This window comes from Archangium violaceum (assembly GCF_016859125.1).
GTDB lineage: Bacteria > Myxococcota > Myxococcia > Myxococcales > Myxococcaceae > Archangium > Archangium violaceum_A.
This window is the reverse complement of the sequence record NZ_CP069338.1, coordinates 7,575,705-7,633,375: the sequence shown is the minus strand read 5'-3', so window position 1 is coordinate 7,633,375 and position 57,671 is coordinate 7,575,705. Positions and strand designations below refer to the sequence as shown.

Below are 57,671 nucleotides of genomic sequence, written 5' to 3'. Positions count from 1 at the left end.
GCCACGGGTACGACCTGATCCGCGCGATCGAAGGGCTCAGCCGCGGCGAGTATGTACCCAGCCCAGGGGTGGTCTATCCGACGCTCACCCTGCTCCAGGACATGGGCCTGGTCGGCGAGCCGGATACCGACAACCAGCGCAAGCTCTTCTCCATCACACCGCAAGGCCAGGCGCTTCTCGACGAGAACGCGAAGGTCGTGGAGGCCTTGCTCCAGCGGCTCGGAGCCGCCGCGGAGATGCGCGAGCGGACCGACGCGGCCCCGGTCCGGCGCGCCATGCACAACCTGAAGAGCGTGCTGTTCGACACGCTGTCGGCCGACGCCGACAAGAAGATCGTCCTCGAAGTGGCGGCCCTGATCGACGAGGCCGCGCAGAAGATCGAGCGGCTCCGCGCATAGACAGCCAGGGTCCGTGGGGAAGTCACCGGCCGTATCGATGTCGGTGGGAGACCGGACGGTCTGGCCTGGGCGGTTCGACCTGAGCAGTAGGGTGATCCGAACCAGGCCTCGAGCTATCGCGGAGTGGTGCCGAGCACTCGGCATGCAACGCCGAAGTGGGCCGGCGCCGACTTCTTCAGCCCCTACACGCCCCGGGAGCGTTGACCGGTCGCCTCGTAGAGCCCTGGCGAGAGCCGACGGAAGCCAAGGCCCTCGGCGAGCCGCATGGCCCGGTCATTCGCGGGCGACGTTCGCGCCCAGATGCGCCGGAGCCGCAGGGTTTCGAAACCGAAGGTGAGGATGGCCCGGGACGCCTCCCGGGCGTATCCGTGGCCCCAGTACGCCGGGGCCAACTCACAGCCCCACTCCGCCTCCTCCCCTTCCGGCGTTTCCTTGCGCACCCCGCACGTGCCAATGACGGCTCCGCCCAGGGTGATGGCGAGCTGGTATTTCGTCCGAGGGACCTCCTGGGCCCAGCCATGGAGCATCTCCACGAAGAGACGAACGTCGTCGCTCGACGGGGCTGGCTGACCATGGTGCTCGAGATAGGCCGGAAGGGATTGGTAGGCGAACACGGCAGGCCAATCCCCTGGCAGGAAGTCACGCAGGACGAGACGTCCGGTCAGAAGCTCCATGGTTCCCGGAGCCTACCGCGGGTCCCAGCCAGCGTTCACGGTCACCCTATCGAGCGCGCGCACGGTGACATAGGGAACGAAGCCGGCGGCACGGGAGCGGGTGTAGGCATCGGCGATGTGCGCGGACTGCACCGCATAATCGACCGAGAGGACGAGCTTGCCCGCGGCACGCACGCGCGAGGCGTTGCGGCGGTTCTCCTCACACCAGTCCTCGCCGCACGCCACGTCGTCCGACCAGTACATGTCCTCCATGGCCAGCCCATCGATGGCCTGGAGGTAACCCGCGTAGTCGACGAGCTCCGGGGAGTTCTGCGGCATGACGCGGAAGGACGGGTTCTTGGATTTCGCGTACTGGCTGATGCGTGTGAGGAGCGCCACCATCTTGCGCGCCAGGTCGTCCCGGTTGGTGCCCGCGGCGTTGGCGGGAATCTCCTCATAGGTCACCACCATGTCGAGGTAGCAGCCATCGAAGCCAGCGGCGAGGGCCCGGTCGATGCGGCCCTGGACGATGGGCCACCAGCGCTCGTCCCAGTACTTCACGTACTGCTCGTCCGGCCAACCGTCCACCGCGCCAAGCTTCAGGTCTGCGGGGACCTGGCTCCACTCGGGGCGGTACTCCTCGATGGCGCCAATCTCGAAATAGGCGAGCACCTGCTTTCCGGTGGCCTTCACCGCCGCGAGCTCGTCGCTCTGGAAGTAGTCGCTCGCGCCATCACGAGACAGCTCGATGACGGCCAGGTCGAACCTGGAGCCGGCGATCTGATCCAGCCGGCCATTGGCATACTCGGTCAGCTGGTAGGTGAAGCTACTGACGCCCGTCCAGGGCACGGGGGCCGGGGTGGTTCCGCCATCGGTCGTTCCACCATCGGTCGTGGGGCTGCCCGCGTCCGTACCCGCCAGCTGAACACGCACGACCAGCAGATCGAGCAGGGAGGCATCCGCCGAGGACTCGGTCCTGTAGCGCAGCTTGAAGGGGCCACCACTCACGAAGCGCCCGACCGGAGCGGGGAGCTGGAGTGACGCGGACGTCCACGCCCAGGAACGGGCGAAGGTGTTGTCACCCACCACCACCCAGAGACCGGCCTCGTAATCCCAGGCCTCGAAGAGCCAGCGCATCTCCGAACGCAGAGGGCCGCGGTAGTTGATGCCTACCTCCGCATCCTGAACGGACGAAGCGCTCACGCCTTGTGGCAGACCATAGGAGCACGTCGCCGAGCTATTGGGAGCGAACTCCACGTACTCCGCCCAGCGGTCCTCCGTGCCGGAGAGGGTCTGGCTCGAGAGCGCCTGGACGCCCTGCCCCGACCCGATGGAGCCACGCAGCACCTGGAGCGTGGAGCACGTCAGCGTCTGCGCGTTGACGAGCGCGGTCGCGGCCGGCTCGCCGAGCCCCTCCTCCGCCTCGGGGAACTCATGACAGGCGGTGAGTACCGCGAACAGGGCCAGCGACCACCGGGCGAGGAGATGTCTCACGATTGACCTCATTCGAAAGGAAGCGCGGCGCACCGTATGAGGACTCTCCGCAAAGGTCCACGCACTCCAGGAAAGAACCGTTTTCTCAGAATCGGATACCCCACCTGTCTCGACATTCTGGATTCGCGATAAAAACATGGTTGAGGTGGAAACAATGCAGCGGCAGGGCAGACAATGTCCGTGCAGTACCTTTCTGGTGTCCCCATCCCATCCCCCCCTGGGAGCGCTCGATGTCTCGGATGAATGAACAAGGTTTGAAGTACCGGCTGCTCGTGGCCGCGTGGATCGCGGTTGGCCTTCCCGCCTCGGCCGTCCATGCGGCCCCCACCCAGGCCCGCACCTCCGATAGCTTCGTGGACATGACGGGCGTCGTGGTCAAACTGGGGGGCGGGGTTCCATACGATCAATACCCCGCGGTGCGAGACAAGCTCCTGGCGTCCGGCATCCGCAACATCCGCGAGGCCAGCACCAAGAGCGCCGTGGTCAGCCGGCTCCAGGAGTTGGCCAGCAAGGGCATCAAGATCACCTGGCTGCTCATGCCCGAGCAGGGAACGAAGCCCAACGCGAGCTACTGGGGAACGTCCGATCCCCAATACACCAACATGCCGGTCGTGGACTTCCTCAAGAACCGGCTGGGGGTGAACAACGTGCGCGCGGTGGAGATGAACAACGAGGTCGACCGCTTCTACGCGAACCTCCGGTGGTATGCCTCCGATACGACCGCCCTTTCCACCAATCCCGCCTCCTCCCGCTACTGGCCGGCCTATGTCCAGGCAGCGACGCGTGACACGTGGAAGGCGTTGAAGGCGGATCCGGCCACCGCCCACCTGCCTCTGATTGGCCCCTCGTTCAAGGACCAGGGCGCGTACCTGGCCGTGGGTGACCTGGGGGCCTATCTGGATTACGGCTGCACCCATTGGTACATGGCCGGACGCCATCCCTGGACGAAGGGCTGGGGCAACTGGCTGAATGGGTACAATTATGGAAGCTACGGGTACGTGCTCACCAACATGGCCCAGGTCACCGCTCCGGGCAAACCCATGGCCACGACGGAAGGGTTTGGCGATACCGCCACGCTCCTCAACGTCAAGGAGGACGGCTCCATCGACGCGCTCCATTATCCAGAAGTCATTCACGGCCGCTACCTGCCGCGCTGGTACTTCCGGCACTACCTGGGCGGAACCCATCTGGCCTTCGTGTATGACTTCGTGGACGACGCCGACAACCCCTATCGCGACGAAGACAACTTCGGCATGCTCCGGCATGACCTGACGGAGAAGCCAGGGTACAAGGCCATCAAGAACCTGTTGAACCTGTTGAAGGAACCGGGCGTGAATTTCACTCCCGGCTCGCTCGACTACTCCCTGACGGGAAACATCGCCGACGTGCAGTCCGTGCTCCTCCAGAAGAGCAACGGCGACTTCTACTTGAACGCCTGGGTGGAGAAGTCTTCCTGGGACGTGGCGAAGAACGCGATGATCGCCGTGCCGAGCCAGGCGGTCACGCTCTCCGTGCCGGCGTCCATCGGCTCCGCCACGCTCTACACGCTGGATGATCAGGGGAACATGACCTCCTCGTCCGTGGCGATCACGAACAACCAGCTCTCCCTCAACCTCACGGATCGGGTGTCGGTGATCAAGCTGACGCCCAGGCCGAGCGGCACCGGACTCACGGCGCAGTACTACTCGGGCAACAACTCCAATTACCTGGTGGGCACGCGGGTGGACCCCACCGTGGATTTCAACTGGAGGACCGGGGCCCCCATGACGGGTGTCCCGTCGGACAACTTCAGCGTCGTCTGGAGTGGTTACGTCCAGGCCGTGAGCTCCGGCACCTATACCTTCACGACCACCACCGATGATGGCGTGCGGCTCTTCGTCGGCGACCTGAAGACCCCTCTCATCGACAAGTGGCTCAACCAGAGCGCCACGGCCTGGAGCGCGACGGTGCAACTCAACGCCGGTCAGAAGTATCCCATCCGCGTCGAGTATTACGAGCACGGTGGCGACGCCAGTGCCCGCCTGGAATGGCTGCCACCCGGCCAGAGCGCCAAACAGGTGGTGCCGCAACTCCAGCTGTACCCTGCCCCGTAGGCACGGGCCTGGAGTACAAGGCTCCTGATTTATTCAACTGTTGCTTGAATTCCTCGCTTCTTGATGGCACAGGAATTCTTCACAACCCAGGGCGGTGGCCGGGCGGGAAAGCCTCCGGCCGCCGTCCTCCTGACCTGAGGCCGAGACGATGCGTCGGAATGTGATGAAGGCGTTGCTGTGGATGCTGCCGTTGCCCCTGCTGAGCGCCTGGGTGAATCCACCGACGACGCCGGCCAGCGGAAACATGGGCACCCGCTTCCCCTACACCCGGCCCGTGGCAGTGGGGGGCTCGGTGCAGTCGGATTGTAGCCTGACCCCAGGCTACGATGCCTACACGCTCCAGGTTCCCGCGGGCTCTCAGCTCAAGCTGGAGCTCACCCACCTGGGGAGCTCCATGTACCTGGACACGGGGCTGTTCCTCTATGGCCCGAGGGATGCCACTGGCAGCCATGGCTCCGCCGTGGAGGCCCAGGACGACGACTCGGGCTACGGCGAGCTGAGCAAGGTCAACGTGGTGTCGCTGACGAAGGGGGGCGAGTACCTGGTCGTGGTGGGCTGGGGGAACGCGGCGGGCAAGCAGTACCGGCTGCAGGTGGACTGCGTGGGCGGCGCGTGCTTGTCGCAGGCCTATCCGACCCCCTCCGGGTATGCACTCTCATTGGAGGAGCAGCGCATCACCCCCCAGCTCCAGGCCAGGCTGGATGCGGCCAACTCCGCGTACGAGAACATCTACTCCTACTTGCGCCGGCTGGACTTCGCCTGGCCCTACGCAACCGAGCCCTCCCTGGATCGGGCCGCTGAAGCAGTCCTGGCCCAGGGGCTCTACGAGGGCTACCGCTCGGATACCGCACCGGTGGTGCTCACCTACGAGCAGTTCAAGTCGAGCATGTACTCGGTCTATCAGCCGCTCCACGCGGACATCCTGGCCACCTATGGCCAGAGCGGGGAGAACGTGCAGGTGAAGCGTTACTTCCGCGAATTCTCGACGGGACCCAACGGGGACAACTGGCGCACCCTGCACATCATCCTCTTCCCGCGCTCGGGCAAGGTCATCGTCTACGAGCAGACCGCTCACGAGATTTGAAGAGCGGTGATGCCCGCCCCTACCGTGACGGAGCGGTAGTGCCCCGGTCGGCCACCGCGACGAGCGCCTCGTGGAGCACGGTGAACAGCACCGCGCAGGCGGCGATCATGGGGGCAACGGCCCCCAGGCCGAACCGCTCACTGAGCAGACCGGCGGCACTGGGCAGGGTCGCGACGCCCAGGGTCGCCGCGCTCACCTGGAAGCCGACCGCGTGCGCCGCGGCTTCCACGCCTATCCGCCGGGGTGTCTCGGACATGAGGCCCGGGAAGATGGGCGCAAGCGAGAAACCGATCACCGCCAGCCCGATGGCCGCTGGCACCGCCGGAATGGCGAAGAGGATCGCGCCCAGGACGGCCGTCCCGGAGCACAGCCGCAGCAACCGGACGGAGCCCACCCGCTCGACGATGAAGCCGAGCAGCACGCGCCCGGCCAGGAGACTCCCCCAGTACAGACTCACCCACGTCCCGGCCACCGTGGTGTCGATCCCCCGGCCCTCGGTGAGGACGGTGTAGCTCCACTGGCCGGCCGTGACCTCGACGCCGCTGTAGAAGAAGAAGAGGAAGATCTGCATCCAGACCCGTGGGCGGCGGAGCGTGGCCCCCGTGGAGAGCGCGGGCGTCACCCCGTCTCCGGCGCCCGGACCCGAGGCCTCCCGGGTCTCGCCCGTTCCCGGACGCGCCCGCTCGCCGTTCCACTGCCCGCGCATCACGGCGAAGCTCACCGCGAGGAGGCCCAGCACCACGCCGATCGTGACGTAGCCAGCCCGCCACCCTCCTCCGCGCGCGAGGATCGCGGTCAGGAGCACCGGCCCGAGCGCGGCCCCGGTGCTATAGGCGGCATGCAGCCACGTCATGTGGCGCGCGCCGAAGTGACGGGCCGCGTAGGTGTTGAGTCCGGCGTCGATCCCTCCCGAACCCACGCCGATGAAGCAGGCCGAGAGCAGGAACCAGGGGAAGGCTGGCGCCAGCGAGAAGCCGGCGATGCCCAGGGTGACGAACCCGGTGCTCACGGTGAGGAGGGTGCCAATGCCCAGGGAGCGGATGAGCTGCCCCGCGCGCAGGCCCGAGAGGAAGTACGCGGCGGCGGACGTGGCCAGCACGGCGCCCAGCGCCGCCTGTGGCAGGGCGAAGGCGCCGCGGATGGAGGGCCAGGCGATACCGAGCACGGCGTCCGGCAATCCCAGGCTCACGAACGCCAGGTACGCGAGCGCGAGGAGCGCCGGACGCGGACGGGGCGCCGCCAGGACTTGCGCGGGGGCAAGCGGATCACTCATGGCGGCGCAATCTAGGAGAAACGGGGCTCGCTCCCGCTGGAAAACTAGGCGAGCGAGGCGAGTGCCTCCTTCTTGAAGTCGTACAGTTCATGGTTGCGGCCCTCGCGCACCTTCCGGGCCCACTGCGCATCCGCGAGGAGCGCACGGCCCACCGCCACGAGGTCGAACTCCTCCCGCTCCAGACGGTGCAACAGGTTGTCGAGCGACGCGGGCTTGGAGCTCTCACCGCCGAAGGACGCGATGAACTCGCCCGTCAGTCCCACCGAGCCCACCGTGATGGTGGGCTTGCCGGTGAGCTTCTTGGCCCAGCCCGCGAAGTTGAGCTCGGAGCCCTCGAACTCGGGCTCCCAGAAGCGGCGCTGCGAGCAGTGCAGGATGTCCGTCCCGGCCTCGACGAGCGGCGTGAGCCAGGCCTCCATCTCCTTGGGCGTCGACGCGAGCCGCACCTTGAAGTCCTGCTGCTTCCACTGGGACAGGCGCAGGATGACGGCCATCTCGGGGCCCACGGCGGCGCGGACCGACTTCACCACCTCGGCGGCGAAGCGGGAGCGCTCGGCGAGGGTGGCGCCTCCGAAGGCGTCGGTCCGCTGGTTCGTTCCCTCCCAGAAGAACTGGTCGATGAGATAACCGTGGGCACCGTGAAGCTCGACCGCGTCGAAGCCGAGCCGTCGAGCATCCGCCGCCGCCCGGCCAAAGGCCGCGATGGTGTCCGCGATGGCCTCCTCCGTCATGGGCTCGGTGAACTTCTTGCCGGGCGAGGAGAAGCCGGAGGGACTGTCCACAGGAGGCGGCGCGACCCAGGTGGTCAGGGGGTTGCGCGCCGAGCCCACGTGCCAGAGCTGCGGCGCCATCACCCCGCCCGCGGCGTGCACCTCGTCGATGACGCGCTTCCAACCGGCCAGCGCCTGCTCGCCATGGAAGTCGGGCACATTGGGATCATTCTTGGCCGATGGGCGCGCGACCACCGTGCCTTCCGAGAGGATGAGACCCACGTCGGCCTCGGCCCGGCGGCGGTAGTAGGCGGCGACCTCGGGCGTCGGCACTCCCCCGGGGGAGAAGGAGCGCGTCATGGGCGCCATGACGATGCGGTTCTTCAGTTTCAGTGACTTGTGGGTGAAGGGACGGAACAGGGCGTCTGCGGCCAAGGGGGGGGATCTCCCGACTCAACTGGGTTCGAGGCCGTCTAATTAACCAGCTCGCCGTCGCTCGCCAGCCAGAAACCACCGGGCCGCCTAGGCTTCTCCCGTTTCGTGGCCGAACATCTCGCCCGGGTTCGGCGTCGCCGGGCCCGCTGGAGACCGCCTCTTGAGCGAGCGCTGCCAATGGCCCGAGAAGTAGTAGCCCATGCTGACGACGAGTGACACGGCGAAGCTCAGGGCAATCGCATACCAGACCCCTGTCACACTGCCCATCCGCTTGGAGAGCCAATAGGCCACCGGGACACGCACCACCCAGAGGCTGATCAGCGAGAACACGGTCGTCATCAGCGTGTTGCCCGCGCCATTGATGATTCCGTTGCTGACGAAGATGAGGGCGAAGAGGACGTAGCAGGCCCCGACGATGTGCAGGTACGAGATCCCAGGGCCGATGACCGCGGGATCCGAGACGAAGATCCGCAGGAGCGCCTCGGGGAACGCCACCGCCACGCCCGAGATGATCAGCGTGATGCCTCCGCTGAACAAGCAGCCCCACTTGAAGATCTCGCGGACACGGTCGTGGTGACCCGCCCCGAGGTTCTGTCCGGCCAGCGTCGAGATGGACATGCCGAAGGTCATGGCCGGCAGGAAGGCGATCTGATCGATGCGGGAGGCCGCGCCGAAGGCGGCCGTCGCGACCTCGCCAAAACCATTGACGATGCCGGTCACCATGACCATTCCGATCGACACGAGCGACTGCTGGAAGGCCGAGGGAACCCCGATCCGCAAGGTCGTCCAGGTGATCGGCCCCAGATGATTGAAGCGTGGCCAGGCCGGCGCGACAGGGACCTTCTTCGCGCGAAGGTAGGTGATCAGGATGACGAGCGCCACGGCCTGGGAGATCAGCGTGGCCCAGGCCGTGCCGTTCAAGCCGAGCTTCGGGAGCCCCATCCAACCGAAGATCAGGATCGGATCCAGGATCGTGGTGAAGAGGACCGAGCCGAACTGGAAGTAGAGCGGCGTCTTCGAGTCGCCCACGCCCTGGAGCATGCTGCGAAGCAGGAAGATGCCGAAGCTGAAGGGCAACGAGAGCAGGAAGATCCGCAGATAGCCGATGGACTCGGCGAGCACCTCCGGAGGCGTGTCCATGGCGCGGAGGATGGCCGGCGCGAAGATCTCCCCCAGGATGGTGAGGACGATGCCCAGGGAGTAGGTCAGCACGGTCGAGCTGTCGACGACCTTCCTCAGCTCGTCCATCCGCCGGGCGCCGAAGTTCTGCGACACGAGGATGTTCGTCGCCAGGGTGAGCCCCATGCCGATCGCGAACAGGACGAACACGACGGGGAAGCTCACCGTCACGGCCGCGAGCGCCTCGATGCCCAGGAACTGTCCCACCCAGATGGCGTTGACGAAGCTGTAGGCCGTCTGGAGGAAGCTCCCGATGAGCATCGGGATGGAGAAGGCGACCATGTGCTTGGGGATGCTGCCGGTCGTGAGGTCGCGTCCAAAGGAGGGTTTCATGGGCGTGGTGCTTCTACCCGCAGCGCCCCCTGCCCTCCAGCGGGAACTCCAGCGTGGAGAGGAGCGAGGCCCCCTTGTATGGTGGAGACCGATGGCAACCAGGAAGACCGGAAAGAAGAGCAGCCCCTCCGCTCGGAGACCCCGCGCCGCGGAGCCCGTGCCTCCAGCGAACGCGCCACGAGGGCCCGCGGGCCCCGGAGATGCCTCGGCCCGGCTCCAGGAGCTCCGCCGGAAGATCGATGCGGTGGATCAACGTCTGGTCCGGCTCCTCAACGAGCGGGCGAGCCTCGTCGTCGAGGTCGGCAAGACCAAGCGCGCGGATGGGACGCCCATCTACGCGCCACACCGGGAAGCCGAGGTGCTCCGCAAGGTCCTGGCGTCCAACCAGGGGCCGCTGAGCGAACGCAGCCTGGAGGGCATCTACCGCGAGCTGATGAGCGGCTCCTTCGCGCTCGAGCAGCCGCTGCGCATCGGCTTCGTCGGCCCGCCCGGCTCCCAGTCGAACGACGCCGCCGTCAAGCAGTTCGGCTCCTCCGTGGATTACGAGGACCTGCACGAGATCGTCGGCGTCTTCACCGAGGTGCGCCGGGGGCACGTCAACTACGGGCTCGTGCCCATCGAGAACTCGCTCGGCGGCGGCATCATGGAGACGCTCGATGCCTTCAAGGCCAACGCCCACCAGATCTCCATCTACGGCGAGGTGCAGATCGCCATCCACCACGCCCTGCTCGCCAACTGCAAGCCCCGCCAGGTGCGGCGCATCCACTCCAAGCCGGAGGTCTTCCAGCAGTGCCGCAACTGGTTGAGCACCCAGTACCCCGGCGTCGAGCTCATGCCCTCGGCCAGCAGCGCACGCGCCGCGCAGATCGCCGCCGATGAGTGCCGCAAGGCGCTGGAGATCGGTGCCGAGCCCGGATCGGCCGCCATCGGCACCGCGCTCGCCGGGCGCATCTACGGGCTCAACGTCCTCTTCCCGCGCATCGAGGACGACCCGAACATCATCACCCGCTTCGTCATCATCGCCCGGCAGCAGGCCCGGCCCACCGGTGATGACAAGACGTCCATCATGTTCACCACCGAGGACAAGCCTGGCGCACTGGCCACGGTGCTCGGCATCTTCCAGGACGCGGGCATCAACCTCTCGCATATCGACAAGCGGCCCCAGGGGCGCGAGCGGTGGAACTACACGTTCTTCATCGACGCGCTCGGCCACCGGGAGGATCCGGCCATGGCCGCCGCCATCGAGAAGGTGCGGACCCACTGCCGGGAGCTCTTCATCCTCGGCAGCTACCCGCGCTCGCGCCGCATCCTCTGAGCCGCGGGGCACCGTGGGCCGGCCCTCACGAGCCGGCCCCGGTGGATGAGGCTCAGGAAGCCCGCTGCTTCGGCGCCTTGCCGAAGTCACTCTGGGCATGCCCGCCCATGCGCGTGAGCCAGCGCAAGACGCCCGGGGCGTGCTGGAACATGACGTAGATCATCCCGAGCGAGCGAGGCACGTCGATGATGGCCGAGCGGCGGGCGAGGCCCTGCACGATGGCCTCGGCCACCTCCTCGGGGGAGACCGGCGGGACGAAGTCCGCCATGCGCGGCATGCGCGAGGACGGCACGTGCTTGCGGAAGAAGTCCGTGCCCGCCACCGTCCCGGGACGCACCAGCATGGCGTGCACGGGCGTCCCGCGCAGCTCCAGCTGCATCGTCTGCGTGTAGCCGTCGACCGCGGCCTTCACCGCCGTGTACGCCGCGGACGAGCCGCCCACGAAGACGCGCCCGGCCGAGGAGCCCATGTTGACGATGTGGCCCCGCTTGTTCGCCAGCATGGAGGGCAGCACCGCCTTGGTGGCGTAGACGATGGCGTTGAAGCCCACCTGCATCGTCTTCTCCACCTCCTCCACCGGCATGTCGCTCACATCCGCCCACCGCACGAAGGCGGCGTTGTTGATGAGGACGTCGATGCGGCCCGCCTCCTTCTGGATGCCCGCCAGCCACCCCTCCAGCTGCTCCCGGTTGGAGACGTCACAGCGCGCGAAGTGGAAGCGCTCCGGCCAGGGGAGCTGCGCCGCCTGGGCCCGCGCCGTCTCCAGGTTCGCCTCGGAGATGTCACACACGTACACGGTGCCACCCGCCTCGGCGAGCTCCCGCGCCGTGGCCCAGCCAATGCCCTGGGCCCCGCCCGTCACCGTGCACACATGATCCTTCAAGAATTCCTTCGCCATGAGTCACTCCTCCGGGGGCCTGGCTCAGCGCACCGGCTTCGCGGCCCCCAGCTCGGTCCGCAAGTCCTTCATCCAAATGCTCATGAGAGGACGCCTGTTGGCAACGCCCAACGCGGCCAGCGGGCTGCTCTCCGGGACGGTGCAGGCCGCCTTCACCAGGCGCAACTCGCAGTCCACGCTCGCGTCCGTGGTGGTCACCTGCCCGTGGAGCGGCTGCACGGTCGGGACGGCCACCTTCGTCCGCGTCGGAAGGCCCAGTCCCGAGCCATAGTGGGCCTCGAGCAGCAGCGTCCCCTTCTCATCCCACGCCTTGCCGGAGAAGCCTCCGCCCGGCGCCTGGTGGTTGAACTCGAAGCGCGCCAGCTGCTTGGGGATGCCCCACAGCTCCCGCCCTCCCCTCAGCGAACGGGGCTCGTCCACCCAGATCTGATCCACCTTCGAGCCGGACAGCCCCGAGGTGTGGCGGACCATCACGTTCGCGAAGAGCTCGCGGTAGGTCATCATGCTGCCCTGCTGGTAGTCCACGAACCCCATCATGACGACCACGCGCCCCGCCACCTTGATGGGGGTCAGCTCGGGGTGCACCACCGCGAACGAGCAGCGGTCCGCGGGGACCAACCAGATGGAACTGTACATCTGGCCCACCAGGGGCCACGGCGTCGGCGGATAGGACTGCTCCTCGGCAGCGGTCTTCATTGATTCCGCGCTCATACGTTCTTCTCCTTGATTGGGTATGCCCGGGAGATCTCGATGTTGCGGCCCCCCTAGAACGGCCAGCAGGGAAGCAAGCATCCCAGGAAGTGAGCGGATGTCCAAGACCTCCTGATTTCCTTTTACTACCTGTTTCTGACCCGATTTTTGCAAGGACGCGGTAAACACGTACTGACGGGATGGAGCGCCCCGTCGAACCCATGGGGTCGGGTCCGAGGGGGCCGTCGGAGCGGGTCCTCCCGCGAAGGTCCCGGTCTTCCGTCAATCAGGCGACGTTACGCTCCGGGTGTGGCATCCTCGCGGCCACGACCGATGAGACAGACCCCGGCCGCGGTACTTCGTCCGCTCGATCCCCCCCTCATCCCGCGGAGCGGCTCCGCCCCCGCCCCCGGGCCCGGTATCAAACCCTGGGTGTTGCGCCTGTTCTTCCTTTCGGGTCTTTCGGGAATCCTCTTCGAGGTCCTCTGGACGCGCATCTTCACGTTCCTGCTGGGCGGAACCACGCAGAGCGTGAGCGCCGTCATCACGGCCTTCATGTTCGGCATGGGCGTGGGCTCGTACGTCTTCGGCGGGCTCGTGGACGGCCGCGCCCGCCGGCCCCTGGTGCTCTACGGCCTGCTGGAGCTCGGTGTCGCCCTCAGCGGGCTCGTCGCCTTCTACGCGTTCCAGCACATCGAGTCGCTCTACGCGGCCCTGTACTCCTGGGCGCCCCATGCCACCGTCAAGTGGCTCGTCTTCCTCATCGCCTTCGTCTTCATCTCCATCCCCGCCACCCTCATCGGTGGCACCCTGCCCGCGCTCGTCCGGCACGCCGTGGCCCGCGCCGAAGGCGTGAAGGCCGCGCTCGGACGGTTGTATGCGCTCAACTCCCTGGGCTCCTCCGCCGGCGCCATCCTCATGCTCGGCCTGGTCTGGGTGCTCGGGTACGAGGTCAGCTACCACGTCGCGCTCGTGTTGAACTGCGTCACGGGAATCTCCGCCCTGGTGCTGGCCCGGCGGGAGGCACGGGCGCGACACACGGAGGCACCAGACCCTCACCCCGACCCTCTCCCGGAGGGAGAGGGAGGAGAGGGGGGGATTTCGGCTCGTGTGCTCCTGCCCGCCTTCGCGCTCTCCGGGTTCTGCGCGCTCGCCTATGAGGTCATCTGGTTCCGCACCCTCGACTTCCTCCTGCTGGGGAAGCTGACCACCTTCGCCTGTGTCCTCTCCGTGTATCTGCTGGGCATCAGCCTCGGCAGCCTCGCGTTCAGTCAGTGGCGGCCCCGGGGCCTGAGTGATCTCGGCCTGTTCGTCCGCTTCGAGCTCCTCCTCGGGTTGATCGGACTCACCAGCCTCCCCGTACTCTCGTTGATCAGCGGCCTCGGCAGCCGGCCCCTCTCCATCGCCACCGCCTTCGTCATCCTGTTCGGAATCACCTTCTTGCTGGGCGGCCTCTTCCCGCTGGCCGGCAAGCTGTACGCCGGCTCCCTGCGGCTGCTCGGAAGGACCGTCGGAAACCTCTACTCGGCCAACACGCTCGGTTCGGTGCTGGGCTCGTTCCTCACGGGCTTCGTCCTCATTCCCTGGGTGGGCACGGCGAACACGCTCCTGCTCACCGCGGGGCTCAACCTCCTCATCGCCGCGGGTGTGGCGGGCCTGGAGCTCCGGCCGGTACGCACGCGCCCGGTGGCGGTGGGCGTGGGGCTCGCGGTGGTGGCGCTCGCGGGCTGGTTCAGCGCGGACTGGCTCACGCGCTTCTACGAGCGCGCGGGTCTCCGGCCGGGCTTCCACATCATCGCCCAGGCCGAGAGCAGTCTGCAGCCGTTGCTGGTGGCCGAGGACGCGCATGGCGAGCGGGTCCTCATGGGCGGTCCCTTCCAGTCCGGTGAGACGGTCCCCGCGCGCCGCCAGACGCAGAGGTTGCAGGCCCACCTGCCCATGCTCGTGCACTCCTCGCCGCGCCGCGTGCTGGAGATCGGCTACGGCGTGGGCGAGCTCCCGCGCACCCTCCACCTCTACGAGCCCGAGCTGCTGCACCTCGCCGAGCTCGACGAGCACATGATCCCCATGGCCGAGGAGTACTTCGGAGCCCTCAACGAGAAGGTCAGCCGCCGCCCCAACGTGCGCGTGGACGTGATGGACGGCCGGCACTTCCTGAAGATGAGCCCGGACCAGTACGACGTCATCATGTCGGACTCGATGATCCTCGCGAGCGAGGGGAGTCTGCGGCTCTACACGGAGGAGCACTTCCGCGAGGCGCGCCGGCACCTGCGGCCCGGGGGCGTGGTGCTCGCGTGGTTGCCGCTCAACGCCGGTACCACCAAGGCGCTCGTCATCCTGAAGACGTTCCACGAGGTCTTCCCCCAGAGCCTGCTGTGGCTGCCGCTGGGGCACAACACGCAGGAGGCGTTCCTCATCGGCTTCCGCGACGAGGCGCGCATCGACTGGGAGGCGTGGAAGGAGAAGTTCGAGCGGGTGGCGCGAGCGGACCTGGAGGGCTTCGGCTGGGGCGACCCCGCGCTCTTCTTCGCCAGCTTCCGGGCCGGGCCCGAGCGGCTGGCGGACATCGCCTCGCGGATACCGCTCGTCAACCGCGACATGAGCCCGGTGCTGGACTTCCTCCCGCAGGATCCTCCCGCGGAGATCGCCTCCACCGTCGAGCGGCTCGTCGGTCATGATCCGGGCTTCATCTTCGAGCACCTGCGCGCGGGCCCCGGAAACCAGGAGGCGCTGGAGTCTCTGCGCGCGGGCGTCCAGCGCATCCACGAGGCGGATCTGCTCTTCCTGAAGGGCGTGGCGACGCTCGACCGGTTCGGTGCCCGGCCTCCGGCGGAAGTGCTGGAGAACGCGGCGTCCCTGACGGCCGACTTCCGCCGGGCGCTCGAGGTGTACCCGGCGCACCCCGCCGCCTCCGTGTGGACGGCGCAGGTGCTGGGTCTGGCCACCCGGGTGGAGCCGCCGCTTGCGCCCGAGCGGCTGCGCGCGTTGCTCGAGGACGCGGTCCGCCATAACCCCACGGATGTTTCCTCGGTCGAAGCACTCGCGCGTCTGGCCCTCCAGCGGGGGGACTCGGACGAGGCCCGGAAGTACCTCGCGCGGCTGCGTGTGCTCTCCCCCTACTCCCGGCTCACCCGAGAGATGCCATGACGGCCCCGACGACGCTCAGCCGCCCCCATTTCCGCTTCCTCTGCGCGCTCCTGTTCTGCACGGGGATGACGTCCCTCGTGTTCCAGATCATCTGGCTGCGTGGGTTCGGCATCATCCTTGGCAGCACCATCTATTCGATGTCGTGCGTCATCACCGTGTTCATGCTCGGACTGGCGCTCGGCAGCTTCCTGATGTCCCGGCTGCTGAAGCGCGGCCGTTGGCTGGCCGAGCATCCGCTCGCGGCCTACGGCAGCGTGGAAGCGTTGGTGGGCCTCAGCGCCCTGCTCGTCACCTGGACGCTCTTCACGCACCAGGACTTCTACCTGTCGCTGTCCAGTTCCCCCACGGCGCCACTGCTGAAGTTGCTCCTCACGCAATTCTCGCTCTGCGCCGCGCTCATCACCGTGCCCACCACGCTCATGGGCATGACGCTGCCGCTGGTGAGCCAGCTCGTCGCGGACCGCCGGCAGGTGTCGGCTCTCTATGGCATCAACACCATCGGCGGCGCCACGGGCAGCGTCATCGCCAGCTTCGTCCTCATCTATTACCTGGGATGCATCCGGGCTGGCACGGTGGCCGCCGCGGTGAATGGTCTCATCTTCTGCGCCGCCCTGCTGGCCAGCCGCGCATTCCCGCCCGTCACGGCCGGAGCCGGGGAAGAGCTCTCTGGCGGCACCGTGGAGGCCACGGTTCCCGCGGAGGGCCAGCTCCTCGGCCGCCCGTTGCTGTTGTCGCTCGCGGTCTTCTCGGGCTTCATCGCCCTGTCGTGTGAGATCACCTGGACGCGCTTCCTCTCGCTGTGCTTCGGCAACCGCGTCTACGTGACGAGCATCACGCTGGCGCTCATCCTCCTCTTCATGGGCCAGGCGGCACGCATGAGCGGCGCCCTGCTCCGCGGCCCGAATCCGGTGTGGCGCATCCTCCTCAAATCGTGCGCCCTCACCCTCATCTCCTTCGCGGTCGCGTTCCTGCTGGAGCGCCACGCCCTCCAGGCGACCCACCCGGGCCTGGTCGTCCTCTTCATCCTCGTCATGGTGGTGTTCCCGGCCACGGCGCTCGGGTTGCTCTTCCCGCTGACACTCGCCGCCCGGCCCTCCCGTGCCGACAACCCGGCGAGCTGGGTGGGGCTCGTCTATGGCGTCAACACCCTGGCCAGCCTCGTGGGTTCGCTCGCCAGCGGCTACGTGCTCATCAACCTGCTCGGCTCCAATGGCCTCATCGCCTTCAATTCGGCGCTGCTGGTGTTGACGCTCGGAGGGCTGGTGTACGCCTTCCGCCAGCACTTGAGGCCGGCGGACCATGCGCTGGCCGCGGCGGCGGGCCTGGGCTTCCTGGCCGTCATCCTCCCGCGCAGCACCGAGGTGCCCCCCGTGGTGGACCCGGAACGAGCGGTGGTGCGCAGCGAGGACGCGCACGGCATCTTCAGCGTGGTGAGCATGGGCGAGGGCCGGCTGCGAGTGCTCAACAACCGCACGGACCTCGTCTACCTGTACGGCGACCCCACCACCCAGTACGTGCAGGAGTCGCAGGCGTACTTCCCGGCCCTCTACGCGCCCCGGCTGGAGAAGGTGCTCAACATCGGCTCCGGCTACGGCATCACCGCGGGCGCGTTCTCGCGCGTGGCCGAGGTGCGCTCCATCGACGCGGTGGAGATCGTCCCGGCGCTCGTCGAGCACGCCCGGCTGTTCAGCCCGGGCAATCACCGTTACTTCGACAACCCACGCATCCAGGTGCACGTCACCGACGGGCGGCACTTCCTGGCCACCACGCCCGAGCGCTACGACATCATCTCCATCAACCTGTCGGACCCGTACCTGCCGGGTGCGTCGAGCTTCTTCAGCCGCGAGTTCTACGAGCTGACGCGCGCTCGCCTGCGGCCGGGGGGCGTGATGACGCAGCACATCTTCGGGCCCGACGTCGCGTCGCTGTACCACGGCATCCACGAGGTGTTCCCTCACGTGAAGGCCATTCCGGCGTACGGTGACGGGCTCACGATCATCGCCTCGATGGAGCCGCTGCAACCGCACCAGCGCGAGGTGTTCCTGCGGCAGTACGACGAGGGCCGGGCGCTGCTGGGGCCCATCGGGCTGAAGGACGGGCTCGCCGGCTTCGAGAAGTTGATCGCCGTGGGTGACGAGCGGCTCCAGGAGCTGGCCGCGCGCGCTCCGGAGTTCCGCAACAGCGACGACATGCCCTCCCTGGAGTTCCGGCGGCTGCCCGGCAAGTTGGGCCTCTTCCATTCCAACAACTGAGGGCGCTCGTGCCTCGACCGTGGCTGGCCATCGTGGGTGGCCTGTTGCTTGGAGCTTGTGCGAGTACTCCGGATCACGGCTCCCCCGGGCGTTATGCTCGCGACTCGCTGACGGGTGCCTGCCTGCGGAACCCCAGGTACTGCGCCACCCTGGCGGGGAAGGAGATCGCCAAGGGACCCGTGCAGACGGTGGGTACGGCGGTGAGTTCGGGAGCCGCGGTGCTGAGGGTGTTGCAACCGGAGGTACGGGAGAACATCGAAGAGGAGTTGGAGCGATGCGCCGACCTGGCGCGCTCGGAGGTACTCCTGCGTTACCCTACGGAGTTCAAAGGCCCGAGTCCCTCGGACGCCGAATGCAGGAGGGAGACGGTGGACGCCAAGGGCAGGCGCGTGACCTGGGCCATGCGCCTGGGGACGGAGATGCACCAGGTGGCGCTCGATTGCACCAGGGCGGTCTTGAGCAGACTGCGAAACGGAGGCTTCAGCCTGGATCCGTGCTACCGCTACGACCATCAAACGGGGGAGACAACCTACGTGAGCTGCGAGGAGGTAAAGGACCTGCTCGCTCGTGGATGTGGCGACGAGTTGCGAGGCACCCTCCGGCCCGATGTCGTCCTCCACTCAGGCGATCCGCTCGATGTCCAGGCCGTCTATGACTTCAAGTTTCCCTGCGTGAACAACGGCAAGGAGTCCGCACCCTGGCGGAAGTACTCCGAGACATCCCCCCATCATGGCTGCAACCAGGGTGAGATGTACGAGTTGGCCCTGGAGGTAAAACCCGTACGCATCAGCCCTCGATGGGGAATCCTTCCATGAGCGAGCATTATCCGAGGATTCGCGACTACGAACGACTCGGCTATCTCATCCGCGAAGGGCTGAGTCTGTGCTTCTACACGAAGCGTCCCCATGTGGAGATCGCGCAGGCGGTGATGCAATCACTCGATGTGTTCCTGAATATCGTGGGAAGACAGACGCTTCTCCAGTATTTGGATGAAGAAGGAGAGTGGCGAAATCTCGATGCGGCGGGTTGGGAGCTGACACGGCACGAGCTACTCGAACAACAACGGACTCACGTCGCTCTGTCGGGCTGGGAAGGCGATCAACGGTACCGGTTCGAGTATTGGGGTAAAAACCCTGATGCTCCCCTCAAGCCAGGAAACCCAGGGGAGGTTTGCGCGCTAGGCTTCTGGTTGCCTACCGAGTACCTGGAAGAGCACGGGCCAGGACGACTCCGCGAGCTAGCCCTGGAGCTGGCAACATCCCTCCCCTTCTGCTCTGGCCATGCGGGTCTCTCCTTTCACGGTGATATCCACCTGGTGGGAGTAGAGCGAAAGCTCCGTAGGTACGGCATCCGCTATCCAGGCATGGACATTCCAGAGTTGATGCATCTCTCGCTCAGGCTCGGCTCCCGGTTGCGTGGACCCGCCTGGCTGACCTTCCTGGGGCAACCCGTATTGGGCGAACTGGGAGGCGCCGCGGCGCTGCGGGCCCGGCTGTCCTCACCGGGAACCACCGTGCAGGAGTTGGACGGAGAGCGTGCCGTGGTCACCCTCGGCCCATGGCCCGAGGCGGGCGACACCGAGCAGGGTCAGATGCTGCCAGCGTATCGGGAGCTGGCCCGCGTCCTGGAGCCCTGGCTCTATCGGGAGGAGCCCCCCCGGCCCTCCATCGAAATCTCCGAGGACACACGCCGCTGGGAGCGTCGCTTCCTCGATTGAGCTCGGAGGCCCTGGACGAAGCGGCCTCACGTAGAAGGCGAATGCGTGGTTGTCCGAGGAGGAGGCAGGCGTCAAGTCAGCAGAGCCCGTGCGCTTTCATCCTGGTTGAGAAACATGACAGTGGGCGGATCTTCCCGGCGGACCCGCTCGAGCTTGGTATCCTGCGCCCCGGCCCGCCCATGAACCCGCCCAGACGACAGAGCTGGCTCTGGCATTCCGGATGGCACCGGCTCCTGTCCCTGCGGGTGCTCGTCCCGTTGCTGCTGCTCGCGTATGCCTGCGTCTTCGGCATCTACACCCTGCAACGAGACGTGGCGGTCCGAGAGCAGCAGGTGGAGGAGCATGCGCGCGGGGACGTCACCCTGCGGATGACGCACCTGCAGGGCACGCTCGAGTACCTGCTGCGCACCGGGCAGTCCGAAGCGGTGCGCGAGGAGGTCGCGAGCCTAGGCTCCAGTCCCGACCTGCGGGTGGGGCTGCTCCTCGATGAGCAGGGGAACGTGCTGGCCTCCACGCGGCTCGCCCAGTTCGGCAAACCGGCGAAGGAGGCCTGGCCGGAGCTCGCGCTCCCGGAGGCCCTCGCCCGTATGGAATCCGCCCGGCGGCGGATGAGCGGGGACGTGCGGGTGAACGAGGACGGCTCGCGGGTGGTGGGTTACGCCCCCATCAACCTCGGCCCGGGTCCCCAGGAGGATCGGGTGGGCTTCCTCTATCTCCAGCATGATCTGACCCAGCTCAAGGCCGCGCAGCGCCACCGCGCCGAGCGTTCCGCGCTCCGCTCGAGCCTCCTGCTGGTGCAGATCGCCGGAGTCCTGGGACTGTTCTTCCACTTCGCGCTGGGGCGGCGTGTGCAGCGCCTGGAGTCCGCCGCCCGCCGGCTCGCCGGAGGAGATCTGAACGCACGCGCCGGGCTGCGCGGGGTGGACGAGCTGGGCTCGCTGGGCCGTGCCTTCGACGAAATGGCCGAGCGGATCAGCCACGACCAGGAGGCCTTGCGGCGCTCGGAGGCCAGCTTCCGCACCCTCATCGAGCGCACCCCGGATGCCGTCTTCGTCCATCGCGATCAGACCCTGCTCTTCGCCAACCCGGCGGCCGTCGCCCTGCTGGGCCATGAACGCGAGGAGGACCTGCGGGGCCGCAAGGTGGAGGAGATCCTCATTCCGGAGGACCAGGAGCGGCTCGCCGAGTCCAGCCAGCCCGGCGCCGCTCGCGAGGTCCACTTCCGGCACCGGGGAGGCCAGCAGGTGCTGGGCGAGGTGGTGACGTTCTCCGTTCCGTTCGATGACCAGCCCGCGGTGGTGTCCATCGCGCGCGACATCACCGAGCGCAAGCAGGTGCAGGAGAAGCTGCGCGCAACGGATCGCATGGTGTCGCTCGGCACGCTCGCCGCGGGCGTGGCCCACGAGCTCAACAACCCCATCTCCTACGTGCTGAGCAACCTGCGCTTCGCGGTGGACGAGCTGGGCGAGCAGACCGAAGCGGGCGGGACGCTCTCGCTCGAGCAACTGAAGGAGATCCAGCAGGCGCTCCGCGAGGCACTCGAGGGCGGCGAGCGCATGCGCAACATCGTGCGCGACCTGAGGAGCTTCTCGCGCCGGGAGGACGAGCGCTTCGGCCCGGTGGACATCCACGCGGTGCTCGACTCGTGCGCGAGCCTGGCCCGGAGTGAGATCCGCCATCGCGCGCAGCTGGTGAAGGAGTACGGGGAGATCCCGCGCGTGCTCGGCAACGAGTCGCGGCTGGGACAGCTCTTCCTCAACCTGCTCGTCAACGCCGCCCAGGCCATCCCCGAGGGGGATGCGAAGACGAACCACGTCCGCCTCACCACCGCGAGCGTGGACGCGGAATGGGTGGTGATCTCCGTGCAGGACACGGGCGTGGGGATTCCGCCGGAGAACCTCCAGCGGCTGTTCAAGCCCTTCTTCACCACCAAGCCCGTGGGAGTGGGAACGGGGCTGGGCCTCTCCATCTGCCACGGAATCGTCACGGCGATGGGTGGGCGCATCGAGGTGTCGAGCGAGGTTGGCAAGGGCACCACCTTCCGCGTCTTCATGCCCGTGGCCGAGAAGGGCGCCCAGCCCTCCGCCGAGCCGAAGTCCGCCTGAGCCACCCCGCGAGCCCCTGGAACCGATGCGCCGATGAGCCCTCCCCTCCCCCCTGGAAACCGGATCGCCGCACGCGCCCTGCTCGTGGGCATCGGCGTGCTGGTGGCGGCGTGGGCGATGGCGCGCGGCTTCATCGCGCTGCTCGGGCGCACCATGGACCGGGAGACCCAGGCCAACATCACCGAGGGGGCCGAGCGTATCCAGGACTTCCTCCAGGAGCTCCCGGCGCTCGCCGCGCGGGAGGACGCGGCGCTCGTCTTCGGCTCGTCCCTCATCCAGCACGGCTTCTCTCCGGAGGTGTTCGAGGCGCACCTCGGCGGGCCGCGCGTCACCGCCTACAACCTGGGCTTCCCGGGGGTGGACCCGGAGGTGCAGCGCCTGTTGGCGCTCCGGGTGGCGGAGGCCTTCCAGCGCAGCGGACGTCGCGCGCGGTTGATGGTGGTGGAGTTCACCCCCTTCCAGGCCACCCTGGCCCGGGGAAGGTCCGCGAAGTTCAACGAGATGGCCAACGTGAAGCGCGCGATGCTGGCCACGCCGGGCGACCTGGTGGAGACGGCGCTGCGCTCGCCGGAGGAGGCCTCGCACCTGGCGGCGCTCCAGGCCCTGGGTGACAACTCGCCCATGGCCATCACCTCGATGCTGGAGCACCAGCTCTTCGATGAAGCCGCCCCCGCGGACGATGCGCGGCAGGCGCTGGTCGCGCGCATCCGCGCTGGCAAGGAGCGGGTGGAGCAACGGCACGTGCGAGCGTGGGACCCCGTGCGCCGGGGCGAGTCACGCCTCTTCTTCGAGGAGACGCGCGAGGACTATCTCGCCTGGGCCCGGATGCGCTCGGCGCCGGAGCTTCTCGAGCGGAACCTCGAATGGAGGGTGTGGACGAGCGATCTGCTGGAGCTGCGCTTCGACGAGCGGAAGGTGGCCGCCTTCGCGGAGGCGATACGCGCGCTGGCCGGGGTGTCGGAGCGCACCGTGTTGTTGCTCGCCCCGCGCAACCGCGCCTGGGTCCAGCTCACTCCCGGAGGCCGCGCGCGGCTCGCCGAGGTGGTCGCCCGCCTGTCGCGTGACACGGGGGTGCCGGTGGTGGACCTGTCGGAGGCGCCGGAGTTCACCCCCGAGGACTTCATCGACGTGACGCACCTCAACGAGTCGAGCGGCCGGCCCCGGCTGTCGCGCCGGCTCGCCGAGGTGCTCTCGCCCCCCGCCCCTCCCCTGGCCGGCCCGGGTACACCCTGAAACCCGACCCCGGTGGGACTCGGGACGACATCTGGTACACTCCCGGTGCGATGATGCCGTCGAGCCCCTCCGCCGTGCTGACCCCGCCGTCCGCCGCCCCCGCCGGGAGCCTCTCCTTCCGAGGGCTGTGGCTCTTCTCTCCCCGGAGGGACGCCCTCCTCTTGCTGGTGCCGCTGGCCCTCACGGTGATCGCCTGGATGGTGAGCACCGCGCTGGCCCAGCCGGTGCGCGGTCCGGTCAACCGGATGGCCATCTGGACGGCCCAGTACCTGCTCGGCAACGGCACCCACGTGGTGCTCACCTTCCTGCTCTTCGCGGTGCACCGGGACGTGCTCACCGCGGAGCCCCGGCAGCCGCGGATGGTGCTGCTCGGGAGCCTCGGGATGCTCGGGGTGGCCGCGCTGCTGTTCACCTTCTATTACGTGGACTCCACGGGCTACTCCTACGTGGTGAGCGTCCTCTTCAACGTGCTCGGGCTGCACCACATCCTCTCGCAGTGCAAGGGCTTCTGGGCGCTGCACACCCTGCGCGGTTCCCAGTCGGGGCTGCCCGCGCCCGTCCCGCTCGAGCGGCGGCTCCAGCAGGCGTTCGTCCCGCTGATGCTGACGCTGGTCCTGGTGCGCCTCTTCTTCGTCGCCGAGACCGCCCTCCCGGGTGACACGCCGTACCTGGACATCCACCAGGGCACGCCCCTGCCCCATGGGGCGATGGCGGTGATGCTCCTGGTGTGGCTCGGCTACTTCGGGTTGCTGTTCCGCACGCTGCTGCGCTCCGGAGCGGCCAGTGGGCCCAAGGTGCTCTACCTCCTCACCGTGGCCGTGGCCACGGGGCTCACCCTGGTGCTCCCTGGCTGGGGCAACGTGATGCTGCCCGGTCTGCACGGCCTGGAGTACTACCTGCTCACCGCCAAGATGATGGAGCCGCGCGAGGGGGATGCGCCCTCCCGCGTGAGCCGCGCCTGGATATGGCCGCTGATGGTGCTGTCCATGCTGCCGCTGTTGGCGCTGGGCGTGGTGCACCTGCTCATCGCCGGGGCCTCCCATGGCACGGTGAGCGCCGCGGCCACGGATCTGCGGTCGCACGTGGTGCTGCGTGGACTCACCACGCTGAGCCTCGCCGTGGTGCTCTCCCACTACTTCGCGGACGCCCTCATCTACCGCTTCCGCCTCCCGAGCATCCGCCGGGTGATGCTGCGCCGGCTGGGCTTCTCGAGCTGATGCGCCCGGAGGTCCGCGGACGGCTCGGACCCTGGCTGGGGCTGCTCGCGGGTATGGCCCTCGTGTACCGGTCCGTCCTCCAGGGCCGGATGCTGGCCGGACGGGACGCCTTCCGCATCTTCATCCCGGACTCCGCCTTCCTCCTCGAGGCGCTGCGGGCCGGGGAGCTGCCCCTGTGGAATCCCTATCTCCGGCTCGGGCAGCCGTTCGCCGCCACCCTGTACTCCCAGGTCCTCTACCCGCCGCGGCTCCTCACCGTGCTGCTCGCGGGGCCGGAGCTCGGCCTCACCCTCCAGCACCTGCTGCACGTGGTCATCGCGGCGGTGGGCACCTTCCTCCTGCTGCGGCACCTGCGCGCCTCCCGCCCCGCCGCCCTGCTGGGCTCCGCCGCCTTCGCGCTCTCGCAGCCCTTCGCCGTGCTGGCCGCCCAGCAGAACGTGGCCAGCGCCGCCGCGTGGACGGGCCTGCTCCTGCTGGCCTCGCGCCGCGCCGCGCTCCAGCCCTCCTCTCGCCGTGTCGCGCAGGTGGCCCTCGTCGCGGGACTCGCCTTCCTCGCGGGCTCTCCGGAGACGTTCCTGTGGCAGGCCCCGCTCGCCCTCGCCGTGGCCCTCGCCGCGCGGCGCGAGGTGCGCACGTTGGTGGCCACCGGGGCGGGAATCGTCTGGGGCTTCGTGCTCGGGGCCGTGGTGGCCGTGCCCGCGCTCGAGTTCGCCCGGCACTCCACCCGCGGGGCGGGGCGGATGGATCGGCTCGAGTGGTCCCTGTCCTGGCCACAGCTCCTCTCGGTCGCGTGGCCCTTCGCCGAGCAGCCGCGCTCGCTCTACTGGTCGGGTGACGACCAGTTCTTCATCCTCGTCCTCTTCCTGGGTACCCTCGTCTGTGTCCTGGCGCTCGCCGGACTCGGGCACTCACGAAGGACGCTGCCCTTCGGCCTGGGCGCCCTCGTGCTCACCGCGCTGGCCCTCGGCTCACACTTCCCCCCGGCGGCCTTCGTCCTCCAGTTCCCGCCCTTCCATCTCTTCCGCTACCCGGTGAAGTACTTCGTCGGCGCCGTGTTCTGCCTGGCGGTGCTCGCCGCCTTCGGGCTGGATGTGCTCTCACGCAGGGCCCGGCGCGGACGCCGCTCCCTCCTCCACGTGGCCGGAGTGGTGGCCGCTGTCTTCGCCGCGCTGTTGGTGGGTCCGCCCCTGACCCGGCTTCCCCTCTTCCGCTCCGGCGTGGAGGCCGGACTGCCCTGGGTGGTGTTGGCACTCGGCGCGGGAGCCCTGGCATTCATCCTCCCCGTCGCGGGTCCGGGCCGCTCCCTCCGGGTCCGCCGCGCACTGGCCGTGGTGGCCCTGGTGGAGCTGGGCGCATTCCACCTGATGCAGGGAGACACGGGCAGCACGCCGCTCGAGTTCCTCCGCCGTCCCTCCCGGCTCGCCGCCGCCATTCCTCCCGGGTACGCGGGCCGCGTCAGCGTGGACCTCTCCGCGGATTTGATCACCGAGGTCTCCTCCACGGTGAGCACCCAGGCCGCGCCACTTCCTGGCGAGGGGGGCTCCTACATCGCGCTCAGCCGGGACGCCCTGGTGCCCAACCGTTTCATGGAGGAGCGGCTGCGCGTCTTCGAGGGCTACGGCGCGCCGGAGCCGCTGCGCATCGAGTCCCTCTACGAATCGGGAGCACGCGCGGCCTTCGACCTGGCCGGAGTGGGCTACTACGTGCGCAGGGGCCCACCGCCCTTCGAGGACCTGGTGCCCGTCCTCGCGTTGCCGGGGTTACCCACCCTCTACCGCTCCGACACCGCCCTGCCGAGGGCCTTCGTGGTGCACCGCGCGCGGGTGGCCGACGACGAGGAGGCCCAGGCCGCCTTCGTGGACCCGTCCCAACCCCTGCGCCACACCGCCCTGCTCGCCGAGGGCGAGCCCCTGAAAGGTCCCGGCTGCGAGGGCTCGACGGCGCGGGTGACGGGCGCGGGCCTGTCCTGGGTGGAGGTGGCGCTGGAGGCGTGCAGCCCGGGCTACCTGGTGCTGAGCGACTCACACTACCCCGGCTGGGAGGCCACGCTGGATGGGGCACCCGTGCCGGTGCGACGGGCCAACGCCGTCATGCGCGCGGTACGGGTACCCTCGGGCGCGCACTCCGTCCGCTTCGACTACCGCCCGGGCAGCGTCCGCCTGGGAGGGCTGCTCTCCGCGCTGGCCCTGGGCGCGCTGCTCCTCGCGCTCTCCCCCCGCAAACGAAAAGAGCGGCCTCCATCCGGAGAGCCGCTCCTCACGTGATACTTCGCGACGAAGGGCTCAGAGACCCTCGTTCTCGCCGAAGTTCGCCAGCGACTTCTTCTGGAGCTGACGGGTCGCGGACTCGCCGCCGTTGGTCACGTTCTCGTTACCCGCGAGGGCCGCGGCGGAGGCGCCGAACAGCTTGCGGATGTTGTTGCCGAACAGGGTGATGACGCCGATGGCCGCGATGGCGATCAGGGCCACGATGATGATGTACTCCGTCATACCCTGGCCACGGCGCTTGTTGAGCTTCTTCAGGTTCTTGTTGGCGGACATGTGAAGTCTCCTGGGTGTGGGGCGGATGGCGGGGGTGGCCACCACCGTGCGATGTGCGACGATGTGTAAGGTACCTGCATCCCTGCTCGCCCTCTATCCGTCATCGGGAGGATGATCGTACTTCCCTGGGATTTCGCGGACCTGGATCCTGTCGGGCCTGCGTGGGGCCCGCGTGGGGCCTCCAAACGTCAGCTGGCGGACAGTCGGGCGGCCTCCCGGGCCGTCCCACAGGGTACCAGGGCGCCAAGTATCGGATTCTAAAGGAGAACCACATCGCCATGTGGGGGGACAGCAGGGATGGCGACTCGTTATGTTTCGTACCTACCCATGAACCTCCACCTGCTGCAAGCCGTACAGATTTCATGGTCCCCCAACCTGGGTGTGACTCGCACCGAGGGGGACTGTGAGACCGTGCTGCACCGCCCCGCTTCGGAAGTGATGGAGCGGCCGCTCCACGTGGTGCTGGGAACCACCGCCGAGAAGGCCCGGCAACTGGATGCCCTGGCCCGCCAGGACGGCCGGGCGGTGGAGTTCCTCTATGTCTCGCTCGGCGCGAGAGATCCGGTGCCGTTGCGACTGACGCTCGGCATGGACGCGGGCGAGGCCACCGCCGTGGTGGTGGACATGCGCGCCCTGCTCGAGGGCGCTCCCCCGGTGCAGCTCTCCGGGCTCGCCTCGCAGCTGAGCCATGAGCTGCGCAACCCGCTCAGCTCGGTGAAGATGGCGGTGCAGACGCTGGCCCGGAACACGGGCCTGTCGGAGAGGGACCAGCGCCGGCTGACCATCGCCAACCGGGAGATCCGCACCCTGGAGCGGATGCTGTGGCTGGTGTCCGAGTACGGCCGGGACAGCACGCCCAACCTGGAGCAGCACGCGCCGCGCTCGCTGGTGCAGGAGGCCATGGCCATGGTGGCCCCGGAGCTGGCCGAGCGCCGCGTGGAGGTGCGCGTGGACGAGGCGCCGGACGTGCCCCGGGTGAGGGTGGACGCGGGACGGCTGCGGCCGGTGCTCGCCCAGGTGCTGCTCAACGTGGCCATGGGGCTCACGGAGGGCGGCAACGTGGAGGTGTCCATCCTCCCGGATGCCCAGGGACGCGTGAGGATGCTGCTGAAGGATCCCGCCGGCGCGCTGCCCGACGAGGAGCGCGACTCCCTCTTCGAGCCCTTCGAGTGCCGCCTGGCCCGGGGGGCGGGTCTGTCTCTCGCGGCCCTGCGCCGCGTTCTCGTGCACCAGGGGGGCGATGTGTCCGCCGAGACCGGCCCCGACACGGCCGCGGTGTTCACGCTCACCTTTGCCGCCTGAGGAACATGGAGACGCTTCTCATCGTCGACGACGATCTCTCTCTGCTCGAGTCCTTGAAGATGCACTTCGAGGACATCGAGCACGAAGGGGCTCCGCGCTATCAGGTGGTGACGGCGACCAGCGCCGCCGAGGCGCTACGCGTCGCTCACGAGATCATGCCCGGCGTCGTCATCCTCGACATGAAGCTCCCGGACCGCACGGGCCTGGACATCATCGAGGAGATGAAGAGCCTGTGCGGGGATGCGCGCATCATCCTCGTGACGGCCTTCCATGACATGGAGACCACCATCCGGGCCATGAAGGCCGGGGCCTTCGACTACATCCACAAGCCCTTCCCGGACCTCACGGCCCTGGACATCGTGGTGTCGCGTGCCCTGGAGTACCGGCAGCTGTCACGCCGCGCGGCCACGGTGAACGTGGAGACCGCCGCGGCGCGCCTGGGTGACATCGTGGGCACCAGCCCCCTCATCCAGCAGCTCGTCAAGGAGATTGGAAAGGTCTCCGCCAGCCGCGCCACCGTCCTCATCAACGGCGAGAGCGGCACGGGCAAGGAGCTCATCGCCCGCGTCATCCACAACTACTCCTACGACGAGCCCAAGCCCTTCATCGGCATCAACTGCTCGGCCATCGTGGACACGCTGCTGGAAAGCGAGCTGTTCGGCCACGAGAAGGGCGCCTTCACCGGCGCCAACGCCGTCAAGCCGGGCAAGTTCGAGCTGGCCGAGGACGGCACCATCTTCCTGGACGAGATCGGCGACATGTCGCTGATGCTCCAGGCCAAGCTGTTGCGCGTGCTCCAGGAGCGCGAGTTCGAGCGCGTGGGCGGCGTCAAGCGCATCAAACTGCGCGCCCGCGTCATCGCCGCCACCCACCGCCACCTCGCCGACGAGGTCGCCTCCGGGCGCTTCCGCGAGGACCTCTACCAGCGGCTCAAGGTGATCACCCTGCAGATTCCCCCGCTGCGCGAGCGGCGCGAGGACATCCCCCTGCTGGTGCAGCACCTGCTCGAGCGCATCAACGAGAAGGTGCACAAGCGCGTCACCCGGGTGCCCCCCGAGGTGCTGGCCCACCTCACGCGCCTGCCCTGGCGGGGCAACGTGCGCGAGCTGGAGAACGTGCTGACGCGCGCGGTGGTGCTCGCCCCGGGCGAGGTGCTGCTGTCGGAGAACCTACCCGCCCTGGAGCCCGCCCAGCCCGAGCACGGCCCGCACACCAACGGCCACGCCCACGGCCCCCTGGCCCCCGGCGGCTCCGCCCTGCCCAACTTCCTGGTCGCCCCGATCGACGATCCCAGCCGCATCCCCACCCTGGAGGAGGCGGAGCGGATGCTCATCGAGCTGACCATGAACGTGACCAAGGGTCACAAGGGCAAGACGTGCCAGATTCTGGGCATCAGTCGCCCCACCCTGGAGCGCAAGCTCCAGAAGTACGGCGTCCGACAGGATCAGCAGCCGTAGGCGCCGAAGGGTGCGTTTCGGACAGTGTCACGCGCCCGACAACGCCCCGCACGAATTGAACGAATCGTTCAACTTGATCAGACTGTTTGAACGTTCTGTTTCAGGTTTCGGACACTCAAAAGGCAAAAAATGAGGGCGCTAGAGCCAAGTAGCCGTCATTGCAGGGTTTTTCCTGTCTTGGGAAAAGCGTTCGGGTTGGCACAAAGCTTGGAAAGGGACTGTTCCGTCCGCAGCACAGCAACCCAACCTTCAACCGCCTGCAGGAGTACCCGCCATGCACGGTTTCAATCGCCCCCTCGGTCCCATCGGCTCCAACGTCGTCGCCCCCATCCAGACCACCAGCTCCGGAATGCTGGTCACGGCGAACAAGCTGATCCCCGGCCAGGAGGCCATCGACTTCAAGGGTTACTTCAAGGTCGAGTCCTTCCCGCACAACTCCGTCATCTACCGCCCCGGCGACACCACGGATCGCGTGTACCTGCTCAAGAGCGGCCGCGTGCGCCTGATGCGGCTGGGCAAGAACAGCTCGCGCTCGGTGGTGAGCATCCTTCGCCCGGGCGACCTGTTCGGCGAGCTCTTCCGCCCCGAGGGGACCCCGGTGGAGGAGATGGCCATCGCCTCCGGTGAGGCCGAGGTGTGGAGCATCGAGGGCCGCGACTTCCGCGCGCAGCTCGAGGCCCGTCCGGCCCTGGCGGTGGACGTGGTCCGCGCCTACGCCGAGCGCGTGCGTGCCCTGCGCAAGCGCGTGCTGGGCCTGACCTTCAAGGAAGTGCCCGCCCGTCTGGCGGACACCCTCCTGACGCTGGCGGAGGCCCACGGCGAGCGCTGCCCGCACGGCGGCGAGACCGACCTGCGCGGCATCACCCAGCAGGATCTGGCGGACCTGGTGGGCGCCTCCCGCTCGTTCGTGTCCACGCTCATCAACGAGATGAAGCGCGACGGCGTGCTGGGCAACGTGGGCCGCATCCTCTGCATCCGTGATCAGAAGGCGCTGCGCAAGCTGGCTTCCAAGGAGAAGTGACCAGGTAGGTGCCGTCCCCTCGTGCCCCGGTTGACGGGCACGAACGAGACCCCGGCCGCTACCCCCCAGAGGGGTCTGGCGCCGGGGTTCGGCATTTTCGGGCCCCGCGTGCGTCTCCGGGCTTGCCCTGCCCGCCCGGGCGACCCAGCATGCGCGCGTCCGTGATGACTCCAGCCTCCGAGACCTCCTCTCCGAACCGCACGTACACCGAGCGCCGCGCCGCCGCCGAGGCGGAGCTGAAGCGATTGGATGCGGTCAGCGCCCGTTACGCCAACCTGCGCGCCCTGGTGTTCATCTCGGGCGCCGCGGTGGCATTGCTCGTTTTGTTCAGCCGGCTGCCGAGGACGTGGTGGTGGGCGGCCGGGGCGGCGCTGGCCGTGTACGGGGTGCTGGCGGTGCTGCACCACCAGGTCTTCCTGCGCGAGGAGCGGCAGCGGCTGTACGTGCAGCTCAACGAGCGCGGACTGGCGCGGCTGACCCGGGCCTGGCACGACTTCGCCGAGCGGGGCGAGCGCTTCCTGACGGGCTCGCACCTGTACGCGACGGACCTGGACGTCTTCGGGCAGGGCAGCGTCTTCCAGCTCATGAACGAAACGGCGACCCGGGCGGGCGAGGAGCGGCTCGCGGCGTGGCTGTCCTGGCCGGCGCAGGCGGAGGTGGTCCGGGCGAGGCAGGGCGCGGCGCGCGAGCTGGTGCCGCGGTTGGATTTCCGCCAGGACGTGTGCGTGGAAGCGCGCACGGTGGCCAGGGAGAAGGCGGACCCGGGACTGTTCATCCAGTGGGCGGAGAGCGGCCCCTCGCTCTCGACCATCCGGTGGGCCAGGCCGGTGGCGGTGGTGCTTCCGCTGGTGACGTTGGCGCTCTTCGTGCTGGGACGCTTCGACGTGCTGCCCCGGCCGCTGTGGTACATCGGCCTGCTGGCGCAGCTCGCGGTGGCGGTGGCGACGCGCAACCCGCTGCGGGCGATGGAGGAGCGGATGAGCGCGGGCGAGCGCGGCTTCGTGCGCTACGCGCCCGTCTTCGAGCGGGTGGAGCGGGAGCGGTTCGAGCACCCGGAGCTGCGGCGGGTGCAGTCGGGCCTGCAGCGCGAGGGGGAGGCGCCGGTGTCGACCCGCCTGAAGAGCTTCAGCCGGCTCTACTCCTTCGTGGAGTTCAAGCGGCACCAGTTCCACCCCATCGTGCACCTCTTCACGCTGTGGGACATCCACTCGCTATTCGCCCTGGAGCGGTGGAGGGAGCGGCACGGAGCGCAGGTGCGGGGCTGGTTCGACGCGCTGGCGGAGCTGGAGGCGCTCTCGTGCCTGGCGGGGCTCGCGTACGATCGGCCGGGCTTCACCTGGCCCACGCTGGAGGAAGGCGGGCCGAAGGTGAAGGCCACGGGAGTGGGCCACCCGCTGCTGGACGAGCCGGTGCTCAACGACGTGGAGCTACCGGGGCCAGGGTGCGCCCTGCTGCTCACGGGCTCCAACATGTCGGGCAAGACGACGCTGCTGCGAGCGCTCGGGCTGAACTCGGTGCTGGCATTGGCGGGAGCCCCGGTGTGCGCGCGGTCCTTCACGCTGACGCCGCTGCAGGTGCTGACGAGCATGCGGGTGAAGGACTCGCTGGAGCGGGGCGTGTCGTACTTCTACGCGGAGGTGCAGCGCATCAAGGCCGTGCTGGACGCGGCGGTGGCGGCGAAGGGCCACGCCCTGTTCCTGCTGGATGAGATCCTCCTCGGGACGAACACGCGGGAGCGGCAGATCGCCTCTCGCGAGGTGCTGCGCCTGCTGCTGAAGACGGGGGCCTGCGGCGGAGTGACGACGCACGACCTGTCGCTGGCGAACCTGGCGGAGGAGCACGGCGGGAAGGTGGTGAACATGCACTTCCGCGACCACCTGGAGAACGGGAAGATGGTGTTCGACTACAAGCTGCGCGCCGGGGTCGTGGACACCACGAATGCGTTGCGCGTGCTGAAGATGGCCGGAGTCCCCGTGGAGGATCCGGAGCAGTCTCCCCCGTCCTCCGAGAGCGGCTTGGGGTGAGCTGGCGCGCTCCAGCATTCTGGCTGGCCTGGGCCCTGCTGCTCGCGCTCGCGCTGGCCGCTCGCGGCGCGGACTGGCGCAATGTCTTCGTGGAGGGCCGGGTCGAGCTCGTCCCCACCGACTCCCACTATTACGTCCGCTTCGCCCGTCTCCAGCAGCGGGCCTTCCCCCGCTTCGAGCCCTTCGACCCGTACATCAACCACCCCACCGGCGCCTCCATCATCTGGCCGCCCCTGCATACCTGGAGCGTGGCCCTCCTCCTCGGGCTGGACCCGGAGAACCCCGAGCGGGCCGCCGCATGGGTGGACCCCCTCCTCGCCCTCCTCGAGCTGGGTCTGCTCTCCCTGCTCGTCCGCCGCTGGCTGGGTGATGCCGTGGCGCTCGCCACACTCGCCCTGCTGGCCCTCGTGCCGGCGGCGGTGCAGGCCGGAGCGCTCGGCAACGCGGACCACCATGTCCATGAACCCACCCTCGCGGCGCTCTGCGCGCTGATGCTGGGTCAGGCCCTCCGCCTCCGCCGACTCACGCATGGCGCGGCCACGGGCGCGGTGCTGGGCCTCGCGCCGCTGCTCACCACCAGCGGCTTCGTCCTGCTGCCGAGCCTCGCCGCCGCCCTCCCCCTGGCCGCCCTGCTGAACCGTGACGCACCGGGCCCCGGAGTGGGCCGCCTGGGGCTGGCCCTGGCCCTGGGGGCCGCCGTGGTGCTCACCGTGGGCGTGGTGGCGTTCGGCGAGCCCACGTCCCTCGCCTACCACGGCCTCACCTCCTTCCAACCCCTCTTCGCCCTGGCCCTGCTCGGTGGAGCCTCGGGCCTCGCCACCCTCCTCGAGCGCCGCCGAGGCTGGATGCTCCCGCTCGGCCTCGCCCTGCTCTGCGCCCTGCCGCTCGTGCCGGAGCTGTCCCGTGCCCTCCACCACCTCCTGCTCGGCGACCCGCTCCTCGCCGCCGTCATGGAGTCCCGTCCCCTCTGGAAGGATCTGGACTTCGCGAGCGAGCTGCTCGGCCCGATGCTCCTCCTGCTCCCTCCGGGCCTCGCCGTCGCGGGCGCGCGTCTGTGGAAGCAGCGGGACGTCGCCCTGGCCCCCGTCTTCCTCGGAGCGCTCTCACTCACCGCGGCATCCCTGCTCCAGGCCCGCTTCACCCAGGCCCTCACCGGCAGCGGGGCACTCCTGCTCGCGTCCAGCCTGGGGGGAGCCCTGCGTGACATGCGCCCGACGCTCCGGCGCGTTTCGACCGTCCTCCTCGTCCTCACGGGGCTGCCCCTGCTCGCCGAGGCCCTGCCCCACCCGCGCGACACCGGACCGGGCCTCCTCGGCCCCATCCGCCCCATGATGGCGTGGATGCGCGAGCACACCCCGTCCCCCTCGTCGCCCTGGGATGTCCACACGCCCCCCGCCTGGGGCGTCATCGCCCAGTACGACATGGGGCACCTGCTGGTCCTCTGGGCCGAGCGCCCCGCCGTGGCCACCCCCTTCTCCCAGGTGCCCGTGCATCAGCACGCCAATGCCCGGGCCACCGCCGTGCTCGGAGCCGCCACCGAAGAGGAGGCCTACGCCCTCGCCCGGGAACTGTCCGCGCGCTACCTCCTGCTCACCCCCTTTCGATCCCTGCTCGGCCACCCCGGTCGGTCGCTGGACGGCACTGTCTCGCCCTGGCTCCACGAACACGCGGGCATGGCCACCGGAGCGCGCGCCGCCAGCACCCACTTCCGCCTCGTCCATGACTCGGCCGAGTCCCTCCAGGGCCATCCCGAGCGCCCCTACGCCCGACTCTTCGAGGTGCTACCAGGAGCCGTGCTCCACGGCCGCTGCGCCCCCCAGGCCCCCGTGATGGCCCTGCTGGAGCTGGAGACGGCCCGCGGCCAATCCCTCCGCTACGAGCCGCGCACCACCGCCGGACCCGACGGCTCCTTCACCTTGCGCGTGGCCTACCCGTCCTCTCGAGATACCCACGAGGCCGACGTGCTCGCCCGCGGCCCCTACAGCATCCGCTGCGCCGGCGGCGGTGGATCCGCCCTCGTCTCCGAGCAGGCCGTCCGTGAGGGACAGCAGGTGGAGGTGGTACTCGACTCCCCCTGACTCAGCGCGCGCCCCGTGCCTCTCCCTCCAGCGCGCTGCGAAGGAGGAACTCGGCGACCCAGAAACCCGCTGATTCCCCGTAGGCACCTCGCGCGTGGAGTTGTGCCCTGAGGGCAAGCGCGTACGCGTAGCTGCCTGCGTCGAGGGTACGGGGCAAGGGACGCGCGAACTGGGTATCTTCTGGCGGAGGACAGCGCGACTCCACCGTCTCCGCCATCGTGCCCGGCGCGGCCAGACAGGCCTCCGGCAGGAAGGGCCTGGCCGCGTCGATGAGACGCCGAGAGCGTTCGACTCCCCGCAGCGATGCGGCCTCCGCCGCTCCCGTACGAAGCTCGGAGGGAAGCACCCCAACGCATGCCGTGGAGAGCCCGGAGAGCAACGCCCGGCTCCGCTGGGGAGCCGTCTTGAAATGCCCCGACGCGCGGACGACGCGCTCGAGGTCCGCGTGACAACGAGAGAGAGCCGCCTCCAGGCCGGGCGCTCCTGCATCCACGGCCGGAGGTGCCATCCACACCAGCAAGCCCACGGCGGACCCGAGCAAGGAAATCCCTCTCATAGCCAGTTCTCCGGGATGTGGGAGCGCTGGAGGTCGCGCAGCCCCTCGGTGAGCAGAGGCAATAGCCGCTGGGCCTCCACGGGACGCGGCTGGCGGCGCGCGAGCTCGGCCTCGAACGATTGGATGAGCACCAGTGCCTCCCCGCGGCCGACGCGTGAGAAATCAGGAGCACGCACGCCCAGCGCCGCGAAGCCTCGCTGAATCTCGGACCGGTGCGTCTCCTGGAAGCGCGAGGCGACATTCTCGTAGAAGAGGACCCGGAGCGTCTGGTCGCGCGCCCGCTCGAGCCCCGTCCGCTCGGAGGCGGGAACCTCGGGCCGTCCCAGCAAGGCCTGGAGGGTGTTGTAGTGCTCCCTCAGTGGGCCGCGCTGGGTATCACGCACCTGCTCTTCGCCCCGGAAGTAGCGCTCGAAGGTCGCGTGACCGGCGGCATAACGGGCACGTAGGTCGGCGGTGCTCCCACCTACCGCGGCCGTCTGGTAGCCATCCCGTCGAGACCAGACCGCGAGGTTCTCGCCCTTGCGCAGTCCTCGGGCCGCATCTGGCCGGAGCGCATCCACCTCACCGCGCGTCGCCTTCTCCCACCGGGCGAGGTGAACCGTTGCCCCGGAGAAGGTGCCGGGAGCGCTGCCATTGTAGGCCCACATCGTCTCGACATTGGGAAAGAGCGCGCGCCACGCGTCCAACGTCGTCTCTCCGCCGTTGTAGCAGGCGGCGATGCACAGGTCCTCGACCCGGGCCGCCGCGGTGGGCATGGCCGCCGCGAGACGGGCGAGGCTGCTCCGGGTGAGCACTCCGTTCTTGAAACCACCCTCTTCGCCCCACAGGCTCATCCCACCACTGTGCCCGGAGAGCACGAGGCGCGAGGGAATGACGCCCCCCTTCTCCGCCCGAGCCCATACCTGCGCCAGTTGCGCGAGCTCGTCGCGTGCGTCCTCGCCAGCGCTGGCGATGGCCGCCGCCACCTGTCGGCCCTGCGTCAGCGGCAACCCCAGGGTCGCCACGAAGGTCTGGATGCCAGCACCCGTCCGCAGGTCATGGACCCGCATCGCACCATCCGAGCCGGGTGCCTTCACCTGATCATCCCGAGGAGTGTCCTGGAGGGTGGTCACCCGGGCCCTGGGGTTGGACTTCTGGAGCGCCTCGGCCTCGGCCTGGGTGTGCGGGTTCATCCCGAGCACGAGGATGTCGTCGTTCCGACTCCGGCTCACGCTGGTCATGTTCGTCTGTCTCCTGGCCGCGGTGGGTGTGTCCGACACCGCGTTCACGCGCGATGACGTGCGGCGGGAGCGAGCACAGGGCAAGCCACGAGCCAGGGAGGCACCCCGTCATTTCGAGTCCTTACGGTCACGGGAGGTCTCTCGCGATGCGCATGGCATCCACGCCGCGAGACAACTCCCTCCCGGAGCACCGGACGCGGGAGCCAGCCCGACCGAGACCCGGAGGGTCAGGCCGTCCGCGCCTCTTGGACGACGGCGGGCAGGGAGATGCGGAAGGCGGAGCCCCGTCCCAACTCGCTCTCCACGGAGATCTCACCGCCCAGGCTCGTCACGATGCCATGGCAGATGGAGAGGCCCAGTCCCGTCCCCATTCCCACCGGCTTGGTGGTGAAGAAGGGATCGAAGATCCGGTCACGCACCTCGGGGGCGATGCCGCACCCGGTGTCCCGCACTTCGATGATGACCTGCCCCCCGAGGGCGCGCACCCGCACGCGTACCTCGTTCTGGTTGGGCTGCCCGGAAGGGAGCGCATGGAGCGCGTTGATGAGCAGGTTGAGCAGGACCTGCCCCAACCGGCCCTCGCTCGCCCGGACCTTCGGCACCGGCTCGAGGTCCTTCACCACACGGGCCCGGTGGCGCAGCTCGTTGCGCACCAGGCCCAGGCTCGACTCGATGACCCCGCACACGTCCACCTCGGAGAGGTGGTCGCCCTCGTCACGCGAGAGGGTCCGCAGATCTCGCACGATGTGCCGCACCCGCTCGGCGCCCTGGCGGGTCTCGCGCAGCACGTCCTCCATCTCGCGCAACCGCTCCCTCGGGACATCCCTGGCGAGCAGCTGGCACTCCTCCTCGAGGAAACTGAGGTTGGAGAGGACGAAGGCCAGCGGGTTGTTGATTTCATGCGCCACGCCAGCGGCCAGCGTGCCCACGCTCGACAGCCGGTCGGCGAGCAGCAGGCGCGCCTGCATCTGCTTGCGCTCGGTGATGTCCCGCGCGCTCACCACCGTGGCCGACTCTCCTCCGAAGAGCAGCTGCATCGCGCTGAGCTCCGCCGTCCTCACCTGGCCGCACGCGCGCAGGAAGCGCACCTCGCGTATGCTGGTCCGGCTGCCAGCGGCCGGACTCTCGAGCACGCTGGCGGCGGCGCGGCGGTCCTCCGGGTGGATGAGCTCGAGCAGCGACATGCCGGCGAGCCCCTCCGCCGAGCGTTGATCGAGGAAGGCGAGCCCCGCCGGATTGACGTACAGCAGGCGGTCCTCCCGGTGCACGAAGATGGCCTCGGGCAGCCCCTCGATGAGGGCGCGGAAGCTCTCCTCGGAGCGGCGCAAGGCCTCCTCGGCGACGATGCGCGCGGTGATGTCGATCGCCATCGCGCCGAGCAACGGGCGACCCGCCGCGTCGCTCAGGACGAATTTGTGGCTGAGCCAGTGATGGATCGTTCCATCCGGCGAGGGAATCATCTGCACGCAATTCCGGGGCTTTCCGGTGGACAGCGTGGCCAGATCCTCCTGCCGCATGCGCTCGGCCGCCGCGGGTGGCAACAGCTCCGCGTCCGTGAGGCCCAACATGGACTCCACGCTTCGATGGAAGAAGCGGGCGTAGGGCTCGTTCATCCAGACCCGCCTGCCCTCGGCGTCCTTCACGAGGGCCAGCACCGGGCACTGGCTCATGAACGAGTGGAACAGGTGCTGGTTCTTCTGGAGGGCTTCGAGCGCCGCGGCGAGCTCGGACACCACGGTCCGCTTGGACTCGAACTCGGCGGCGTTGCTCATCGCCGCGCCGAGCAGACGGCCCATCAGCTCGAGCGTCCGCACATCCAGATCGTCGTAGGCGTTGGGCCGCTCGTAGGTGATGTTGATCGCGCCCACGGTGGTGCCGGCCCGCTGCACCGGGACGACGATCATCGAGCCGATGCCCGTGGTGCGCGTGGCCGACACGTTCACCCGCGGATCATTCTCGGTGTCACGCGTGTGGAGCACCTCACCCCGCAGGATGCTCATCCCCGTGATGCTGTGGGCGAGCTTCAGCCGGAAGCCGAGGTGGCCGATGTGTTGTCCGGTGGTCGCGCGGTAGACCAGCTCATCACCATCGGCCAGCGCCACCGCCGAGCCGGCCGCGCCGCACAGCTGCCGGGCCCGCTCCGCGATGATCCACATCACCTTGTCGAGCTCGAGCCCGGCACTCACGACGTCGCTCTGCGTCTGGATGATGGCCGACAGCCGCTCGACCGCGCCCCGGGAGGCGGGCCCCTCCAGGAGGGTCTGCATCCCGGCCCGCCTGCGCCGAGACAGCCACTCGAGCCGCAACCGGAGCTGTACCGGCTCGACGGGCATCGTCAGGAAGTCATCCACCGCCGAGGCCAGCAGCGCATCCATGGGGACCTGCTCCGCCGAACCCGGGACGAGTGCCAGGAGGAAGGGCCGGGGCCTCATCTCCGAGGTGAACAGCGCGGCGATATTCGCGGCCACCTCGGGGCCGACGACGACCACCAACACCCCATCCACCCCGTGCGAAAGGGCCCCCGCCTGCCCGACTTCCACGGCATGGCGCACCTCATGGCCCCACTCCGTGAGGAGTCGGCTCACGGAGCACCCGGGCTGCGAACTGACGAGCAACAGTTTCATGGGCCTGGAGCCGTCGACGAGCCCTCACGGGCACTGGAACGGCCTTCGCGGATTACGTGTTGGCCTGACGAAGATCCGCCGTCGGGGCGAAGCCCGGAGGGCGGCGGAGCCTGGACGCCTGTTCGTAGGCGAAGGCGAGTCGGAGGAGCGTCGGCTCGCTCCACGCGCGCCCGATGAAGGAGAGCCCCACCGGAAGGCCGGCCACGTACCCGGCGGGAACGGTGATGCTGGGGTAGCCCGCGACGGCCGCGGGCGTGGAGCTGCTCCCCAACCAGTGGTCACCGTTCACCAGATCGATGAGCCCGGGAGGCGCTTGCGTCGGGGCGACGAGCGCGTCGAGCTTGTGCTTCGCCATCACGGCGTCGATCCCCTGCGCCCGCGACAGCTTCCGGCAGGCCGCGAGCGCCTTGAGGTACTTCTTGTCGGTGAGGGGCCCCTTCTCCACCGACTGGTGGAAGAGCTCCTGGCCGAACCAGGGGAGCTCGGTGTCGCGGTTCTCCTCGTTGAACCGGATGAGGTCCGCGAGCGTCTTCAGGTGCGTCCGCGTCCCGAGTCCAGCGAGGTAGGCCTCGATGTCCGCCTTGAACTCGAAGAGCAGCACCTCCATCTCCGGCTCGTCCAGCTTCGCGGCCGTGGGGATGTTCGCCGGGTCGACGATGATGGCGCCCTGCGCCTTCATGAGCTCGAGCGCCCGCTCGATGAGCGCGTCCGTGGCCGGGTGGTAGCCGAAGAACCGCTCGCGAGCCACGCCGATGCGCGCCCCCTTCAACCCGTTGGGCTCCAGGAAGCGCGTGTAGTCCGTCTGGGCGTGCCCCTTGCTGGTGGCGGTGATCGCATCACCCGGATCGAGCCCGGCCAGGACACCGAGGAGCGCGGCGGCGTCCGCCACCGTGCGCGTCATGGGGCCGGCCGAATCCTGGCTGTGCGCGAGGGGGATGATGCCCGAGCGGCTCACGAGCCCGAGGGTGGGCTTGAGCCCGACGAGGGAGCACGCCGCGGAGGGCGAGACGATGGAGCCATCGGTCTCGGTGCCGACGGACACCGCGCAGAAGTTGGCGGCGGTGGCCGCACCGGAGCCCGAGCTCGAGCCCGACGGCGTCCGATCCAGTGCATAGGGATTGCGGCACTGACCGCCCCGCCCACTCCACCCGCTGGAGGAGTGCGTCGAGCGGAAGTTGGCCCACTCGCTGAGGTTCGTCTTTCCGAGGATGACCGCCCCCGCGGCCCGCAGGCGCTCCACCACGAAGGCATCGCGCGGGGGCACGGCACCAATGAGGGCGCGAGACCCGGCGGTGGTCTGCATCTTGTCCGCGGTCGCGATGTTGTCCTTGATGAGGACGGGGATGCCGTGCAGCGGACCGCGAGGCCCCTTCGCCTTGCGCTCCTCATCGAGTGCAGCGGCGATGGCGAGGGCATCCGGGTTGAGCTCGATGACCGAGTGGAGCGCGGAGTCCCCGGTCCGATCCAACTCCTGGATGCGCGCGAGGTAGCGCTCGGCGAGACCGTGGGCGGTGGACTTCCCCGACGTCATGGCGGCCTGGAGCTCGGAAACGGTGGCCTCCTCGAGCTCGAAGGGCTTGCCACGCGGAGCGGGGGTGGAGTCCGCGTGGGCCTCCAGGGCCACGAGTGTACCGGCGGCGGCCGCGCCACCGAGCAACGTACGACGACTCAGACCCTGGGGTGTACCGGGGGAAGGAAGGGGCTTCTTCATGGATGGCCGGGACTACAACAGTGTTGAGCCGCCGACCGCAACCAGGCGGGCGCTGGACTCCCGATGGCCCGCGCTCATTGCCGGCCGTACTTGCGCAGGGCCCGCAGGAGCCGCTCGTGCGGCAGGGCGAAGACGCGGACGCCATCCGCGCCTGTCTGGGTCTCGGCGGCGAGCATGGCGTTGAGGATGGCCTCCTGGGTGGCCTGCACCGTCGCCTCGAAGAGTGGGTTGAGGTGCTCGTTGTCCAGCGAGGAGACCCGGGCCACGGGGCTACCCGCGGGCGGTCGGGTGGGCTGGGTGGAGAAGGCGAGGAAGATGTCGCCCGAGGAGTCCTCGCCCAGGCCGCCCATCTTTCCGATGGCGAGTGGGACCCGGCGAGCGATGCGTGCCAGCTGGTGCGGGAGCAGCGGCGCATCGGTGGCCACCAGCACGATGATGGAGCCCAGGCCCTCGGGGAGGGTGGACGTGGTGAGACTGGCGCTCTGCGAGCACGGTCGCATGCCATGGATGAGCGGCGACGACGGGGCCTCACTCCCCGTATAGCAGGCCTGGAGATCGCGGATCTCCTCCCCCACCGGAGCACCCTCCACCGAGAAGAGCCTGCGGCTGCCGTAGTTACACTGCACCAATACGCCCAGGGTGTAGCCACCGAGCGCCTCGGGCAGCTTGCGCGAGGCCGTGCCGATGCCACCCTTGAAGCCGTGGCAGATCATCCCCGTCCCGCCGCCCACATTGCCCTCGGGCACCGGACCGCCCCGCGCTTCATCGAGCGCGCGCAAGGCATGCTCCTGTTTGACGTGGAAGCCGTTGATGTCGTTGAGGATGCCGTCGTAGGTCTCCGCCACCACGGACAGGCTGAGCTCCCATGCGAGCTGCCGCTTGACGCCCCACGCCACCACCGCGTCACGAACCACCCCCACGCTGTTGGTGTTGGTCAGCATGACGGGACCGGAGAGCAGACCCGACTCGTTCAACCAGATCGTGCCGGTCATCTCGCCATTGCCATTGAGGGCGTAGGTGGCCGCGAAGACGGGCTCGGCGACGCGCTCACGCCCGCGAGGCAGCACCGCGGTGACCCCCGTGCGCACGGGCCCCTTGCCCTCCGTGAGCTTGCCGTCTCCGGAAATGAGCGTCGTGTGACCGACCACCACACCCGGCACGTCCGTGATGGCATTGAGCGGACCGGTCTGGCCGCCGAAGGTGATGCCCAGCGCACGCGCGCGCGGCTTCGTCGGAGCGGGCTTCGTCTGGGTGGTCTGCGCACCACCCACCCCCGGAAGGCACAGGAGGAGCAGCGCGGACACGAGGCGGAAGGGAGCGGAGTGGTTCATGGCTCGGGCGGGTAGCGTACGTGCCTCGAGCGCTTCTCGCGAGCACGGTCCGAGGAACCCGGAGCCAGGAACACGACGGCCCCTCCTGGAGTGCCAGGAAGGGCCGCGTGAGGACTCCACCCCGAGGGGGTCCGATTACTTCGCCAGCTCGATGAGCGCCGCGGCGCCCATGCCACCGCCGATGCACATCGTCACCACGCCGTAGCGGCCGTTGCGCCGCTTCAGCTCGCGCAGGATGGTGGCCACCAGACGCGTACCGGACACGCCCAGCGGGTGACCCAGCGCGATGGCGCCGCCGTTCGGGTTCACCTTGTCCTGCGGGATGCCCAGCTCCCGGATGCAGTGCAGCGCCTGCGCGGCGAAGGCCTCGTTCAGCTCGAAGACGTCGATGTCTTCGATCTTGAGGTTGTTCTTCGCCAGCAGCTTCTTCACCGCCGGCACCGGGCCCACGCCCATGATGTCCGGAGGCACGCCGGCCACCTGGTAGTCCAGGAAGTAGCCGAGCGGCTTCACGCCCAGCTGCTGGGCCTTCTCCTCGCTCATCACCACCGCCGCCGCCGCGCCGTCCGTCAGTGGCGACGCGTTTCCGGCCGTCACCACGCCCTTCTGGTTGAAGGCCGGCCGGAGCTTGGCCAGACCCTCCAGCGTGGTGTCCGGACGCAGGATGGTGTCCACCGAGACCGTCACCTGCTGCGCCTTGCCGTCCTCGTCATAGACGGTGGTCGTCACCGGGAAGATCTCGTCCTTGAACTTGCCCTGCTCGCGCGCGGTGGCCGCCTTGCGCTGGCTCTCGTAGGCGAACTTGTCCGCGTCCTCGCGCGACACGCCGTAGCGCGAGGCGATGTTCTCCGCGGTGGCGCCCATGGAGGTGTAGACCTCCGGGAACTTCTCCATGATCTCCGGGTTGGCGCTCACCTTGTTGCCACCCATGGGGACCATGGTCATGGACTCGGTGCCACCCGCCACGATGACCTGGCTCATCCCCGACAGGATGGCCTGCGCAGCCTGGGCGATGGACTGCGTGCCCGACGAGCAGAAGCGGTTGATGGTCATCCCCGGCACCGTGTCCGGCAGCCCAGCGAGCAGGGCGGCGTTGCGGGCGACGTTCATCCCCTGCTCCGCCTCGGGCATGGCACAGCCGAGGATCACATCCTCCACTTCCTCGGGCTTGAGGCCGGGGACGCGCGCGACGGCCTCCTTGATGGCGAGGGCCGCGAGCGTGTCGGGCCGGGTGTCCTTGAACTCTCCCTTGTGCGCGCGGGTGAACGGGGTGCGCACCGCGCTGGCAATCACGACTCGACCGGGCATCTGTCTGTCTCCTCGCCCGGGGAGCGACCCCCGGGCTTCAAAATCTCGAATCACTGGATGACTTGGGAACGAACCGTAACGGCGCCGCCTCAGTTGCGCAGCGGCTTGCCCTTCTCGAGCATGTACATCAGCCGGTCCTGCGTCTTCTCCTCGCCGCACAGGCTGAGGAACGCCTCCAGCTCCAGCTCCAGCAGCCGCTCCTCGGTGAGGAGCACGGACGGGCTGGTGTCGCCACCGGTGAGCACCCGCGCCAGCTTCTGGGCGATCTTCCGGTCATGCGCGGAGACCTGGCCGTTGAGCTCCATGTCGTAGAGCATCATGTCGATGGTGGCGTAGCCGCTGGGCCCGGGCAGGCGGAAGCGCGTGGGCCGGGGCGCGCGGAAGCCCGCGTTGGCCATGCCCAGCACCCGCTGCTTGGCGTCCGACAGCAGGAAGTCGCGGTTGGCGCTGATGCCGTCCGCCTGCGACAGGAAGCCCAGCTCCCGGGCCTCCTCGGCGCTGGTGGCCACCTTCGCCGTGCCGATCGACAGGAACACCTTCTTGATGAAGGGGAACGCGTCGAAGTCCTTGTCCGCCGAGTACGCGCCGTACACGTTGCGCAGCAGCATCATGGTGCCGCCGCCGCCGGGGATGAGGCCCACGCCCACCTCGACGAGGCCCATGTACAGCTCGCTCGAGGCCTGGATGGCGTTGCCGCCCATCGTCACCTCGGCGCCGCCGCCGAGCGTCAGGTTGAAGGGCGCCGTCACCACCGGCACCGGGCTGTAGCGCATGCGCTGGTTGGCCGCCTGGAGCGCCCCCGCCATCTGGCGCAGGGTGTCGAACTCACCGTTCTTGGCCGCCCACAGCATGGCCATGATGTTGGCGCCCGCCGAGAAGTTCGCCCCATCGTTGCCGACGACCAGGCCGCGGAAGTTCTTCTCCGTCTCGTCCAGGGCCGTGTTCATCATCGCGATGATTCCATCGTCGATGGAGTTCATCTTCGTGTGGAACTCGAGCAGCGTCACCCCATCGCCCATGTCCCAGAGCGTGGCGCTGTCGTTGCCGGTGATCTTCTTGTTGCCGCGCTTGAGGTACTCCACGCGCGCCGTGCGGGCGTTCTCCGGCACCACCTTCACGGACCTGGTGGGGATGTCCCAGTAGGTGTCCTTGCCGTTCTCCACGCCGTAGAAGGACGTGCGGCCCGCGGCCAGCATCTCCTCCACCCAGGCGGCGGGCTTGAGGCCCAGCTCCTTCATCCGCTCCACGCCCTTCTTCACACCGTAGGCGTCCCAGGTCTCGAAGGGCCCCAGGTCCCACGCGAAGCCCCAGCGCATGCCGCGGTCGATGTTGACCACGTCATCGGCGATCTCCGGAATCCGGCGGCTGGCGTAGGCGAGCACGTCGAGGGTGATCCGCTCGGCGAACTTCGCGGCCTTGTCCTGGCCGTTGAGCACCGTGGCCACGCGCTCGCGCACGTTCTCCACGTCCTTGGCGGCGCCCAGCGACTCGTAGCGCACCTTGGCCTGCGGCCGGTACTCCAGCGTCTTCAGGTCGAGCGCGAGGATGTCCTTGCCGCCGCTGCTCTTGTCCTTCTTGTAGAAGCCGCCGCCGCTCTTGTCGCCCAGCATCCCCTTGGCCACCATCTTCTGGAGGAACTCGGGGGCGGCGAAGACCTCACGCTCCTCGTCCTGGGTGAGCGTGTCGTAGCAGTTCTTCGCCACGTGGGAGAAGGTGTCCAGGCCCACGATGTCCGCGGTGCGGAACACGGCGGACTTGGGGCGGCCCATGGCGGGGCCGAAGATCTTGTCCACCTCCTCGATGGTCAGCTCCGCCTTCTGCATCTCCGAGATGGTCCGCATCATCCCGTACGTGCCGACGCGGTTGGCGATGAAGTTGGTGGTGTCCTTGCCGTAGACGATGCCCTTGCCGAGCACCTCCTCGCCAAAGCGGTGGATGCTCTTCACCACCTCGGCGTCCGTCTCCGGGCCCGCCACCAGCTCCAGCAGCTTCATGTAACGGACGGGGTTGAAGAAGTGCGTGACGAGGAAGCGCTTGCGGAACTCGGCGCCGCGGCCCTCCAGCATGCCCTTGATGGACAGGCCCGAGGTGTTGGAGCTGACGATGGCGTCCTTGCGCGCGTGCTGCTCCACCTTGGCGAACAGGGCCTGCTTGACGGCCATGTCCTCCTTCACCACCTCGATGACCCAGTCACACTCGGCCAGCCGGCCCAGGTCGTCCTCGAAGTTGCCCACCTCGATGGCGGTGAACACCTGCTCGGACACGATGGGGCTGGGCTTCTGCTTGCGCATGTTGGCCAGCGCGCCGAGGGCGAACTTGTTCCGGAAGGACTTGGAGGCCGTGTCCTCACCGGGCCCCGCCTTGGGCGGCACGATGTCCAGGAGGAGCGCACGCACGCCCGAGTTGGCGAGGTGCGCGGCGATACCGCTGCCCATCACGCCCGCGCCCAGCACTGCCACTTTGCGGATCCGCGTCGTCATCGAAAGAGGCTCCCGTTCAGAAAAAGGATGGCGGGAGACATTGCGCCGGTTGATTCAAAAGTCAACCGGCTCTTGAGGCCCGCATGTCCACCGGTGAAGGGTAAGGTGCGTCCCCGCCATGGCCCGACCCGACCCGCACTCCTACAACGACGACACCCAACCCGAGACCGAGAACCTCACCTGGAAGGCCCGTGTGGACTTCCGCACGCGCCGACTGCACGCCGAGGCGACACTTACACTGAAGGAAACCTCCGCCGGTCCGCTCGATCTGGACACGAGGGACCTGGAGATCCGCTCGGTGGTGGACGCCGAGGGCAAGCCCCTGCCCTTCCTGGTGTCCCCGCCCGAGCCCATCCTCGGCAGCCGCCTGCGGGTGGAGCTGCGCCCGGACACGAAGCAGCTCACCGTCCGCTACCGGACGTCGCCCCAGGCGAGCGCCCTGCAGTGGCTGACGCCGGCCCAGACGGCGGGCGGCCAGTACCCGTACCTCTTCAGCCAGTGCCAAGCCATCCACGCACGCTCCGTGGTGCCGCTTCAGGACACGCCGCGAATCCGCATCCGGTACCGGGCGGAGCTCACCGTGCCCAAGGAGCTCAAGGCGGTGATGGCCGCGGGCTTCCTGGGCCGCGAGGAGCAGGGAGTGGAGGCGATCGAGCGCTACGAGATGCCCCAGCCGATTCCGCCCTACCTGCTCGCCTTCGCGGTGGGCCGGCTGGCGGCCAAGGAGCTGGGCCCTCGCTCGCGGGTGTGGGCCGAGCCCGAGGTGCTCGAGTCGGCCGCCGAGGAGTTCGAGGACGTGGACGCCATGCTGCGCGCGGCGGAGGCGCTCTTCGGTACGTACGACTGGGAGCGGTTCGATCTGCTGACGATGCCGCCCTCGTTCCCCTACGGGGGCATGGAGAACCCGCGGCTCACCTTCCTCACGCCCTCGCTGCTGGCCGGGGACAAGAGCCTGGTGAGCGTGGTGGCGCACGAGCTGGCGCACTCGTGGACGGGCAACCTGGTGACGAACGCATCGGCCGAGCACTTCTGGCTGAACGAGGGCTTCACCGTCTTCGCCGAGCGGCGCATCCTCGAGGTGCTCTACGGAGCGGACGTGGCGGCGCTGCACGCCGCGCTAGGCCGGCGCGCGCTGGAGGACGCGGTCCAGCACTTCAAGGAGCATCCGAAGCTCACCGCGCTGCGCACCCACCTGACGGGGGTGGATCCGGACGAGGCCTTCTCCCAGGTTCCGTATGAGAAGGGATTCCTCTTCCTGCGAGCCATCGAGGACGCGGTGGGCCGGCCCGCCTTCGATGACTTCCTGAAGCGCTACATCGAGTCGCACCGCTTCCAGGCGCTCACCACGGAGCAGTTCACGGCCTTCGTGGAGAAGCACCTGCCGGGAGTGCTGGAGAAGGTGGACGCGGAGGCGTACCTGAACAAGCCGGGCATTCCTGCGGGAGCGCCCGTGCCGCGCTCGGAGCGGCTGGAGCAGATCGGGCGGATGAAGGACAAGGTGCCCACGGCCGAGGACGTGAAGGACTGGACCCCGGCCGAGTGGCAGCTCTACATCGAGGGGCTGCGGAAGGGGACGCCGCGAGACGTGTTCCGGCAGTTGGACGAGCGCTTCCACCTGACGAAGAGCCACAACTCGGAGGTGTTGGTGTCGTGGCTGGCGGCGGCGCTGCGGGCGGGCTGGGAGCCGGCGCTGGGCCGCACCGAGGCCTTCCTCGGGGAGGTGGGGCGCATGAAGTACCTCAAGCCGCTCTACGGGGCGCTGGCGGCCACGCTCGAGGGCAAGGCACTCGCGCGCAGCCTGTTCAATCGTTACGCCGAGCGCTACCACCCCATCGCGCAGGCCGCGGTCGAGTCCATCCTCAACCGCGCGTAGTCACAAGGGCATACGGAGCGGCGGGTTCAATTCCCACCGCCTCAGTAAACCGCCGCTCTGAGCCGAGCCCACTCTCAACGAGGAGGCGCGGCTCTCTTGAGGGGACCAATTCGGCTCTTGTCGGACCAAATCATGAGGCAGGACGGCAGCATATAAAAGGACGGGAAGCTTCCTCCTCACCCTGGCTTTGCCTGGCGCACTCAAGTCCATTGCACCCGTCTCCGACTCAAATCTCCGCAGAGGGGGTCAGAGGATTCGTACTAAGCATCGCTGCCGCAGACCGCCTCCGTGAACCGGAGCACGGCAAACTCGTTGCCGGTGAAGCCCTCCTCGAAAAGGGGCAGGCTCCGACTCGAATCCCCTGACACCTTCGCCCGGAAGGTGGCGGGTGCGGCGTTGGTCGACTTGAAGGAGGGAAGAGGTGGAGCATGCCGCGCGGCAGGAGGCACCCATTCCCCCGAGAGGGTGTCAAAGAATTCGAGCAATGGCCCCACAGGAACACAGGTACTTCTATAGGAGCATCAGAACGATGGTGCGGAAGCTCATGGCGTTGAGCTTATGCCTTCTCCTTGGCTCATGTAGCGCCACCCGGCCGATGGTCGCGGGCTCATCCGGGCCGCGGGACCTGTCCAGGTACGTGCTCGTCATCAAGAATACGGCAGATGGGCAGGCGACCTATGCCTGGAAACCCGCCAAGGACTTCGACCTGACGGAGTACCGGAACCTGGCGAGCGTCCGGGCCGACGAGGGTCGCATCGTCCGGGTCTCACTCGATGCGGCGGAATGCGAACGTCAATATGATATTTGTGTTCCGGAGTGCCAGGCCAGCACGAGAATCCATCAGGTCGACAAATACATATACGATACGAGGCAATACGGTCCCTGGCGGACTGGGAAATGGAGCTACTGCAGGACCGCTTGCATGAGGCAACTTGCCAACTGCCTGGGCCAGGATTGATCCAAAGTCCGTAGGAGAGGTTTTGAAGAGGCGGAGAGCAAGTCCAGACATTCACAGGCAAAGAGGGAGCATCCCTCCGGACGGCGCCTGAAAGAGGGGCGCCGTGGAAGGACAGGAGTGAAGGTACACAGGCCGAACAGCCAGGGGAGAAGAGGCGCGGGAAGGCCGGAGCGGGAGCAGCTGGCGGGCGCTCAGGCAAGTGTGGCCAGACTCTCGGGCAGCACGGCCAGACCCAACAGGCCCTGGTAGAGCACCTCCATGGTGCGTGCGAAGCTTTGGGGCCGTTTGTCGCGAGTCGGCAGGTGCGTGCGCACCAGGGCCAGCAGGTTGTAGGCCAGCAAACGCAGCCAGCTGAGCACCAGGGGTGCATTGCCTCGCAGGCTGGGCGAGGCGCTGTCCTCCTCCAGCACCACGTCCGCTGTCCAGTTGGGCCCGTTCTCAATCCCCCAGTGCCGACGCACCAACGTCAGCATCTGCTCCGCGGACAGTTGCCCGCTGGGAATGGAGGTGAGGAACAACCGCGTCTCCACCTTCGGCAGCTCGCCGTCTCTGGTTCGCCTCTGCCGCACCCACACCCATTGCTCGGCGCCGGGAAAGTCCTCTTCTGGCGGCTCGTCCACCACTCTCAACTCCCGCTCCACCCACTCCCCCTTCGCCCTCTCGCGCACTCGCACCTTCACCGGCGCTCCCGCCAACGCCACCCACGCCTTGTCATGCAGCCGGTGGAAGTTCTCCTTGAGCGCCATCAGGTAGTGTTTGCCCGCCTCCCTCACCACGCTCGCGTTGGCCGCGCTCGTCATTCCCGCGTCCACCGTCACGTACTCGAAATGCCGCCCGAACTTCTCCACCACCCGCTTGAATAGCTCGGGAAACGCCGTCGCCTCTCCCTGCTTGCCTTCCAGCAACTTCTGGTCGAGCACCGGCTGGGCCGTGCTGCTGGTGAGACTGGCGCGCAGTGCGTACGGGTACCAGTACTCCCGTCCCTGCTCATCCTTCGTCGTGTGGCTCGGCTCGCACGGCGCCTGCCCCGGCGTGCTCTCCCCCGCCTTCCCGTCGATGCTGACGACGCCACGGGCGAAGAGCTCATGGCGTATCAACCCCTTGTCCAACCCACGCCGCACCAGCTGCTCCACCTCCTGCTCCAACCCCTCTGGCTCCAACTTCCCCAGCAGTCTGTCCAACGTCGTGTCGGACACCGGCCGCTTCAGCCCCTCGGGTGCCGTGCCTTCGCGCAGCATGTCCTCCCCCAGCGCCTCGGCATGCCTCAACACCCGCCGCCCCACCGCCAGCGCCTGCACCAGCAGCATCAACATCGCCGCCAGCGGGTGCCTCTGTCCCCGGCGTGCTCTCGGGTCCTTTACTCCCTTGAATGTCAGCCCCAGGCTCGTCATCATCCTCTGCACGCGAGAGGGGGTGTCCTGCTCATTCTTTCCCTTCCCGCGCTCCCCATGGGGTGTGGAGGGCCCGCCAGCCCTCCCGCCCCGGTTTTTCTCCCTACTCATTCCTCTTCTCCCCGGACCTGCCCGGCCCGTCACCGGGCTGTGTGTAGGCGCCCCCCCCCCGCGCGATCAGCCCGCGGCTTCTTGCCACGGGTGGGCGCCTGTAGGCGGGACTATACTTCTCCCGTAGGACCGGGTGGGATAACTTCTTTCGTAGGACTTTGAATCAAGCCTGTCTTCGTGGGTGAGGTCGGTGGCGTTGGATACGGGTACGTTGGCAATCTTCCCACCGGGACCTTGCTTCTTGGCGCGTGGAAGCTCGGCGACAACCGCCTTTTCGGCACCTTCACCGAAGCAAAGGTTCCGGGCGAGGGGACTCTCCCCGTGTGTTTGGTTGCTGGCCTGGAAGGCGTCACGGGCTACATGGACGAGCACGGTAAATTGTTTGATTGTCCCCCTGGATTGGGCGTCTGCCTCACTCCCGGAAGCACGCCCGGCAACGCCAAGACACCCACGCGCGTTTTTCTCATTCAGCCCAGCGGGCAGCCCTAATCCCTGCCGTGATCTTTGGAGGTTGAGTTTCCGTGCTGCCCCCCTCTCCCGGTGCCGTCCTGCTGGCCGCCCTGCTCGCTGGTGCTGCGCAAGCCGCAGAGCCTCCCCTCGTCCCCCGCTGCGCCGCGACGGCTCGCTTTGACTTGGCGGCGGAGTCCCCGGAGGGGGCCCTCAGCGTGTGCGTCAGCGCGGACGAGCCGACGACGTTCGTCTTTGATTCCCTCTTGCCGCCGGGAGCCGTGGAAATGCTGCCTGACAATCGCTCCATAGGTGTTGCACAGGGGGATGACTTCGTGACCGTGAATCCCAGGCGGGGATTTTTGCCCGGGGAGCGAGTCAAGGTGACGGTGCGCTTCGCGGATGGTGCAGCCCCGGCCAGTGTGACCTTTTGGCTGGTGGGGCATGGTGGACTCAAGAGCGCTCGATAAATCCCAGGAAGTGAAAGCTGGGTGATCCAAAGGTGGGTGGGGAAGGCAAAGCCCCACCCCTGGGGTTCGGGTGCAAGAGGTACCATGTGAAGTAGGCAGGGGGAGTGAGCCAGAAGAAAGCGCGGGCAGCAGAGGGAAGAGTCCGGACGAAAGAGCCGGACAGGTCGCAAGGCTGGCTGTTCAAGCAGATGCCGGAGCAGTTGGTGGAGCCGGAGCACCCGGTGCGGGTAGTGGCGGCGGCGGTGGAGGCGTTGGACCTGAGAGGCTTTCTGGCCGGGGCCAAGGCGGTGGAGGGACATGCGGGACGCCCGGTGACAAGTCCCCGGTTGCTGTTGGCGCTGTGGGTGTACGGGATTGAGCAGGGAGTGGGGACGGCGACGGAGCTGGCGCGCCGGTGCGAGGAGGACAGGGCGTACCAGTGGCTGGCCGGTGGAGTGAAGGTGAGCCACGACAAGCTGAGCCAGTTCCGGGTGGAGCACCTGGAGGTGTTGCAGCAGGTGTTTACCGACGTGCTCTCGGTGCTGTTGCAGCAGGGGCTGGTGAGTTTGGAGCAGGTGGCGCAGGACGGCACGCGGGTGAGGGCCAGTGCCTCGGCGCCTTCGTTCCGGCGAGAGCAGTCGCTGCGGGAGTGCCAGGAGCAGGCCGAGCTGCACTTGCAAGCGGTGCTGGCGCAGAAGGACGACCCGGAGCTGACGCGTGGGCAGCAGGCGACACGAGAGGCCAAGGCGCGTGACTACCAGGCGCGGGTGGACGCGGCGCTGGAGGCGATAAAGCAACAGCAGGCCAGGAAGAAGGGGGCGGACAAGGAGAAGGTGCGCGCCTCCACCACGGATGCGGATGCACGGGTGATGAAGATGGCCGATGGGGGTTTCCGACCCGCCTACAACCTGCAATTCGCGGTGGCTGGGGAGGCGCTGGGAGGGCCAAGAACCATTGTGGGAGTGGAAGTCACCAACCAGGGCAGCGACATGGGCAGCGTGAGCCCCATGGTGGAGCAGATTGAGCAACGCACGGGCCAGGTGCCCGAGCGCGTGCTGGCCGATGGCGGCCATGCCACGTGCGCAGACGTGAAGCAGTGCGCGGCCAAGGGGGTTGAAGCGCTCATTTCGGTGCCCGAGCGCATGGCCCAGGCCGGGCAGCAGGGGGACCATTCCCCCGAGGTAGAGGCGTGGCGTGAGCGCATGCGCACCGACGAGGCCAAGGAGCAGTACAAGGCCCGCGCCGGCCTGGTGGAGAACGTCAACGCGCAGGTGAAGGGGCGCTATGGCCTGACGCAGGTGACGGTGCGGGGGCTGGAGAAGGTGAAGTGTGTCGCCTTGCTGGTGGCCCTGGCGCACAACCTGGCCGCACACGGCCAGCCTCTGGTGGATGCGCTGCTGGCGCGCCAGAGCGCGCTTGCCGAGCCGGCTCACCTCCTCGAGCTGGCTCCAGGCAACGCGGCCTCTCTCGGTGGCGGCATCAGTCCGGTGCCGGTGGACCAGGTCACCGCCTTGCCTGCTGGCTTCTGACGGCCAGCCCCCTGCCGCGTGTGGTGTGACCGGGCCTCTCAGGCTCCAACCAGGCGATGAGCCCCCGGGCTGTGTGGTTGAATCCCGCTCTCGCCTGCTTCCCACCTGTACAACCCCCCCCTCCAACTCCGCGCCTCGGGATGGGCGATTTCCTCCGCCCTCCCCTCCACTTCCTGATCGCGCTCTGCTCCCGCGAGGGATTTATCGACTGCTCTTCAGGGCGCGAAGGGTGGAGGTTTTCCGCCAGCCGCGCCCGCCCGACGTGCTTGTCGCTGAACATGAAGAAGCGCGGGAAAATGAACCAGCCGGTTTGGGGGCGAGGAGCGGCGGGGCTCGCGCTCCGAGGAGGCCCGCACCGCAGTTGGGGGCGGGCCGGAGCGGAGCCACAGGGGGACTGGGGGATGTAGTCCCCCAGGGCGTCAGCCGGAGCGGCGGGAGCGGCGAGACTCCAGAGAGGCTTCGGCTTCGCGGCGGCGGTAGCTGTCGCCCTCTATGGAGACGATGTCGCAGTGGTGGATGACGCGGTCGATGAGGGCGGTGGCGCAGCTGGCGTTGGGGAAGATGGTAGGCCAGTCGCTGAAGGCCTGATCCCGCCTTATTCACGAGAGGTGCAGGAGGATGACCGGAAAAGGAGGGTGACGCGCCTGACCTCCCGAGTGGTAGAGGGGTGTTGTTCAGACATCCACCACCACAAGGCAGGAGGCGCGTCATGGGTGAAATCCTCAACGACTTCGGGCTGGAGTTCAACGGCTCCGTGAAGCTGGAGGCGAGGGCGGAGCGGTTGACGTCGGAGGCAGGTGCGGTGCTGCTGAGGGAGGTGGACGAGCGGTTGGGGCTGACGCGCTGGCTGGGGGAGATGTTGACGGACACGCGAGACGAGAAGCGGATAACCCACTCGCTGAGGGAGTTGGTGCGCACGGACCTTCTGCTGTTGGGGCAAGGGTGGAGAGACCACGACGACGCGGACGCGCTCAGGAGGGACGCGGCGTTGAGGTTGGCGGTGTCGGACAGCAAGAGCAGCGTGCCGCTGAGGGGGAAAGAGGGGGGAGCGGAGGGGTTGGCCTCACAGCCCACCTTGTCGCGGCTGACGGCCATGTTGGCGCGAGAGGAAAACCGGAAGGTGCTGCACGAGGCGCTGGTGTGGCAGACGGGGCGGAGGCTGAGGGCGCAGCAGCCCAAGGGCCAGAAGCTCAAGCAGGTGACGGTGGACGTGGACGGGTTGCCGGTGGAGGTGCATGGGCACCAGGAGGGCAGCGCGTACAACGGGCACTACGGAGTACGCATGTACCACCCGATTGTCGCCAGTCTGGCCGAGACGGGAGACCTGCTGGACGTGAGGTTGCGCGAGGGAAACGTGCACAGCGCCAATGGAGCGCTGGAATTCATCGACGAGTTGCTGGGGCGAGTGGAGAAGGAGGTGTGTGAGGTGGCGGCGGTGCGCTTCGACGCGGGCTTTCCCGAGGAGAAGCTGCTGGCGAAGCTGGAGGAGCGAGGCACGCCCTACGTGGCGCGCGTGCGCAACACCAGCGTGTTGCAGCGGGAGGCGGCGCTGCCGCGCTTCATGAATTCGGGAGTGCCGCAGGGTGTTGGCGTTCACGAGGAAGCGCGGAAATTTGGACCGGGAAGCCGGAGGTGTGCCCGGGGTCCGGCCTCCCGGTCCGAGGTGAGGCTCAGCGCTTGGACTTCGCCTTCCTGGTCGTCGCGGCCTCCTCGGCCTCGCGGCGGCGGTAGCTCTCGCCTTCAATAGCGAGGACGTCCGCGTGGTGGATGACGCGGTCAATCAGAGCGGTGGCACACGCGGCGTTGGGAAAGATGGTCGGCCAGTCCGAAAACGCCAGATTCGTGGTCATCACCAACGAGCGTTGTTCATACCTGCGCGCCACGACTTGAAAGAGGAGGTCCGCGTTGCGCGCGTCGTAGGCGAGGTAGCCCATCTCGTCGATGACGAGCAGGCTCGTGCGGCTGGTGTAGTGGCGCAGGCGGCGGTCCAGTGCGCGGCTGGTGTCCTGAGCGCCCAGGTCGAGCAGCAACTGGGAGGCGGTGACGAAGAGAGCGGAGTGCCCCTTGAGGACGGCCTGGTGGGCGATGTTCTGCGCAATCATCGTCTTGCCCAGTCCCTGAGGGGCCACTATGACGACGTTGCGCGTGCGCTCCAGGAAATCCAGGCGCAAGGCGGACTCGATGGCCTCGCGGTCAATCTTCTTGGGCCATCCCCAGTCGTAGTCCGCCATGGGCTTGAAGCGGCCAAGGCGGCTGCGAGACAGGCGCCGCTCGAGACTTCTGCGGCCGCGCTCCTTGTGCTCCTCGTCGGCGAGGTGCTCCAGCAGCTCGGTGGCGCCCCACCTGGCCTTCGTGGCGCGGGCGATGAGGTCGGCGAGGCCCTGGGAGGTGGCGTGCAGCCCGAGGGAGGCGAGGCGGTCAGCGAGCGGAGTCGTCATCGGTGGAGTCCTTGTCGAGGAGGCGGTCGTAGTCGGCGAGGGAGTGGGGGCGGGTACGTGAGGCGGCGATGCGCGGGTCATCCGGCAGCACCACGCTGAGTGGTGGAGGTTGACGCTGGCGGCGAGCGCGCTGGTCCAGGAGGTGGGCCACGGCGGGGGCGCTCACCGCCCCCTTGCGCAGGGCCTCGGCGAGGGCCTCATCCAGGGCGCGTGCGCCGTGGAGCTCCAGTAACTTCAGCAATTGAGCAGTGTGGTGTGACAGCGAGAGGTCGCGCTGGGCGAGGGCCGCGAGGAAGCCCTCTGCCTGCGGGCAGGAGGCGCGCAGCAAGTCTCGGCCGCGCAGCTCGTGCGCGCGGGCCTTGGCGTCGGCGAGGGCGGCGAGGTGGCCGGGCTGCTCCAGAGTGCGGCCCTTCTCGAAGGAGCGCGGGTGGGAGGCCACCTCCTCGGAGCCGTCCAGCACGCGTACGCGTGTCTCGGAGGCCACCAGGGTGAGGGGCTTCTTCACCAGGGTGTGTGGAATGGAGTAGTCGTTGGAGTCAAAGCGCACGTAGGGCGTCTTGCCAGAGGCGACGGGGCGCACCACGTCCGTGGGAAACGGGTGTGCGGGCAGGGGCAGCAGCCGCGGGCGTTCCTCCTCGAGGGCCGTGGCGACGGTGCGCCCGGTGACGTCGCCGGGCAAGTGGCGCGCGTGGGCCACCTCGGCCGCCCACCGCGCCGCTTGCGCGTTGAGGTCATCCACGCCGCTGAAGGTGCGCGCGGCGAAGAAGGAGTCGCGCAGGTAGCGGATGGTGCGTTCCACCTTGCCCTTCTCGTTGCCGCGGTAGGGGGCACAGGGCTTGGGGGCGAAGTGGTAGTGGCCGGCCAATTCCAGCAGGCGCGGGTGGAAGCGGATGGCGTCGCCGGCGCGCTCGAGCACCACGGACTTCAAGTTGTCGTACAGCAGCGCGCGCGGCACGCCCCCCAGCGCCTGGAAGGCCAGCACGTGGCCTTTGAGGAAGCTCTCCAGCGTCATGTCGAGGAAGAAGCGCGCGTAGAGGGCGCGGCTGTGGCCCAGCACCAGGACGAAGCAGCACAGAGGGCGGCGCGTGTTACCCACGGGCAGCGTGCCGAAGTGCCCCCAATCCACCTGGGCCTCCTCGCCCGGAAGCGTGCTGCGGCGCAGGAAGGCCTCGGCGCGAGAGGTGGGACGCACCGTGCGCACGTAACGGCGCACCTGGAGCGGGCCACCCACGTAGCCGCGCGCCTTCACCATGTGGAAGAGGCGCATGGCGGTGAGGCGTGGGTGGGCCTCCAGGGTGGCTTGGATGAAGTCCTTGTAGGCATCCAGCAGCGTGGGCCTGACGGACTTCACCCCCGTGCCGCTGACGCGCTCGAGCGTCAGGGCGCGCCGGACGGTGTCGTGGTGCACGCCCAGCTCGGAGCAGATGGTGCCCACCTTCCAGTGCTCGGCGAAGTGCAGTCGGCGGATGCGGGCGGCGAGCTCGGGGGAAATCATGGGCCCACCTCACGGCGGACGGGCAGCCCTGAAGCGCCGGCCCACGTGGGTGCGCGCAAGCGTGGTGTGGCGCAGGAAGGGACTCTGACGCCCGCACGAGGTGCAGGCGGGGATGGATGGTGGCGGTGCATACGGCAGTGGCCTCGCTGCGCTCGGCTCCGCGGCCACCTGCGTGGCGGCCGGGGCTGGCGCGACAGGCACACTGGCTGTCGGCGCCACGGCGGCGGGAGACTGATGCGTCACTTTCTCTCGCCGCCGCTCCCGCCAGGCCGCCTGCCGCGCGGCATGCGCGTGCCGTCCGTCCCGGGTGCGCTGGTAGCGCGCACCAGCAGCGCGCATTGACTCCGCTCGCGCCCTTCGACTGCACGGCGGCCCGCAGTAGCGCTGGCCACGGTCGCACGCGGAGCAGAGGAAGAACACCTGCCGACACTCGGGCCGGCCGCACACCACGAAGCGCAGCGCCTCCAACGGGGGCTCCTCGCACGCGCCTGCTTCTGGCGCCGCGCCCCGGAGTGCGCTACCTCTTGCTCATCGGCCCGCCCGACTCGCACACCAGGGCGCGCCTCCAGGACGGCCCTCCAGTTGCCTCTGGTGGGCCTTCCGTCTTTCTGGGCGCGCGCGGTCGTGGACTTCACCGACGCACTCACCCCCCCTCAACTTCTCGGCTGAACCCATCGCTGGGAGTAGTCTTGAAGTCAGGCAACCCCCGGCGACACATGACCAGGAACCCGCGCTTCCTGGTGACCATCAACAGCAGGGGGAGCCGGGCACCCACCTGTACGAATGGGAGTACCAGGCGCAGGGCTGGAGCCGTGCGCGGCGCGTGGTGTTGGTAGTGCTGGAGAGGAAGGACGAGCTCTTCCCGCACGCCTTCTGGCTGGTGACGAGCTGGAGCAAGGAGCAGATGCCGGCACAGGCGCTGCTGGAGCACTACCGCCAACGCGGCACGGCGGAGGGCCACTTCGGAGAGCTCATGGACGTGCTGGCCCCGGCGCTCTCCTCGGCCAGACGGCCCAAGTCCAAGTACCGGGGGCAGCCGCCCGTCCAGCGCTCGGTGTCCATCGACGCCTTCGCCAACAACGAGGTACGCCTGTTGCTCAAT

At 68.4% G+C, this 57,671-nt stretch carries 41 protein-coding genes (2 of these 41 cut by a window edge); 22 read left to right on the top strand and 19 right to left on the bottom strand.

Annotated elements, in window-relative coordinates; all coding sequences use genetic code 11:
* Positions 1-398, top strand: the 3' portion of a protein-coding gene (locus JQX13_RS32685; RefSeq protein ID WP_203403390.1) for a PadR family transcriptional regulator. The gene continues 58 nt to the left of window position 1, outside the view; 398 of the gene's 456 nt are visible here — the last part of the coding sequence; the start codon falls outside the window, past its left edge; it ends in the stop codon at positions 396-398.
* Between the two features lie 182 nt (positions 399-580).
* Here the strand turns inward: JQX13_RS32685 and JQX13_RS32680 are convergent, their stop codons facing one another.
* Complete coding sequence (locus JQX13_RS32680) at positions 581-1,072, bottom strand: GNAT family N-acetyltransferase (RefSeq protein WP_203403389.1); 492 nt, start codon at positions 1,070-1,072, stop codon at positions 581-583.
* 12 nt (positions 1,073-1,084) lie between these two features.
* Entirely contained in the window at positions 1,085-2,545 is a 1,461-nt protein-coding gene (locus JQX13_RS32675) for an endo alpha-1,4 polygalactosaminidase (RefSeq protein WP_239013996.1), read from the bottom strand.
* A gap of 239 nt (positions 2,546-2,784) precedes the next feature.
* On the opposite strand from JQX13_RS32675, the gene JQX13_RS32670 reads away from it, so the two are divergent.
* Positions 2,785-4,638: a PA14 domain-containing protein gene (locus JQX13_RS32670; RefSeq protein ID WP_203403387.1), complete on the top strand. Its 1,854-nt coding sequence runs from the start codon at positions 2,785-2,787 to the stop codon at positions 4,636-4,638.
* Positions 4,639-4,786: 148 nt separating this feature from the next.
* Positions 4,787-5,722, top strand: a complete 936-nt coding sequence (locus JQX13_RS32665) for a PPC domain-containing protein (RefSeq protein ID WP_203403386.1) — start codon at positions 4,787-4,789, stop codon at positions 5,720-5,722.
* Between the two features lie 19 nt (positions 5,723-5,741).
* Here JQX13_RS32665 and JQX13_RS32660 read toward each other — a convergent pair whose 3' ends face one another.
* The 3 genes from JQX13_RS32660 to JQX13_RS32650 form a co-directional block, all read right to left on the bottom strand.
* Complete coding sequence (locus JQX13_RS32660; protein WP_203403385.1) at positions 5,742-6,995, bottom strand: MFS transporter; 1,254 nt, start codon at positions 6,993-6,995, stop codon at positions 5,742-5,744.
* Positions 6,996-7,039: 44 nt separating this feature from the next.
* Positions 7,040-8,140, bottom strand: coding sequence for an NADH:flavin oxidoreductase (locus tag JQX13_RS32655; protein ID WP_203403384.1), 1,101 nt, complete (start codon positions 8,138-8,140; stop codon positions 7,040-7,042).
* 87 nt (positions 8,141-8,227) lie between these two features.
* Positions 8,228-9,652, bottom strand: coding sequence for an MATE family efflux transporter (locus JQX13_RS32650; RefSeq protein ID WP_203403383.1), 1,425 nt, complete (start codon positions 9,650-9,652; stop codon positions 8,228-8,230).
* A gap of 91 nt (positions 9,653-9,743) precedes the next feature.
* On the opposite strand from JQX13_RS32650, the gene pheA reads away from it, so the two are divergent.
* On the top strand, positions 9,744-10,967 hold the full coding sequence (pheA, locus tag JQX13_RS32645; RefSeq protein ID WP_203403382.1) for a chorismate mutase: 1,224 nt from the start codon (positions 9,744-9,746) through the stop codon (positions 10,965-10,967).
* A 52-nt stretch (positions 10,968-11,019) separates the two neighbouring features.
* Here the strand turns inward: pheA and JQX13_RS32640 are convergent, their stop codons facing one another.
* Positions 11,020-11,865, bottom strand: coding sequence for an SDR family NAD(P)-dependent oxidoreductase (locus tag JQX13_RS32640; protein WP_203403381.1), 846 nt, complete (start codon positions 11,863-11,865; stop codon positions 11,020-11,022).
* 24 nt (positions 11,866-11,889) lie between these two features.
* A complete protein-coding gene (locus JQX13_RS32635) occupies positions 11,890-12,576 on the bottom strand; it encodes an acetoacetate decarboxylase family protein (protein WP_203403380.1) in 687 nt (228 codons plus the stop codon).
* Positions 12,577-12,888: 312 nt separating this feature from the next.
* Here JQX13_RS32635 and JQX13_RS55605 point away from each other — a divergent pair, with 312 nt between their 5' ends.
* From JQX13_RS55605 to JQX13_RS32595, 8 genes are all read left to right on the top strand, one after another.
* The gene (locus JQX13_RS55605; protein WP_203403379.1) at positions 12,889-15,702 is read left to right on the top strand and encodes a fused MFS/spermidine synthase; all 2,814 of its coding nucleotides are present in this window, start codon (positions 12,889-12,891) and stop codon (positions 15,700-15,702) included.
* Entirely contained in the window at positions 15,699-17,954 is a 2,256-nt protein-coding gene (locus JQX13_RS32625) for a fused MFS/spermidine synthase (RefSeq protein WP_203403378.1), read from the top strand. The genes JQX13_RS55605 and JQX13_RS32625 overlap by 4 nt, the downstream gene beginning before the upstream one ends.
* Positions 17,955-17,962: 8 nt before the next feature.
* Complete coding sequence (locus JQX13_RS32620; RefSeq protein WP_239013995.1) at positions 17,963-18,769, top strand: hypothetical protein; 807 nt, start codon at positions 17,963-17,965, stop codon at positions 18,767-18,769.
* Complete coding sequence (locus JQX13_RS32615) at positions 18,766-19,671, top strand: DUF3396 domain-containing protein (protein WP_203403377.1); 906 nt, start codon at positions 18,766-18,768, stop codon at positions 19,669-19,671. The genes JQX13_RS32620 and JQX13_RS32615 overlap by 4 nt, the downstream gene beginning before the upstream one ends.
* A gap of 179 nt (positions 19,672-19,850) precedes the next feature.
* The gene (locus JQX13_RS32610; RefSeq protein ID WP_203403376.1) at positions 19,851-21,776 is read left to right on the top strand and encodes an ATP-binding protein; all 1,926 of its coding nucleotides are present in this window, start codon (positions 19,851-19,853) and stop codon (positions 21,774-21,776) included.
* A gap of 33 nt (positions 21,777-21,809) precedes the next feature.
* Positions 21,810-23,009, top strand: a complete 1,200-nt coding sequence (locus JQX13_RS32605) for a hypothetical protein (protein WP_203403375.1) — start codon at positions 21,810-21,812, stop codon at positions 23,007-23,009.
* Positions 23,010-23,083: 74 nt separating this feature from the next.
* Entirely contained in the window at positions 23,084-24,226 is a 1,143-nt protein-coding gene (locus JQX13_RS32600) for a hypothetical protein (RefSeq protein ID WP_239013994.1), read from the top strand.
* Complete coding sequence (locus JQX13_RS32595; protein ID WP_203403373.1) at positions 24,226-26,490, top strand: YfhO family protein; 2,265 nt, start codon at positions 24,226-24,228, stop codon at positions 26,488-26,490. Before JQX13_RS32600 ends, JQX13_RS32595 begins: the two co-directional genes overlap by 1 nt.
* Before the next feature lie 18 nt (positions 26,491-26,508).
* Here JQX13_RS32595 and JQX13_RS32590 read toward each other — a convergent pair whose 3' ends face one another.
* Entirely contained in the window at positions 26,509-26,766 is a 258-nt protein-coding gene (locus JQX13_RS32590; RefSeq protein ID WP_203403372.1) for a hypothetical protein, read from the bottom strand.
* 297 nt (positions 26,767-27,063) lie between these two features.
* On the opposite strand from JQX13_RS32590, the gene JQX13_RS32585 reads away from it, so the two are divergent.
* The 5 genes from JQX13_RS32585 (at position 27,064) to JQX13_RS32565 (ending at position 34,648) form a co-directional block, all read left to right on the top strand.
* Positions 27,064-28,068: a sensor histidine kinase gene (locus JQX13_RS32585; protein WP_239013993.1), complete on the top strand. Its 1,005-nt coding sequence runs from the start codon at positions 27,064-27,066 to the stop codon at positions 28,066-28,068.
* 5 nt (positions 28,069-28,073) lie between these two features.
* Positions 28,074-29,525 (top strand): sigma-54-dependent transcriptional regulator, encoded by a 1,452-nt coding sequence (locus JQX13_RS32580; RefSeq protein WP_203403371.1) that lies wholly within the window; start codon positions 28,074-28,076, stop codon positions 29,523-29,525.
* Between the two features lie 274 nt (positions 29,526-29,799).
* Positions 29,800-30,546 carry a Crp/Fnr family transcriptional regulator MrpC gene (gene mrpC / locus JQX13_RS32575; protein WP_203403370.1) on the top strand — a complete coding sequence of 249 codons (747 nt, stop codon included), beginning with the start codon at positions 29,800-29,802 and terminating at the stop codon, positions 30,544-30,546.
* Between the two features lie 149 nt (positions 30,547-30,695).
* Positions 30,696-32,570: a MutS-related protein gene (locus JQX13_RS32570; RefSeq protein WP_239013992.1), complete on the top strand. Its 1,875-nt coding sequence runs from the start codon at positions 30,696-30,698 to the stop codon at positions 32,568-32,570.
* Positions 32,567-34,648: a glycosyltransferase family 39 protein gene (locus tag JQX13_RS32565; RefSeq protein ID WP_203403369.1), complete on the top strand. Its 2,082-nt coding sequence runs from the start codon at positions 32,567-32,569 to the stop codon at positions 34,646-34,648. The genes JQX13_RS32570 and JQX13_RS32565 overlap by 4 nt, the downstream gene beginning before the upstream one ends.
* Before the next feature lies 1 nt (position 34,649).
* Here JQX13_RS32565 and JQX13_RS32560 read toward each other — a convergent pair whose 3' ends face one another.
* The 7 genes from JQX13_RS32560 to JQX13_RS32530 all read right to left on the bottom strand — a co-directional run bounded on the left by JQX13_RS32560 (position 34,650) and on the right by JQX13_RS32530 (position 45,878).
* A complete protein-coding gene (locus tag JQX13_RS32560) occupies positions 34,650-35,204 on the bottom strand; it encodes a hypothetical protein (RefSeq protein WP_203403368.1) in 555 nt (184 codons plus the stop codon).
* Complete coding sequence (locus JQX13_RS32555) at positions 35,201-36,424, bottom strand: hypothetical protein (RefSeq protein ID WP_203403367.1); 1,224 nt, start codon at positions 36,422-36,424, stop codon at positions 35,201-35,203. Before JQX13_RS32555 ends, JQX13_RS32560 begins: the two co-directional genes overlap by 4 nt.
* A 227-nt stretch (positions 36,425-36,651) precedes the next feature.
* A complete protein-coding gene (locus JQX13_RS32550) occupies positions 36,652-39,009 on the bottom strand; it encodes an ATP-binding protein (RefSeq protein ID WP_203403366.1) in 2,358 nt (785 codons plus the stop codon).
* Positions 39,010-39,100: 91 nt separating this feature from the next.
* Positions 39,101-40,759 carry an amidase gene (locus JQX13_RS32545; RefSeq protein WP_203403365.1) on the bottom strand — a complete coding sequence of 553 codons (1,659 nt, stop codon included), beginning with the start codon at positions 40,757-40,759 and terminating at the stop codon, positions 39,101-39,103.
* A 74-nt stretch (positions 40,760-40,833) separates the two neighbouring features.
* Complete coding sequence (locus tag JQX13_RS32540) at positions 40,834-42,090, bottom strand: P1 family peptidase (RefSeq protein WP_203403364.1); 1,257 nt, start codon at positions 42,088-42,090, stop codon at positions 40,834-40,836.
* A 135-nt stretch (positions 42,091-42,225) separates the two neighbouring features.
* Entirely contained in the window at positions 42,226-43,398 is a 1,173-nt protein-coding gene (locus tag JQX13_RS32535; protein ID WP_203403363.1) for a thiolase family protein, read from the bottom strand.
* 89 nt (positions 43,399-43,487) lie between these two features.
* A complete protein-coding gene (locus JQX13_RS32530) occupies positions 43,488-45,878 on the bottom strand; it encodes a 3-hydroxyacyl-CoA dehydrogenase/enoyl-CoA hydratase family protein (RefSeq protein WP_203403362.1) in 2,391 nt (796 codons plus the stop codon).
* A gap of 118 nt (positions 45,879-45,996) precedes the next feature.
* Here JQX13_RS32530 and JQX13_RS32525 point away from each other — a divergent pair, with 118 nt between their 5' ends.
* Complete coding sequence (locus JQX13_RS32525) at positions 45,997-47,751, top strand: M1 family metallopeptidase (protein WP_203403361.1); 1,755 nt, start codon at positions 45,997-45,999, stop codon at positions 47,749-47,751.
* 1,149 nt (positions 47,752-48,900) lie between these two features.
* On the opposite strand, the gene JQX13_RS32520 is transcribed toward JQX13_RS32525, so the two are convergent.
* Complete coding sequence (locus JQX13_RS32520; protein ID WP_203403360.1) at positions 48,901-50,211, bottom strand: ISAs1 family transposase; 1,311 nt, start codon at positions 50,209-50,211, stop codon at positions 48,901-48,903.
* Between the two features lie 521 nt (positions 50,212-50,732).
* On the opposite strand from JQX13_RS32520, the gene JQX13_RS56550 reads away from it, so the two are divergent.
* Together JQX13_RS56550 and JQX13_RS32510 are read left to right on the top strand one after the other, a co-directional pair.
* Positions 50,733-51,128 (top strand): DUF2381 family protein, encoded by a 396-nt coding sequence (locus JQX13_RS56550; RefSeq protein WP_203403359.1) that lies wholly within the window; start codon positions 50,733-50,735, stop codon positions 51,126-51,128.
* Between the two features lie 104 nt (positions 51,129-51,232).
* A complete protein-coding gene (locus JQX13_RS32510) occupies positions 51,233-52,636 on the top strand; it encodes a transposase (RefSeq protein ID WP_203403358.1) in 1,404 nt (467 codons plus the stop codon).
* Positions 52,637-53,055: 419 nt separating this feature from the next.
* On the opposite strand, the gene JQX13_RS54610 is transcribed toward JQX13_RS32510, so the two are convergent.
* The gene (locus JQX13_RS54610) at positions 53,056-53,166 is read right to left on the bottom strand and encodes an ATP-binding protein (RefSeq protein ID WP_239015395.1); all 111 of its coding nucleotides are present in this window, start codon (positions 53,164-53,166) and stop codon (positions 53,056-53,058) included.
* A 179-nt stretch (positions 53,167-53,345) separates the two neighbouring features.
* Here JQX13_RS54610 and JQX13_RS32500 point away from each other — a divergent pair, with 179 nt between their 5' ends.
* Positions 53,346-54,383: an IS1380 family transposase gene (locus JQX13_RS32500; RefSeq protein WP_203403357.1), complete on the top strand. Its 1,038-nt coding sequence runs from the start codon at positions 53,346-53,348 to the stop codon at positions 54,381-54,383.
* Here the strand turns inward: JQX13_RS32500 and istB are convergent.
* Together istB and istA are read right to left on the bottom strand one after the other, a co-directional pair.
* A complete protein-coding gene (istB, locus tag JQX13_RS32495) occupies positions 54,307-55,074 on the bottom strand; it encodes an IS21-like element helper ATPase IstB (RefSeq protein ID WP_203403356.1) in 768 nt (255 codons plus the stop codon). The two genes, JQX13_RS32500 and istB, sit on opposite strands and share 77 nt — an antisense overlap.
* Positions 55,055-56,569, bottom strand: coding sequence for an IS21 family transposase (gene istA / locus JQX13_RS32490; protein WP_203403355.1), 1,515 nt, complete (start codon positions 56,567-56,569; stop codon positions 55,055-55,057). Before istA ends, istB begins: the two co-directional genes overlap by 20 nt.
* A gap of 673 nt (positions 56,570-57,242) precedes the next feature.
* Between istA and JQX13_RS32485 the strand changes: the two genes are divergently transcribed.
* On the top strand, positions 57,243-57,671 hold the 5' portion of the coding sequence (locus JQX13_RS32485; protein WP_203412312.1) for a transposase. The gene runs 102 nt beyond the window's last position; the window shows 429 of its 531 coding nt (coding positions 1-429); it begins with the start codon at positions 57,243-57,245; the stop codon falls past the right edge of the window.

What these genes read in the sequence shown, in the direction of transcription:
- JQX13_RS32660 (WP_203403385.1), bottom strand. Translation starts at nt 6,995, where the DNA reads ATGAGTGATCCGCTTGCCCCCGCGCAAGTCCTGGCGGCGCCCCGTCCG.
- JQX13_RS32595 (WP_203403373.1), top strand. Translation starts at nt 24,226, where the DNA reads ATGCGCCCGGAGGTCCGCGGACGGCTCGGACCCTGGCTGGGGCTGCTC.
- JQX13_RS32540 (WP_203403364.1), bottom strand. Translation starts at nt 42,090, where the DNA reads ATGAACCACTCCGCTCCCTTCCGCCTCGTGTCCGCGCTGCTCCTCCTG.
- JQX13_RS32535 (WP_203403363.1), bottom strand. Translation starts at nt 43,398, where the DNA reads ATGCCCGGTCGAGTCGTGATTGCCAGCGCGGTGCGCACCCCGTTCACC.
- JQX13_RS32610 (WP_203403376.1), top strand. Translation starts at nt 19,851, where the DNA reads ATGAACCCGCCCAGACGACAGAGCTGGCTCTGGCATTCCGGATGGCAC.
- JQX13_RS32680 (WP_203403389.1), bottom strand. Translation starts at nt 1,072, where the DNA reads ATGGAGCTTCTGACCGGACGTCTCGTCCTGCGTGACTTCCTGCCAGGG.
- JQX13_RS32590 (WP_203403372.1), bottom strand. Translation starts at nt 26,766, where the DNA reads ATGTCCGCCAACAAGAACCTGAAGAAGCTCAACAAGCGCCGTGGCCAG.
- JQX13_RS32635 (WP_203403380.1), bottom strand. Translation starts at nt 12,576, where the DNA reads ATGAGCGCGGAATCAATGAAGACCGCTGCCGAGGAGCAGTCCTATCCG.
- JQX13_RS32605 (WP_203403375.1), top strand. Translation starts at nt 21,810, where the DNA reads ATGAGCCCTCCCCTCCCCCCTGGAAACCGGATCGCCGCACGCGCCCTG.
- JQX13_RS32525 (WP_203403361.1), top strand. Translation starts at nt 45,997, where the DNA reads ATGGCCCGACCCGACCCGCACTCCTACAACGACGACACCCAACCCGAG.
- JQX13_RS32585 (WP_239013993.1), top strand. Translation starts at nt 27,064, where the DNA reads ATGGCGACTCGTTATGTTTCGTACCTACCCATGAACCTCCACCTGCTG.
- JQX13_RS32640 (WP_203403381.1), bottom strand. Translation starts at nt 11,865, where the DNA reads ATGGCGAAGGAATTCTTGAAGGATCATGTGTGCACGGTGACGGGCGGG.
- JQX13_RS32615 (WP_203403377.1), top strand. Translation starts at nt 18,766, where the DNA reads ATGAGCGAGCATTATCCGAGGATTCGCGACTACGAACGACTCGGCTAT.
- JQX13_RS32650 (WP_203403383.1), bottom strand. Translation starts at nt 9,652, where the DNA reads ATGAAACCCTCCTTTGGACGCGACCTCACGACCGGCAGCATCCCCAAG.
- JQX13_RS32625 (WP_203403378.1), top strand. Translation starts at nt 15,699, where the DNA reads ATGACGGCCCCGACGACGCTCAGCCGCCCCCATTTCCGCTTCCTCTGC.
- JQX13_RS32520 (WP_203403360.1), bottom strand. Translation starts at nt 50,211, where the DNA reads ATGAGTAGGGAGAAAAACCGGGGCGGGAGGGCTGGCGGGCCCTCCACA.
- JQX13_RS32500 (WP_203403357.1), top strand. Translation starts at nt 53,346, where the DNA reads ATGGGTGAAATCCTCAACGACTTCGGGCTGGAGTTCAACGGCTCCGTG.
- pheA (WP_203403382.1), top strand. Translation starts at nt 9,744, where the DNA reads ATGGCAACCAGGAAGACCGGAAAGAAGAGCAGCCCCTCCGCTCGGAGA.
- istB (WP_203403356.1), bottom strand. Translation starts at nt 55,074, where the DNA reads ATGACGACTCCGCTCGCTGACCGCCTCGCCTCCCTCGGGCTGCACGCC.
- JQX13_RS32670 (WP_203403387.1), top strand. Translation starts at nt 2,785, where the DNA reads ATGAATGAACAAGGTTTGAAGTACCGGCTGCTCGTGGCCGCGTGGATC.
- JQX13_RS32665 (WP_203403386.1), top strand. Translation starts at nt 4,787, where the DNA reads ATGCGTCGGAATGTGATGAAGGCGTTGCTGTGGATGCTGCCGTTGCCC.
- istA (WP_203403355.1), bottom strand. Translation starts at nt 56,569, where the DNA reads ATGATTTCCCCCGAGCTCGCCGCCCGCATCCGCCGACTGCACTTCGCC.
- JQX13_RS32560 (WP_203403368.1), bottom strand. Translation starts at nt 35,204, where the DNA reads ATGAGAGGGATTTCCTTGCTCGGGTCCGCCGTGGGCTTGCTGGTGTGG.
- JQX13_RS32570 (WP_239013992.1), top strand. Translation starts at nt 30,696, where the DNA reads ATGCGCGCGTCCGTGATGACTCCAGCCTCCGAGACCTCCTCTCCGAAC.
- JQX13_RS32545 (WP_203403365.1), bottom strand. Translation starts at nt 40,759, where the DNA reads ATGAAGAAGCCCCTTCCTTCCCCCGGTACACCCCAGGGTCTGAGTCGT.
- JQX13_RS32580 (WP_203403371.1), top strand. Translation starts at nt 28,074, where the DNA reads ATGGAGACGCTTCTCATCGTCGACGACGATCTCTCTCTGCTCGAGTCC.
- JQX13_RS55605 (WP_203403379.1), top strand. Translation starts at nt 12,889, where the DNA reads ATGAGACAGACCCCGGCCGCGGTACTTCGTCCGCTCGATCCCCCCCTC.
- JQX13_RS32555 (WP_203403367.1), bottom strand. Translation starts at nt 36,424, where the DNA reads ATGACCAGCGTGAGCCGGAGTCGGAACGACGACATCCTCGTGCTCGGG.
- mrpC (WP_203403370.1), top strand. Translation starts at nt 29,800, where the DNA reads ATGCACGGTTTCAATCGCCCCCTCGGTCCCATCGGCTCCAACGTCGTC.
- JQX13_RS32530 (WP_203403362.1), bottom strand. Translation starts at nt 45,878, where the DNA reads ATGACGACGCGGATCCGCAAAGTGGCAGTGCTGGGCGCGGGCGTGATG.